The organism is Pseudomonas baetica (assembly GCF_002813455.1).
Lineage (GTDB): Bacteria > Pseudomonadota > Gammaproteobacteria > Pseudomonadales > Pseudomonadaceae > Aquipseudomonas > Aquipseudomonas baetica.
Map to the genome: position 1 here is coordinate 6,531,340 of NZ_PHHE01000001.1, position 57,671 is coordinate 6,589,010.

The following is a 57,671-nucleotide window of genomic DNA, read 5'->3' on the forward strand; positions in this document are numbered from 1 at the left end:
TACCTTTGACAAGTATCGCATCAGTGTGCGCGGAACTTTTGATTTTAGTTTGGAAGATAAAAGGCGAGTTGTCGGGGAGTTTGATATTGCTAACAAGCAAGCAGCTTAATGGGGGCGGATTTATTTGATGCGGAGGAAAACATTATGGCTTTAAATGAAAGAAGACTTGGGTCGGGCACGCTTACTGCCTCTGTTGATGACAGGGGTTTTCTGAACAGTACCAGTGTTACTTTTCACGATGCGAACAAACATTATTTGATTGGGGGGTACGACGGTAATGATCATTGGGTAGTTTTTTCTGTGCCCAGCTCTCTGGTGGGCGAGGGGCCGCATGTAGTGAACCACTATGCTGACGGGCTTACGTGGGCCGTTAATATCGACGGTGTCAATCATGTTGTCGCTTCAGGCACCGTCACAGTTACTTTTGACAAGCATCGCATCAGTGTGCGTGGAAATTTTGATTTTAGTTTGGAAGATAAAAGGCAAGTTGTCGGGGAGTTTGATATTACTAAGCAAGTGGCTTGATGGGGATGGATTTAGTTGATATGCAGGCACTTCGTCCAGCAGATCGTCTTGCCCCTGCGCCTCTGCAATCACACTGTCCGTGACCTCAATCGGCCCCAGTCCATATCCCGACAAATGTAATGTTCATTTATCACTTAGCTTGCAGCGGTGAAATTCAGAGCTCAAATAATGGAAGGAACAAAAACGATGAACCAGCAAATCAGCAAGTTTTTGGCTGAAAAAAAAGTCCTCAGCCGGGACATTGAGTGCCACTCTCGATATGCTGCCATTTTGTCAGAGCGACTTCGTTTTATTTCATAAGGCAAAGGAGGAATATATTGTTTTTGGGAACGAAGACAATAAGAATTGGGTCTTCTTCACAGTTCCCACAGCTCTGGAAGGTGACGGCCCGCACGAAGTGGCCTGTTATCAAGGGCATCAGTTGTGGGAAGTGCTGATCGATAGCAAACGTTGTACCGTCGCGTCAGGTTTTGCAATCGTTACCTTTAAAAGAGATGGCGAACATCGATTCGGCGTGACAGGAACTGCTGATCTTATATTGCCGGATGGCCGGAAGGTGTACGCTTCATTTGATATCAGCAATCCGCGAGTTTGATGGGGACGGATTTATTTGATACGTCCCCACGGTCAGGGCTTGCTCTGTAGGAGTTGCGCAGTCAACTCGACTGCGCGGCCTCGTCCTCAAGCACATCGTCGACAATGTCTTCTTGCCCCGGCACTTCGGTAATTACACTGAAGTCCGTTACTTCAACCGCGCCCAAGCCATAACCCAACAAATGGAACGAGAACGCCTTGCGCTGCTGCGGATTATCAAAGCTGAAATCCATCTCCAGCGGTTGATCCGCTGTGGCAACCATTTCCGCTGGCAATCCCAGCTGCACGTCCTGTTCAAACTCCTTGGCCTTGAGCTGGATGTACGCCGCCTGCTGCGGATCGACCGAGCGCACTGTCAGGCGTACGCGGGTGTGTGAGCCCTTGGGCATTTCCAGGTATTGCGCGCCGATCAGGTTGTCGGCCCAGTCGTCATTGATCTGCGCTTGCAGCGCGATGACATTGTTACTGCCGAACTGATAGCGCTGATTGAGCGGGGTGCGCAGCAGCGACAGATCCAGAGCATTGGCGCGGGCGGCAATCTGCCGGGCTCGTTGACCGCTGTAGGAGCCCTTGAACGTGGCGCTTTCGGCGATGAAGCCGGCGCTTTCGTAGTAGCGGCAGCGGCGCGGCATGTCGCATTCGGAAAAGATGCCCTTGCCGTCGTGATAGCGCAGTTTGCCGTTGGTGAACGACATGATTTCGCGACCGGAATCGTAATCGCGAAACAGCGAGCGACCGCTCAGCGCGGTCGGCACCGGCAGGTCGAAGTAATCGAGGATTGAAGTACTCAGATCGACGTGGCCATAGACCCCGGCGTTGAGGCGCGGCAGTTGTTCATGCTCGGGTGCCAGCGTCAGGTTGAAGCCCCAGGAGGAGGCCAGACGCACGCCGTCGATACCGTGGGATTCATCCGAGGTGATTACCACGAGGGTGTCTTTCAACACTCCCTGGCGTTCAAGCCCGCTGAGGAACTGATCCAGCGCATCGTCCAGATAACCGACCGCGGCCTGTTTCGGTGTTTCGTAGCGCTGCAGATAATCTTCCGGTGCGGAGTAGGGCTGATGCGTGCCCACGGTCAGCAACGTCAGCATCCACGGTTGCTTGTGCTTCTTCAATTGGCCGACATAATCCAGCGCGCCTTCGAAGAATGCCTTGTCATCCTTGCCCCACGGGAACTCCAGATAGTTGGCGTTGCTGAACCATTCCAGACCATGGGTCGCATCGAAGCCGATGTGCGGCATGATCTTGTCTTTGGCCATGAAGCGCAGGCCGGCGCCTTGCAGGTAGTGGGTGCTGAAGCTATGTTCGCGCAGTTGCGCCGGCAGGCAAGCCTGATTGCGCTCCTGCTGAGTGAGCATTTCCACGCCTTTGGGCGTACCGTTGTTGAGCTTGTCGTAATCGCCGCAGAGCATGGCGTACAGACCGCGAATGGTCTGGTGGGTGTGCAGTACGTAATCCGGCGTGTTCATGCCGCGCTCGGCCCAACGGCTGAGGTTGGGCATCAGGTCTTCCTGATAATGGCTGCCGATGGCTTCGCGGTTGGCGCGGATGTAGGCGCCGGGAATGCCTTCCAGGGCGATGACCAGCACGTTGCGCGCCTGACCCGGGGCGCTCAGCAGTTTGTGGCCATTGAGATCGACGTCGGTCAACCCGGCCATCGCTGGCGTGGCTTCTTCGACATCGCCGTCCAGCCATTCCTCGGCCTGGATCTGCAAATCAGCAACCTGCGTGGCCAGCAACTGATGCGGCAAGTTGTACGCCCGCCACGGATCGTCCTCGCTCGGCCACAGGTTCTGCGCGCCCCAGTGCGCGGCAAATAGCACCAATGGCGCGCTCCAGAACGCGCGGGGCAGGGGTGGGCGGACAATGCCGCGACCGGTGAACTGCGTCAGCAGCCAGAACGCCAAGGCCAGCAGCAACGTGGTGCCCAGTGCCGGGTGCGCCAAACCGCCACCGGTGGAGTTTTCGACAAATTGCGGATCAATCAGGTAATGCAGATCGGAAGGACTCGGCAAACGGCCAACGGCGCTGACCAACTCAGCCGTTGCCACCGCCAACAGCGCCCAGAACACCAGCACCGGCATCGCCAGCCACCATGCCCGGCGATGCAGCAAAACCACCAGCGCACTGCCAATGGCCAGATCCGACAAATAGCCCAGCGGTGTCGACCAGCCCAGCGTCGCGCGCAGGCACACCGGCACTATCAGTACCAGCAGAATCAGAGAGAACAGGCGGGCATGCGGCTGCCGCAACCAGCGAAAAAGAGCGCTCACAAAAAAAGACCTTCCAGTCATTAAATCGTCAAAAAAGTGTGGGCGATGATACCAAGGGTCAGCGGTCTGATCGCCTTTTAAACTTGAAGGTGATCCGATGTCGGGCGGACTTGTAAGCGTGGGCACTGGGCTAGGGCCCAGTCAGGGGGGGGTTGACAATTAACCGGGATACGGCGGCGAATCGGTGCAGGCGTTTTTTTGTTTCAGGCTGTTTAACCGAAACTGGAATCCGCCTGCACCGACTTTTGCTCAGTTCAAGCCATCATCAAAAATGCTTTCAATCGGCAACTCAAACGCCCGGGCAATCTGAAACGCCAGCGGCAGGCTCGGATCGTAGCGTTCGTTTTCGATGGCGTTGATCGTCTGGCGTGACACGTTGAGCCTTTCAGCCAGATCGACCTGTGACCATTTGCGCTCGGCGCGCAGTGCCTTGAGGCGGTTTTTCATTGGTAGCGACGTCGGGCGATTTGCAGGCCGAGGATCCACATCAAGCCCATTACTGGCCACACGCAAGTCCATGGAATGTGCGGCGCGCCGACGTTTTCCAGAAAACCGTAGCTGAAGGTCAGCAGCGCTGAAGCGGCAAACGCGAAGCCCAGCGCTTCGAACTGGATGCGCAGATGCATTTCATCCATGCGGCGCATGTTGCGCACGATGGCCCAGCACATCAAACCTGCCGGGAGGATCGGCATCAGCGCGACAGCTGAGCGCAGAATAATGTTGGCATCCATCAGGTATTGCGAGGCAACCAGTGAGGCGACCAACGTCACCGTGTAAAGGATCAGTGCTGCGCCCATTTCCAGGTAATACCGGTTCATGCTTACTTCCTATGTAAAATACCCTTTACATAATTGCGAAAGATTTTCTTAATGTAAAGCCTGCTTTCCACAAAAACCGATTTCCCAAACCCAAAAAGGGGCGGCCTGATCATCGATCAGGCCGCCCCTTTTTTATGGTTCTTCACGGATTACCGGGAAAGACGCTCTTGATTTTCATGAAAAAGAATTCGCTATCCCGGTAACCGTACGCCATCCGTTTGATAACCTTTATTCGATTGTTTATGCCTTCCAACTGCCCCGTGTGCATCGGCCAGCGAACCCGGCTGACGATTCCCCGCCAGTAACCCTTTAGCCGTTTGGCGAACAGGATCAGAGCCGGTATCGCGCTTTCATCAGCGTGGCGCAGCCATTGCTTCCAGGCTGATCTCCAGCCCCAGGCGGTACTTGGCGTCCAGAGCGTTTTGAGTTCAGCTTTCATCAAGTAGACCGTCATCAACGCTTGGTTGGCCGCCAGCAAATCCTCCAAGCGGACCTGTTGCTCCGGTGTTTTCAGGTTCTGCGGGTTGCGCAGGAGCAGCCAACGCGCTTGCTTGATGACCTTTCGGGCCGGCTTGTCGTGACGCAGTCGATTGGCTTCGTCGACGCGAACCCGATCAATCACCTCTCGGCCATATTTGGCCACCACATGGAAAAGATCGTAGACCACTCGCGCTTTTGGGCAGTGCTGACGAACCTCCAGATCAAAAGCGGTGTTCATGTCCATTGCCACCGCTTCGATTCGGGCGCACCCCTCTGGCCCCAGCTCTTCGAAAAATGGCCTGACCGCCGCCCGGCTGCGGCCTTCGCCGATCCACAGCACCCGTCGCGTATCCGCGTCCAGAACAACGCTGGCATAACGATGACCTTTGAATAATGCGAACTCGTCCATCACCAAGCGTCGCGGTTGCGCCTTTGGCAAAACGCTCAATGCTGCTTGCAAGGCTCGACGCTCCAGCACCCGAACGGTCTCCCAATGCAGCCCAAACATCTGCGCTACGTGCAACGTGGGAAGGCGTTCACAGGCTTGAATGACCGCCTCTGCCAGACGCCGTGTCATACGGGCATAGCGATCCAGCCAACTGACGGCCTCCATGCGTTTGCCACAGTCGCGGCAACCAACGCGTCGGAGCAAAACGCTCAGGCGTACTGCGCGACCGAGAATGGGTAAATCACGAATGACTCGCTGGCAATACTCATGCGTGGTTGAACAGGGTTTTTGGCACCCACCACAGGAAGGGAATCGGGTGGCGTGGGGTGTCAGATCGATCTGGAGGGCATCACCATCAGGCTTGATCGTGACGACAGAAAAGCCCTCCCAAAAAGGAAGGAAAGTATTAATATCGTGCATAAGAACGCCGGTTTGTTAGATGTGTTTGCTCGCACGAACATCATCAATCAAATCGGCGTTCTTGTTTCTGTGTTTCCCGGGATTCCGTGAAGAACCTTTTTTATTGCCGCTCAGTCAGATCAATGCATCTTGCTGTGATCGTGACCTTCCATGTTGGTCAGCGAACGCACGGCGGCCTTCACTTCAACGGTTTCTTTCTCGCCCTTGGCGTTTTCCACAGTCAGGGTCAATGGCACGCTTTCGCCTTCTTTCAACTGACCGTTCAGGCCCATCAGCATGACGTGGTAGCCGTTTGGATCAAGCTTGACGGCTTTGCCGGCCGGCAGCTCGACGAACTTCACCGGGCCCATGGTCATGACGTCGTTCTTCATGCTCATTTCGTGGATCTGCACGTCCTTGGCTACCGGGGTCGCGACGCTGAGCAGCTTGCTGTCGGTGTCGGCGGTGAGGGTCATGAACGCGCCGCTGGCGGACTGGGTCGGCACGGTCGCACGTACCCAGGCGTCGTCGACTTTGGTCTGTGCCGAGACCTGGGAGGCGAGGCCGAGCAGGGACAGAGCGAATACGGCGCGTTTGATGTTGTTCAGAACGGGGTGCATCAGCAAACCTCCATAACAGTAAGCAAATCTTCCGTGCATTCTTCTGCCGAAAGTGAGGTGGACAGACCCAGGCGCAGTTCGCCGCGCGAGTCGAAGACGTAACTGGTGGCGGTGTGCGAGATGGTGTAGGTGTCGCCGGCCGGCACCTTCTCGAAAAACACGTCGAATTCCTTGGCGGTGGCCTTGGTTTCCTCAAGCGTGCCGTACAGCGCGACGAACGTCGGGTCGAAGGCTTTCATGTAGGCGTCGAGGATTTCTGGCGTGTCGCGCTCGGGGTCTAGGCTGATGAAGATCACCTGCAAGCGATCGCCGTCCTTGCCCATTAGTTTCTTGATTTTGGCCGCGCGGGCCAGGGTGGTCGGGCAGACTGCCGGGCACTGGGTGAAACCGAAGAACACCATCGGCATCAAACCGCGAAAGCTCGACAGGGTCATGGTTTCGCCGTCGGTGTTCTTCAGTTTGAAGGTGCGCCCCATGATCTTGTTACTCAGATCCTTGCCGTACTTGTACGACAATTGGCCGCGGGTGTCGCAGCCGGCGAGCAGGCCGAGCCCGAGTACGCCCATTCCCGCAAGTACCTTGCGGCGAGTCAACAAAGCCGTCATCTAATACCGCCTTTTGCAGCCCGTCAGTCGACAGGACTGGCGAGGGGTTAACCGTAAAAGCGGCGCATGATACCAAACTGAACCGGCGAGTCGGTTTTCGATCGGCTGACAGGGTGTCGCAGGGCGACAAAAGGTGTAAGAAAAAGTGACGAGTGCTTACTGAACAGCCTCCTGCGCAGCACGCCAGCCACCGCCCAGCGCGGTGTACAGGTTCACCTCGGCGACCAGTTGCGCCAAACGATCCGTGATCAGACCTTGCTGCGAACTGAACAGCGAACGCTGGGCATCGAGGAACACCAGACTGCTGTCGACGCCGTTCTGGTAACGGTTTTGCGCCAGGTCGTAGTAATCCTGCGTGGCTTGCACCAGATCGCGCTGCGCTTGCAGTTGTTGCTGATAAGTGCTGCGCGCCGCCAAGCCGTCGGCGACTTCCTGAAACGCCGTCTGAATCGATTTTTCGTACTCAGCGATCGCTACGTCTTTTTGCAACTTCGAATAATCCAGACTCGCGCGCAGGCTGCCGGCATTGAAAATCGGCAGGCTGATCTGCGGCTGGAACGTCCAGGCACCGGAGCCTGCGCCAAACAAGCCAGACAGATCACGACTGGAGGTACCGGCATTGGCAGTCAGGCTGACACTGGGAAAAAACGCCGCCCGCGCCGCGCCGATATTGGCGTTGGCGGCTTTGAGTTTGTACTCGGCCTGAAGAATGTCCGGACGCCGTTGCAGCAGGTCTGACGGCAGGCCTGCTGGCAGTTGTTGCACCAGATCACTGGCCAGCGGCCGCGCGGGCAGGGACTCGGGCACCGGCGTGCCGACCAGCAGGGTCAGGCTGTTCAAGTCCTGCGCGACCTGACGTTGATAGCGCGCCAGATTGGCTCGAGAGGTGTCGACGCTGGTTTTCGCTTGGGCCTGCTCAAGTGCCGACGACTTACCGGCCTCACGGTTGCGCGTGGTCAGGCGCAGGCTCTGTTGATCGGCGGCGAGGGTCTCGCGGGTCAGTGCCAGCAGCTCCTGATCGGCACGCCAGGTCAGGTAGGCGTTGGCGACGTTGGCCACCAGGCTCAACTGCGCGCTGCGCCGTGCTTCTTCGGTTGACAGCCAAGTCTGCAACGCTTGCTCGCTGAGGCTGCGTACGCGGCCGAAGAAATCCAGCTCATAGGCGCTGACGCCGAGATTGACCGCGTAAGTCGAGTTGATCAGCGCTTTGCTTTTGGTCACGCTCGGCGGCAGGCGTTGCCGCGATTCGCTGGCATTGGCCGACACCGCCGGCAGCAAATCGACGCGCTGAATGCGGTATTGCGCCTGGAACGCTTCGACATTTAGCGCGGCGACACGCAGGTCGCGGTTGTTGACCAGCGCACTCTCGATCAACTGTTGCAGGGCCGGGTCGTTGAACAGCGTGCGCCAGTCTTCGTTGGTCGTTGCAGCCTGTGGGCCTTGCGGGTATTGCGCGGCACTGGGCGAAGCGGGGCGCTGGTAGTCGGGAATCAAAGAACAGCCGCCCATCAGCATGGCCATGGTCAGCAGTGAAATTCGCAGGGTGGACATCGAACAGCCTCATACGTGAAAGAGGAGCCTCAAAAAGGGCGTTCACACGCTCAGTCCAGATCAGGCTCCGGCCATCCACTTCGCCAAACCATGCCGGCCACTGACCCCAAGCTTGGCCGTGGCGCGTTTGAGGTAGGTCTCGATCGAGCTGTTCTTGACCTGCAGCTTCTGCGCCATGTGCGGCACCGTGCCGCCGGTCAAAAGGCCCAGGCAGACTTCTTTCTCTCGCGCCGATAGAACCACGCCGCTCAACATCAGGCGTTCATCGAAAACCAGTGCAAGGGGGGCTTTATCGAGATTGACCGAGGGTAAGCGCGGTTGTTTGGAAAGGGTTTGCCGACTGATCTGCGCATGGCGTTCGATCAGCGGCAGCAGGGTGTCGGACAGGCTCTTGAGAAACGACAGCTCCGGCAGCGAAAACACCCGCTGGGTGTGCGGGCGGTAGAACGAAATGACACAGCGGCGGTTGGACGTGCGCGACACCAGATTGCATTGGTGAACGCTGTGCTGCGGATGTCGGGGCAGTAGCGAGGCTTTCAGTTGAATCAACAGCGAGTCATTCATCTCGATCATTTTCTGCAACAACGGATGATCGTCAGGACGCTCCAGCGGATCGGGCGGGGGGAACGTCTGCGGTAGACCGGCACTGCCCAGCGGCTTGATCTCGACCACACTGGCCTGACGCTCATCCAGCGTCCACTCGCTGAGATCGACCCGGTTGACCGGCACCAGCGTGTCGACCAACTGGAACATGTTCGTGGCGAAGTGATCATCGCCCGTGCTTGCAATCAGTTCCCCCAATTGCCAGTAGAAGTGCGGGTTTTCCATATTGCGAATGCTGCCGGTCAGATTCATATCCTTGTCATCCCTGGTACAGAGCCATCACTGAATCGTCTGCCTTCTATGTAAAAGCCACCCACCCAGCCATTTCTCCTTGAACATGATCTGGAGCGGGATTTAAGCCTATGGATTTGTCCTACGTCTGTAGGGGAATCCGGGGACACAAAGTGCCACTATTTCTGAACGTTGGCGCCGGGGTTCTGACGGGGGGGATGGCTGGAAAGTCGTTCACCGTGACCATCCAGTCATTGCAAGGGCCCGGAAAGTCGGCAGATCGCGTTCCTCGATTGCTGAAGCTGGGGCAAATGGCAGCATTGGCATGTGGTTCTTTTCCTACAAGCTTTTCAGTATTTTCTCTCCGAAAACTTAGACAGGACCTATGCGAAAAAGCCGATAAGCACTGTCGTGCGCGCAGGGGGGCAATGGTTGTCCGGGTTTCGGGTGTCATGTCGGCGCCGGGGCCGATGCTTGAATACGGGCAAAATCTCATGAGAAGGATCTTATGCCGCCTATTTCTGCCTATGCGGCGGACACCTCGTCCGTTTCACCCGCGACCTTTCCCCTGACCGCCGCACAGCTGGACATCTGGCTCGATCAATTGAGCCGGGGTGACTCGCCGCTGTACAACATCGGTGGATACATGGAGTTGACCGGCCCACTGGATCCCGCGCGGATGCAGGCGGCGCTCAGCCATCTGGTGAGCCTGCATGACGCGATGCGAATCGAGTTGTTGCCGGGTGCCGGCGCGGACGGACTGCCACGGCAACGTTTTGCACCATCGATGCCGGGGCCACTGATGACGTGGGATGTCTCTGGCCAGTCAGATCCAAAAGCGGCGGCGCGAGCGCTGATTCAGGAGCGGATCGACCAGACGTTCGCGCTGGACGGCGGTCCGTTGTACCGTTTTTTGCTGATCCGGTTCGATGACGATCTGCACTGGTTCTCCATCCTGGCTCACCACCTGATCGTCGACGGCTGGGGCTTCGCCGAGATGATCAAGTCGTTGGCCGCCATCTATAACGCGCTAGACGCCGATCAGAAGGCACCTGACACCGCGCTGTCCTACGTCGATTTTATCGAGGACGATGCGCGTTATTACCAGTCACCCCGATACGCGCAGGATCGCGCGTACTGGCTGGACAAATACCGCCTCCTGCCCGAACCCCTGCTGGTGCCGCGTTATCAGGAGCGCTTTGCCGGGCATGCGCCGTCCAGTCAGATCGTGGCGCGGACGTTCCCCGCCGTGCTGCATGAGCGCATGAAACAGCTCGGCCAGGGACTTGGCGCATCGGCGTTTCATGTGCTGCTGGCGGCGCTTCATGTGTATTTCAGCCGAACCGCACAGCGTGACGAATGGGTGTTGGGGATGCCGATTCTCAACCGGTCTGGCGCCCGATTCAAATCGACCGTTGGCTTGTTCACCCAGGTCAGTGCGGTGCGCATGGGGTTTGGTCGCGACCTCACATTCGCCGAATTGGTCAGGGCAATTCGCGATGAACTGAAAGAGAACTTTCGTCATCAGCGGTTTCCCCTGAGCGAGATGAACCGCGCCTTGGGCTTGCTGCGCGAGGATCGCGCGCAACTGTTTGAGCTGACGGTTTCTTACGAACTGGATGATCAAGAGCATATCTACGGCCAGGCACGGGGTCACGTGGTCAAGGTTTCCAATCATCAGGAGGCTGCGCCGCTGGCTATTTATTTGCGCAGTAACCGTTTCGACGAACAGGCCTGGTTGCACATTGCCTACTCCCCGATGTATTTCGAGGAAGGTGAAGTCGAGGCGTTTGCCGAGCGGCTGTTGTCGGTGGTGGAGCAAGGTCTGGAAAACCCGCAACTGCACGTGACCGAATTCGGCCTGCTCTCGCCGACAGAAACCGCGCTGCTGCAGCAATGGAACGACACTCGCGTCATTTATCCGCAAGGGTTGACCATCGTCCAGCGTTTCGAGGCGAGAGCGGCGCAACAACCGCAGGCATTGGCGGCGGTTGAAGAAGGACAGCCGCTGACGTATGCCGAGTTGAATCGTCAGGCCAATGCATTGGCACATCGCCTGCTCGAGCACGGCGTGCAGCCGGATGATCGCGTGGCGCTGGTGGCCCGCCGTGGACTCGACACCCTGGTCGGCTTGCTGGCGACTCTCAAGGCCGGAGCCGGTTATGTGCCGATCGATCCGGCGCACCCCGCCGAGCGTTTGAACTATCTGCTCAACGACAGCGCACCGGTTATCGTCCTGACGCAAAGCGCTTTGCGCGCACGTCTGCCGAAACTGGATGTGCCAGTGATCGATCTGAATCTGCGCGACTGGCCGGCCGACAACCTTGCCAACCCGCGAGTGGCCGGGCTGACCCCGGCGAACCTCGCCTATGTGATCTATACCTCCGGTTCTACCGGCCTGCCCAAAGGGGTGATGGTCGAGCATGGGACACTGGGCAATCTGGTCGATTGGCACTGTGACGCCTTCGATCTGCGCGCCGGTCAGCACACCTCAAGCCTCGCCGGTTTCGGTTTCGATGCCATGGCGTGGGAAGTCTGGCCGGCGTTGTGCGTGGGCGCGACCCTGCATCTGGCGCCCGCCACTGGCGGCAACGAAGACATCGACGCGCTGCTCGACTGGTGGCGTGCGCAACCGCTGGACGTCAGTTTTTTACCAACGCCGATCGCCGAGTATGCCTTTGGCAAACAACTCGACCACCCGACCCTGCGTACGCTGCTGATCGGCGGTGATCGCCTGCGTCAGTTCAACCGACAGCAGTCCTTCGAAGTGATCAACAACTATGGGCCGACCGAAGCCACAGTGGTTGCGACCTCGGGGCGGATCGACGCCGGTCAGGCGCTGCACATTGGCAAGCCCGTGAGTAACACCACGGTGTACTTGCTCGATGATCGACAACGGCCAGTGCCGATGGGGATTACCGGCGAGTTGTATGTCGGCGGCGCCGGAGTTGCCCGGGGCTACCTGAATCAACCGGAACTGACCGCCGCGCGCTTTCTGCGCGACCCGTTCAGTCGCGAACCGCAGGCGCGTATGTATCGCACCGGTGATCTGGCGCGCTGGCGTGCCGACGGTAACCTCGACTATCTGGGACGCAATGACGATCAGGTGAAAATTCGCGGTGTGCGCATCGAACTCGGCGAGATCGAAACCGCGCTCGGCAGCCATGACGCCGTGCGGGAAGCGGTGGTGCAGGTGCGCGACGGGCAACTGTTGGCGTGGTTCATCGAGCATGAGCCGCTCGACATCAACTCATTGCACGCCCACCTGAAAACCCGTCTGACCAGCGCCATGCTGCCGAGCGCTTATGTGCGCCTGACGGCGTGGCCGATGACCGCCAACGGCAAGCTTGATCGCAAGGCTCTACCGGCGCCGGGGCCGGAGGCGTTGATCCGCCGCGAATACGAGGCGCCGCAGGGCGCAGTAGAAATAGCGCTGGCGCAGATCTGGTCCGAATTGCTGCAAGTCGAGCGGGTCGGTCGCCATGACCATTTCTTCGAGCTGGGCGGGCACTCACTGATGGCCGTGATGCTCATCGAACGTATGCGACAGCTCGATCTGAGCAGCGACGTGCGGGTGCTGTTCAGCAAGCCGACGCTCGCGGCGCTGGCCGCTTCGGTGGGCACGGGGCGTGAGGTCGTGGTGCCGCAAAATCGTATCGCAAGCGATTGCACACGCATTACTCCGGACCTGTTGACGCTGGTGCAGCTGGATCAGCCGACCATCGACTGTGTCGTCGCCACGGTGCCAGGCGGCGCTGCCAACGTGCAGGACATCTACCCCCTGGCACCCTTGCAGGAAGGCATTCTCTACCACCACATCACCGCAGCGCAGGGTGACCCATACCTGCTGCAGTCGCGGCTGGCGTTCGACAGTATCGAGCGGGTCGAGGCCTTCGCCGAGGCGTTGCGTCGGGTCATGGTGCGGCATGACATTCTGCGCACCGCCGTGGTCTGGGAGGGCCTGACTACCCCGGTGCAGGTAGTGTGGCGCGAGGCAATTCTGCCCGTTCAGGAAGTGCTTCTCGACCCTGCCGACGGCGCAATCATCGATCAGTTGCACGCGCGCTTCGATGCCCGGCGCTATCGCCTCGACGTCAGCCAGGCACCGATGATTCGTCTGGTGTATGCCCGTGATCCGGCGCTCGACCGGGTGGTTGGCATTCTGCTGTTTCATCATCTGGCGATGGATCACGTTGCGCTGGAAGTGATGCGCGGCGAGATGCAGGCCAGTCTGTCCGGGCAGGTTCAGCCGCTGGCAGCGCCGGTGCCCTATCGCAACTATGTGGCGCAGGCGCGGTTGGGTGTCAGCGAGCAGGAGCACGAGGCGTTTTTCCGCGAGATGCTCGCGGATATCGATGAGCCAACGCTGCCGTTCGGTTTGCAGGAAGTGCAGGGCGATGGTCGCCGTATCGATGAGGCTCGGCAAATGCTCGATGAGGGTTTGTATCAACGCTTGCGCACTCAGGCGCGGCAGGCCGGCGTCAGTGTCGCCAGTCTGGTTCACTTGGCTTGGGCGCGGGTGCTGGCGGCGACTTCCGGTCAAGAGCAAGTGGTATTCGGTACCGTGCTGATGGGGCGCATGCAGGGCGGCGCTGGGGCCGACCGCGCACTGGGGGTGTTCATCAATACCTTGCCGCTGCGCATCGATGTTGCTGCGGCCGTTTTGCACGGAGTGCAGGCGACCCATGCGCGGTTGACCGCGCTGCTCGGGCACGAACACGCCTCGCTGGCACTGGCGCAGCGCTGTAGTGGTGTGGCATCGCCGTCGCCATTGTTCAGTGCATTGCTCAATTACCGTCACACCGACCCGAGTGAGCTGTCAGATACGTCACCTCACACCTGGCAAGGCATTGAAACCCTGGCCAATGAGGAACGCACCAATTATCCGCTGACGCTCAGCGTGGATGACCTGGGCAGCGATCTGCGGCTGACTGCCCGAACTGTCGCGCAGATTGGTGCGCAGCGGATCTGCGCATATGTGCACGCAGCTTTGACCGGGCTGGTGGAAGCGCTGGAGCAGGCACCGCAACGGCCTTTGAATCGCCTGCCGATTCTGCCGGTCGACGAGTTGCAGCGGTTGCTGGTCGAGTTCAACGCCAGCGAGGTCGCTTGCCCGTTGGAGCAGCCGCTTCAGATGTTGTTTGAACAACAGGTTCGTCTCAAGCCGAATGCTATCGCGCTGCAATCCGAGCAAGGAGATCTGACTTACGGCGAGCTCAATGCACGCGCCAACCGACTGGCGCATCATCTGCGCGAACAAGGCGTGCAGCCGGATACGCGCGTGGCGATCTGCGTCGAGCGTGGACTGGATCTGGTGGTCGGTCTGCTCGGCATCCTCAAGGCGGGCGGGGCCTATGTGCCGCTTGACCCGGACTATCCGCTGGAACGCCTGCGTTACATGTTGCAGGACAGCGCGCCGGTCGCCGTGCTGGTGCATGCCGCTACCCGCGAGCTGCTCGGTGAGCACGATGTGCCGCTGATTGATCTCGATCGTGGCAGTTGGCAGTACAACGGCGAGAGTAACTTGCAGGTGCCAGGCCTGAGTGCCTCAAACCTGGCGTACATGATCTATACGTCGGGCTCCACCGGCACGCCAAAAGGGGTGATGCTGGAACACCGTGGTTTGTGCAATCTGGTGCATTGGGGCTCGCAAATCTGCCCTCCGACGTCGGATAGCGCGCTACTGCAAAAAGCACCATTCAGTTTCGATGGGTCGGTGTGGGAGTTTTTCTGGCCGTTGGCTTCCGGCGTACGGCTGGTATTGGCACGGCCTGACGGTCATCGTGATCCGGCCTATCTGACGCAAGAAATCCGCGATCGGCAGATCAGCGTGATCAAATTCGTGCCGGCGCTTCTGCAACAGTTTCTGGAGCAGGACGACGCAGGACAGTGCACCAGTCTCACGGACATATTCTGCGGAGGTGGCGAGTTCACCGCCGCTCTGGCCCAACGTGCGCGCCAGCTTCTGCCTTGGGTGCGCTTGCACAACGTCTACGGTCCGACTGAAGCCACGGTCGACAGCACGGCGTATACGCTGGAGCCGCATATGCCGGTTCCGGCAATCGAACTGCCAATCGGCAAAGCCATCGGCAACACTCGGCTGTACGTTCTCGATGAGCACGACCAACCGGTGCCGCTCGGCGTCAACGGCCAGTTGCACATTGGCGGCGTCGGGGTCGCGCGGGGTTATCTGGGGTTGCCACAGTTGCAGGCCGAGCGTTTCATCGACAGCCCGTTTGTAGCCGGTGATCGGCTGTACCGCACTGGCGATCTGGTGCGCTACGCCGCTGACGGCAATTTGCAGTTCCTGGGGCGCAACGACTTCCAGATCAAGTTGCGTGGTCTGCGCCTGGAACCGGGAGAGATTGAGGCGCGGCTGATCGAGCACCCGGCGGTGCGTGAGGCGGTGGTGATGGTGCGCGATGAGCGACTGGTCGCCTGGTATACCGTGCGCGCGGGCATTGAAGCGCCGAGTCTTGAAGCCTTGCGTGCCCAGATACTGGCGCATTTGCCGGAGTACATGGTGCCCGCAGCTTTCGTCCTGCTCGGCGCTCTGCCGCTTACGCCTAACGGCAAAATCGACCGCAAGGCCTTGCCGGAGCCAGGAGCCGAGGCGGTACTCAATCGGCCCTATCAGCCGCCCGAAGGCGACGTTGAAACCGAACTGGCGCGGATCTGGGCCGAGGTGCTCAACGTCAATCAGGTCGGGCGCCACGACAACTTCTTCGAGTTGGGCGGGCATTCGTTGCTGGCGGTGAGCCTCGTTGCGCGCATGCGTCAGACCGGGCTACACACCGACGCACGTTCGCTGTTCAGTCAGCCGACACTGGCGGCACTGGCGGCCAACACCCGCAGCCAGGCTCAGCACCTGGAAATCCCGCAGACCACCATCCCGAGCCTCAACCGCAAGCGCCGGCTCTGACAATCCAGCCTATAAGCGCTGCCGCAGCCTGCGGCAGCGTCTGCCGGGGGATTCAAAGGGTCGCAGCTCATGGGGAGGTGGATTGTCCCTGCTTCCCATGTCAGCTCGCCAAGCCTTGATGTTTTAGTTTTTCCAGGCTGCGCGCATCTCGCACGGACTCGCGGCTGCACGCTCCTTTTTCTCGTATTTACAGCAGGTTATCCCATGCATTTCAGCGAACTGATGGCTGTTATTTCGACCCATGCGATCCGCCTTCAACAGGAAGATGAAGACCTGGTCATTCTGGGCAGCGACGACGCGCTGGATGACGCGTTGTGGGACAGCCTCGCCGAACACAAGTCGCAGTTGCTGGCGCTGGTCGCCAGCCATGGCGGCGACTGGTTGAGCCCGGCCTTTCGCATCACCCCGGACATGTTGCCGCTGGTGCAGCTGGATCAATCCACAATCGACCGCATCGTCGCGAGCGTGCCGGGCGGGGCGGCCAATTTGCAGGATATTTATCCATTGGCGCCCTTGCAGGAAGGCATGTTGTACCTGCATCTGTCCACCACCGCCGGTGACCCTCATGTGCCGCAGGCCAGGTTCGCGTTCGATAGCCGCGAACGACTGGAGGCGTTTGCCGAGGCGTTGCAATGGATGATCGAACGGCACGACATTTTGCGCACCTCGTTTATCTGGGAGCGGCTGGACGAGCCGTTGCAAGTGGTGCAGCGCCATGCGTCGCTGCAGTGCGAGGAAATCGAGCTGAGCGCCGACGGTGACCTGATGAACCAGTTGCTGGAACGTCATGACCCACGTTTTTTCCGTCTCGATGTGCAGCAGGCACCGTTGCTGCGTCTGGTGTTTGCAGCAGATCCCGATAACGACCGTGTGGTCGCGCTGCTGCTGTTCCACCACCTGATCATGGACCACGTCGCCCTTGACGTGGTGCGCCGGGAAACGCGCGCCTTTCTGCTCGGTCAAGAGGCACAGGTCGGGCCGGCGGTGCCGTACCGAGACCACCTGGTCAAGGCTCGCATGAGTCTGGACGCGACGTCCCATGAGGCATTCTTCCGCGAGATGCTGGCTGACATCGACGAACCGACTTTACCTTGCGGCGTACAGGTCATGCAGGACGACGGAGACGCCGAGGAAGCGTCTCTGACGATCGACAGCGACTTGGCCGATCAGCTTCGTACGCAGGCGCGGCGGCTCGGAGTGAGTGCCGCGAGCCTGATGCACGTAGCGCTGGCGCGGGTACTCGGCCAGCTGTCGGGACGTACCGCAGTCGTGTTTGGCACTGTGCTGTTGGGGCGCATGGAAGCCGGCGAAGGCGGCGAGCAGGCGCTGGGAATGTTCATCAATACGTTACCACTGCGAGTCGATGTTGGAGGCGAGGGAGCGCAAGCCGCAGTGCTGGCGACCCATCGGCAACTGACAGCAATGCTGGCGCATGAGCAAACCTCACTGGCGGTCGCACAGCGCTGTAGCGCGGTGGCAGTACCGACGCCGCTGTTCAGTGCGATCCTCAATTACCGGCACAGCACTGCGGAGGACGTCGCCGAGATCAGTGACTTTGCACCAGGCATCCAGGTGATGGGCGCCAGCGGGGGGACCAGTTACCCATTGACCGTGAACATCGATGATATCGGCAAGGATTTGCGCCTCACCGTGCTGGCGGACGCGGCGCTGGGCGCCGAGCGCATCGTTCACTACCTGCACACCGCTCTGCATAGCCTGACGCAAGCCCTGCAATCGACGCCGAACGCGCCGTTGCACAGCTTGAACATCCTGCCTGCCGACGAGCGCGAGTACCTGCTGCACGGTGTCAATTCGCCGTTGCCACGCTTCCCCGACACGCCGCTGATTCACCAGCAGTTCGAAGCCCATGCGCAGGCGCGTCCCGACGCTGTGGCACTGTTGTTCGAGGGCCGCACCGTCAGCTATGGCGAGCTCAATCGCCGCGCCAATCAGGTCGCGCATCAGCTGTTGGCGCGCGGCATTCGCCCCGATGACCGGGTGGCAATCTGCGTCGAACGCGGGCCACAGATGATCATCGGCCTGCTCGGGGTGCTCAAGGCTGGCGCTGGCTATGTGCCGATCGATCCGGCGTATCCGCTGGAGCGCATCGCTTACACCCTCGAAGACAGTGCCCCGGTGGCGCTGTTGATACAGGCGCAAACCGTTGATCGAGTCGGCGCACCTGACGTGCCGATCATCGACCTCGACGGCGAGCAACTGCAGGCTGAACTCACCAGTAATCCACAGATTCCCGAGCTGACCCCGAGCCATCTCGCCTATGTGATTTACACCTCCGGCTCCACCGGTCTGCCGAAAGGCGTGATGGTCGAGCACCGCAACGTGGTGCGGCTGTTCTCGGCGACCCATGACTGGTTCAACTTCAACCCGCAGGACGTCTGGGCGCTGTTCCATTCCTTCGCGTTCGATTTCTCGGTGTGGGAAATCTGGGGCGCGCTGGCATTTGGCGGGCAATTGTTGTTGGTGCCGCAGGCAGTCAGTCGCTCCCCGGACGACTGCTACGCGTTGCTGTGCCGCAGCGGCGTGACCGTGCTCAACCAGACCCCGAGTGCATTCCGCCAGTTGATCGCCGCGCAGGGCCGAAGCCCGTTGCAGCACTCGCTGCGCGAAGTGATTTTCGGCGGCGAAGCCCTGGAGCCAGGCCTGCTCAAACCGTGGTATGCGCGGGTCGGCAATGCCGGCACGCGCTTGGTGAACATGTATGGCATCACCGAAACCACCGTGCACGTAACCTATCGCCCACTGGCAGCGGCGGATGCGCAACGGGTCGGCCGCAGCCCGATTGGCGTCGGTATACCCGACTTGCAGCTGTACGTGCTGGACACGCAGCGCGAGCCGGTGCCGGCGGGTGTTGTCGGCGAGTTGTACGTGGGCGGTGCCGGTGTGGCCCGGGGTTACCTCAATCGCGAGGCACTGACCGCCGAACGCTTTATCGCCGACCCGTTCAGTGGCCGTGCCGAAGCGCGTTTGTACAAGACTGGCGACCTCGCACGGTGGACGGCCGACGGCAGCCTCGAATACCTCGGGCGCAATGACGATCAAGTGAAAATTCGCGGTTTCCGGATCGAACTTGGCGAAATCGAAGCGCGTCTGGCCGCGTGCGACGGCGTGCGCGAAGCCGTGGTCATCGCTTGTGAGGACAGCCCCGGCGACCAGCGTCTGGTGGCGTACTGGCTGGCGGTCGAAGGTGCTGAGCCGAGTGCTGCGCAACTGCGTGAACAACTGCTGGTCTCGCTGGCCGAGTACATGGTGCCGAGCGCTTTCGTGCGCCTCGACGCGTATCCGTTGACCACCAACGGCAAGCTCGACCGCAAGGCGCTGCCGCAGCCCGACAGCGACGCATTTGCTCGCCGCGGTTTCGAAGCACCTATCGGTGCCGTGGAAACGCTTATCGCCGATATCTGGCAGACCTTGCTCGGAGTCGAGCAGATCGGCCGCCATGACAACTTTTTCGAACTGGGCGGCCATTCACTGCTGGCGGTAAAACTGATCGAGCGCATGCGCCAACACGAATTGCATTGCGACGTGCGCGTGCTGTTCGGCCAGCCAAGTGTGGCAGCACTGGCGGCAACGCTGGGCGCAGCGCAAGCCATCGTGGTGCCGGACAATCTGATCGAGCCCGGCTGCGCGCGCATCACCCCGGACATGCTGCCGTTGGCCGCGCTGGATCAGGCGGGCATCGACCGGGTCATCGCAACGGTGCCCGGCGGTATCGCCAACGTGCAGGATATTTATGGCCTGGCGCCGTTGCAGGCGGGGATTCTTTATCACCATCTGGCCACCCATGCCGGTGACCCGTATGTGCTGCAGGCGCAATTCGCCTTCGACGGTCTGCCGCAGATCAAAGCCTTCGTCCGCGCCATGAACGCGGTGATCGCCCGTCACGACATTTTGCGCTCCAGCGTGGTCTGGGAAGGTCTTGAAGAGCCGGTACAAGTAGTCTGGCGCCAGGCACCGCTGGCGCTGGAGCGAGTCGATGCCGAACTGCTGGAAGGCGATGTGCTGAAGCAGATGCAGGCACGTTTCGATCCGCTTCACTATCGACTGGATCTCAATCGCGCACCGTTGATGCGTTTCGCCTACACCGAAGATGTGCCTCACCAGCGCTGGGTCGCAATCCTGCTGTTTCATCACATCGTGCTGGACCACACGGCACTGGAAATGCTGGTGGCCGAAATCGATGAGGCCATGCGCGGGCAATCGAGCGATCTGTCGGCCCCGGTGCAATACCGACAATATGTAGCGCAGGCGCGGCTTGGTGCGGATGCCGAGGCTCACGAAGCATTCTTCCGCGACATGCTTGGTGACATCGACGAACCGACCGTGGCCTTCGGCTTGCAGGACGTGCACGGCGATGGCAGCACGATTGTCGACACCGAACTGATGCTCGATGCCGGCGTTGCCGAGCGTCTGCGCGAACAGGCGCGCCGGCTCGGCATCAGTGTGGCGAGCCTGGTGCATCAGGCGTGGGGCCAGGTGTTGGGCCAGTTGTCGGGTCGCGATGATGTAGTGTTCGGCACAGTGCTGCTGGGGCGGATGCAGGGCGGCGCGGGTGCTGACCGTGCGCTGGGCATGTTCATCAACACGTTGCCGTTACGCGTTGGCGTTGCTACGGGCACGGTGCAAGAGGGCGTGCGTGCCACTCACGAGCGTCTGGCGCAACTGCTCGGGCATGAGCAGGCTTCGTTGGCGTTGGCCCAGCGATGCAGCGGTGTGGCCGCTTCGCTACCGCTGTTCAGTACGTTGCTCAACTACCGCCACAGTACCGCGGATTCGGCCAGCGTGGCATGGGATGGCGTGCAGCTTCTCAGCTCCCGCGAGCGCAGCAATTATCCGTTGGTGGTCAGCGTCGACGACCTCGGCCAAGAATTCCGCCTGAGCGTGCAAGCCGTGCCGCAAGTCGATGGCGCGCGGGTCTGCGACTACCTGCAAACCGCGTTGCACAATCTGGTCACGGCGCTGGAGCACACGCCGACGGTGCCATTGCAGCACTTGTCGATCGTGTCACCGGGCGAGCGCCAGCGGGTGCTGGTCGGTTTCAATATCAGCGGTCGTGAATACCCGGTGGCGCAGACCGTGCAGCGCTTGTTCGAAGCGCAAGTGGTGATGCGTCCCGAAGCGTTGGCGCTGGTGCAGGGCGATCTGGAGCTGAGCTACGGCGAACTGAATCAACGCGCCAATCGCCTGGCCCATCACTTGATCGGCCTTGGTGTGCAGGCTGATGATCGCGTCGCCGTATGCCTGCGTCGCGGGCCGGAGATGCTCGTGGCATTGTTGGCCGTGCTCAAGTCTGGCGCAGGTTACGTGCCGATTGACCCGGATTATCCGGCGGAGCGTATCACCTACTTGATTCAGGACAGCGACCCGATAGCGGTGCTCGCACAAGCGTCGACGCAGGATCTGCTCGGCGCCGTGCCGGTGATCAATCTGGACGCCAGTGATTGGCAGCACCTGCCGGACACCAATCCACAACTGGCGAGGCTGACCCCGGCGAATCTGGCCTACGTGATCTACACCTCGGGTTCTACCGGCCAGCCGAAAGGCGTGATGGTCGAGCACCGAACTCTGGAAAACCTTGTGCACTGGCACGCCGAAGCCTTTGATCTGCACGCAGGCAGTCACACCGCCAGCGTTGCCGGTTGCGGTTTTGATGCCATGGCGTGGGAAGTCTGGCCGGCGCTGAGCGTCGGCGCCACCGTGTACCTGCCGCCGCCGTCGATCCGTAATGAACACCTCGATGAGCTGCTGGAATGGTGGCGCGCGCAGCCGTTGCAAGTGAGCTTCTTGCCGACCCCGGTGGCCGAATATGCCTTCAGCCGTGGGTTGGGGCATCCGACCCTGCGCACGCTGCTGATCGGTGGCGACAAGTTGCGGCAATTCCCGCGTGAGCAGACGTTTGCCGTGATCAATAACTATGGGCCAACCGAGGCTACAGTAGTGGCGACCTCCGGCCTGATCGAACCCGGACGGATTCTGCACATCGGTCGGCCCATCGCCAACGCCAGAATCTACCTGCTCGATCGCCAGCAACAACCGGTGCCGGCAGGTGTACAAGGTGAGTTGTATGTCGGTGGCGCCGGAGTGGCGCGTGGCTATCTGAATCGCCCGGAACTGACCGCCGCACACTTTCTCGACGACCCGTTCAGTGATGATCCGCACGCGCGGATGTACCGAACTGGCGACCTTGCGCGATGGCTCGCCGACGGCAATATCGAATACCTGGGGCGCAACGATGACCAGGTCAAATTGCGCGGTGTGCGTATTGAACTCGGTGAAATCGAAGCGGCGCTGAGCACTCACCCCGGCGTACAGGATTGCGTGGTGCTGGTGCGTGACGGGCGTCTGGTTGCCTGGTTCACCGAAGTCGCAAGCGTTGAGACCGGCGACTTGCACCATCACTTGCAAAGCCGCCTGCCGGACACCTTGGTCCCGGCGGCGTATGTAAGACTGCACAGTTTGCCGCTGACTGCCCACGGCAAACTTGATCGCAAGGCCTTGCCCGAGCCTGACCAGCAGGCCTGGCTCAGCCGCGAATACGAGGCACCGCAGGGTGCGGTCGAAATCGCCTTGGCGCAGATTTGGGCCGACGTGCTGAAGATCGAACACATCGGCCGCCACGACAATTTCTTCGAACTGGGTGGGCACTCGCTATTGGCGGTGAGCCTGATTGAGCGCATGCGCCAGATCGGTTTGAGCGCCGATGTGCGCGTACTGTTCAACCAGCCGAGCCTGGCGGCGCTGGCGCGTGCCTTGGGCAGCGGGCGTGAAATTGAAGTGCCGGCCAACCTGATTGCGCCCGGTTGCACGCACATCACCCCGGACATGCTGACCCTGACCACACTGGATCAGGCCAGCATCGAGCGTATCGTCGCCACGGTGCCGGGCGGCGCGGCGAATGTGCAGGATATTTACCCGCTGGCACCGTTGCAGGAAGGCATTCTTTATCACCACCTGAGCGCCGAACAGGGCGACCCTTATCTACTGCAATCGCGTCTGGCCTTCGACAACCTCGAACGTTTGCAGACCTTCGCCGAGCACTTGCAGCAAGTCATCGCACGCCACGACATTCTGCGCACCAGCGTGGTCTGGGAAGGCCTGCCCAGCCCGCAGCAAGTGGTCTGGCGCCAGGCGCAACTGGTCGTGCAACACGTGCCTCTGGCGGCACAGGACGGCGACATACTCGCGCAGTTGCATGAACGCTTCGATGCGCGGCATTACCGCCTCGACCTGAATCAGGCACCGTTGATCCGCATGGTCTACGCCGAGGACCCGTTGCAGCAGCAAGTGGTGGCGATCGTGCTGTTCCATCACTCGATTCTCGACCATACCGCCATGGACGTGATCGGCCGCGAAATGCACGCGCTGATGTTCGATCAATTCGACACGCTGACGCCGCCGATGCCATACCGCAACTATGTGGCGCAGGCGCGTTTGGGCGCGGATGAGCAAGCGCATGAGGCGTTCTTTCGCGAGATGCTCGGCGATATCGACGAGCCGACCTTGCCCTTCGGTTTGCAGGATGTTCAGGGCGACGGTCGCGGCATCGAAGAAGCGCTGCAGCCAGTGGATGCCGGTCTGAATCTGCGCCTGCGCGAACAGGTGCGACAACAGGGCGTCAGCCCGGCGAGCCTGATGCACCTGGCCTGGGCGCAGGTGCTGGGTGTGTTGTCCGGACGTCGCGACGTGGTCTTCGGCACCGTGCTGATGGGACGGATGCAGGGCGGCGAGGGCGCCGACCGTACGCTGGGGGTGTTCATCAACACCTTGCCGTTGCGCGTTGATCTGGGTGAAAGCGTACGCGCCGGGGTGCAAACCACCCATGCAAGGCTGACGGCGCTGCTCGGCCATGAGCACGCGTCGCTGGCTCTGGCCCAGCGTTGCAGCGCCATGGCCGGTTCCGCACCGTTGTTCAGTGCGTTGCTGAATTACCGGCACAGCGCCGTCGAGCAGCAGCCGCGCGACGGCCAGGGTATCTGGCACGGCGTGCGCATGCTCGGTGGCGAGGAACGCAGCAATTATCCATTGACGCTATCCGTGGATGATCTGGGCGAAGGTTTTGCCCTCGACGTGCTGGCGGTCGCAGAGATCGGCGCGCAACGGATTTGCAGCTACATGCACACCGCGCTCGAACATCTGGTGACAGCGCTCGAGCAGGCGCCGCAACGTCCGCTGAACCGTTTACCGATTCTTTCGGTCACGCAATACGAGCATTTGCTGGTCGGCTTCAATCAGCATTCAGCGGCGTATCCGCGTGGCGCGACGATCCATCTATTGGTGGAGGCGCAGGCCGAGCAGCAGCCAGATGCAATGGCAGTGGTTCAGGGCGCGCAGCAGTTGACCTACGCTCAGCTCAATCAGCGCGCCAATCGCCTGGCCCATCACTTGCTCGGTCTCGGCGTGCAGCCCGATGACCGCATCGCCGTGTGCCTGCGCCGCAGCCCGGACATGCTCGTAGCGTTGCTGGCGATCCTCAAGGCCGGGGCAGGTTATGTGCCGGTCGATCCGGCGTATCCCGCGCAGCGCATTGCCTATCTGTTGCAGGACAGCGATCCCGTGGCGGTGCTCGCCCAGGCTTCGACCCGCGATCTGCTGGGGCGGATGCCGGTGATCGATCTGGACAACGCCACCTGGCAACACCTGTCCGAGGCGAATCCGCAGCTGCCGACGCTGACGCCGGCGCATCTGGCCTATGTGATCTACACCTCCGGCTCAACCGGTGAGCCGAAAGGCGTCATGGTCGAGCACGCGACCTTGGAAAACCTTGTGCACTGGCACTGCGAGGCGTTCGATCTACAGGCCGGCAGCCACACCGCGAGTGTCGCCGGATTCGGTTTCGACGCGATGGCCTGGGAAATCTGGCCGGCGCTGTGTGTGGGTGCGACCCTGCACCTGCCGCCGCAGTCGATCAGCAACGAACACCTCGATGACTTGCTCGACTGGTGGCGCGCGCAGCCGTTGCAGGTGAGTTTCCTGCCGACGCCGGTGGCCGAATATGCCTTCAGTCGCGACCTCGGTCACCCGACCTTGCGCACGCTGTTGATCGGTGGTGACAAGTTGCGGCAATTGCCTCGCAATCAGACCTTCGCGGTGATCAACAACTATGGCCCGACCGAGGCGACGGTGGTCGCCACGTCTGGCGCGGTCGAGGCCGGGCAGACGTTGCATATCGGTCGACCGATGGCCAACGCCAAGGTGTATCTGCTCGACGAGCAACAGCGGCCGGTGCCGGTCGGCGTTGCGGGTGAGTTGTTCGTGGGCGGCGCCGGCGTGGCGCGCGGTTATCTGAACCGGCCCGAGCTGAGCGCCGAACGCTTCCTCGAAGACCCGTTCAGCGACGAACCGCAGGCGCGCATGTACCGCACCGGCGACCTTGCACGCTGGCTGGCCGACGGCACTATCGAATACCTGGGGCGCAACGACGATCAGGTGAAATTGCGCGGTGTGCGTATCGAGTTGGGTGAAATCGAAGCGGCGCTGAGCCGTCACGATGCCGTGCACGATTGCGTGGTGTTGGTGCGTGACGGGCAACTTCTGGCGTGGTTCACCGGACAACTGAGCGTCGAGATCGAAGATCTGCGCAGTCATTTGCAAGCGCAGTTGCCGCCAGCGTTGGTGCCGGCTGCCTATGTGCGACTGGACAGCCTGCCGCTGACCGCCAACGGCAAACTCGATCGCAAAGCCTTGCCCGAGCCGGATCAAAACGCCTGGCTCAGCCACGAATATGAAGCGCCGCAGGGCGCAGTCGAAACGACGTTGGCGCAGATCTGGTCTGAGGTGCTGCAAGTCGAACAGGTCGGCCGTTACGATAATTTCTTCGAACTGGGCGGGCATTCGTTGATGGCGGTGACGCTGATCGAACGCATGCGTCAGGCCGATCTGCGCACCGACGTGCGCGTGCTGTTCAGCCAGCCAACCCTGGCAGCATTGGCCGCTGCGGTGGGCAGTGGCCGCGAGGTCGAAGTGCCGGCCAATCTGATTCCGGCCGATTGCACCCACATCACCCCGGACATGTTGCCGCTGGTGCAACTGGACCAGGCCAGCATCGAGCGCATCGTCGCCACGGTGCCGGGCGGCGCGGCGAATGTGCAGGACATTTATCCGCTGGCGCCATTGCAGGAAGGCATTCTTTATCACTACATCACCGCCGAGCGCGGCGATCCGTACCTGCTGCAATCACGCTTGGCGTTCGACAGCCTTGAACGGCTGCAAGCCTATGCCGACGCATTGCGTCAGGTCATGGCGCGCCACGACATCCTGCGCACCGGGGTGGTCTGGGAAGGGTTGACCGCGCCTGTGCAAGTAGTCTGGCGCGCAACTGAACTGCCGGTGCAGGAAATCGCGCTCGACCCGACGGCGGGCGATGTGTTGTTGCAGTTGTATGAGCGTTTCGATGCGCGGCACTTGCGTCTGGACATCAGCCAGGCGCCATTGACGCGTCTGGTGTACGCGCAGGATCCGGTCAACGATCGGGTGGTGGCGATGCTGCTGTTCCATCACATCGTCATGGACCACACCGCGCTGGAAGTCGTGCAACAGGAAATGCTCGCGATTCTCTTGGGGCACGGCGAAGCGCCAATGCCTGCGGTGCCTTACCGCAACTATGTGGCCCAGGCGCGAATGGGCATCAGCCAGCAAGAGCACGAAGCATTTTTCCGCGAGATGCTGGGCGCCATCGACGAGCCGACGCTGCCATTCGGCATGCTCGATGTGCGGGGCGACGGCAATGACATTGAAGAAGTTCGCCAAAGCGTGCCCGAGGCGTTGGCCATGCGCCTGCGCAGTCAGGCGCGGCAGTTGGGTGTGAGCGTTGCCAGCCTGTTCCATCTGGCGTGGGCACAGGTGCTGGCGGCGACCTCTGGTCAGGAACGCGTGGTGTTCGGCACCGTGCTGCTGGGGCGGATGCAGGGTGGTACCGGCGCTGATCGCGGCTTGGGGATGTTCATCAATACCTTGCCGATACGCGTGGATCTGGGTGAAACACCCGTGCGTGCCGGTGTCAGGGCGACGCATGCGCAATTGACTGCATTGCTCGGCCACGAACATGCACCACTGGCGCTGGCCCAGCGTTGCAGTGGTGTGACCGGGTCATCGCCATTGTTCAGCGCCATGCTCAACTATCGCCACAGCGTCAGCGAGCAACAGCAGCAAGCCGCTCGCCTGAGCTGGCAAGGCATCGACAGCCTCTCCAGCGAAGAGCGCACCAACTATCCACTGAGTCTCAACGTCGATGACCTCGGTCAGGGCTTTTACCTGACGGTCATGACCCCTTCGAACATTGGCGCAACGCGGGTATGCGGCTACATGCAGCGGGCCTTGTCGAGCCTGGCCGAAGCGTTGGAGCAAACACCGCAGGCGCCGTTGAACCGTCTGCCGGTGTTGCCAGAGGCAGAGCGGCAGAAATTGCTGTGCGAATTCAACGCTACCGAAGTCGATTACGATCTTGAGCAAACGCTCCATGGTCTGTTCGAGGCGCAAGTACAACGTACGCCACAGGCGCCGGCCGTAGCGACGGCAGCGCAACAGCTGAGCTATACCGAGCTCAATGCCCGGGCCAATCAACTGGCGCGACACCTGCGAGGCCTGGGCGTGCAGGCGGATTCGCGGGTGGCGATTTGCGTCGAACGCAGCCTCGATATGGTGGTCGGCCTGCTGGCCATTCTCAAGGCAGGCGGCGGCTATGTGCCGCTGGATCCGGCGTATCCGCTGGAACGTCTGGCCTGCATGCTGCAGGACAGCGCGCCAGTGGCGGTGCTGGTGCAGGGTTCGACGCGTGCGTTGCTGGGCGAGGTTGATGTGCCGGTGATCGATCTCGATCAACCGCACTGGCAAGCGCAACCGACGGACAATCTGCCCGGCGCTGGATCGACTCCACAGCACACTGCGTATGTGATCTACACCTCCGGCTCGACCGGCCAGCCCAAAGGCGTGGTCAACGAGCACGCCGCGGTGGTCAACCGCTTGTTGTGGATGCAGGACGCTTACCCACTGACGGCGGCGGACACGGTGTTGCAGAAAACCCCGTTCAGCTTCGACGTGTCGGTGTGGGAGTTCTTCTGGCCGTTGATGACCGGTGCGCGCCTGGTCATGGCTCAGCCTGGCGGGCACAAGGACCCGCAATACCTCGCAAAAGTGATTGAGGCCGAGAACATCACCACGCTGCACTTTGTGCCGTCGATGCTCGACGTGTTCCTTGCCAACAGTGACACCGCACGCAGCAGGGGTCTGCGACGGGTGATGTGTAGCGGTGAGGCGTTGCCGGGCAGTCTGGTGCGACGTTTCAAACTGCAATTGCCGGGCAGCGAGTTGCACAACCTGTACGGCCCGACCGAAGCGGCTGTCGACGTGACCGCGTGGAATTGCGCCGGGCCAATCGAGCACACACCGGACAACACCCCCATCGGTAAACCGATTGCCAACACCCGTATGTACATCCTCGACGCCCAGCAACAACCGGTGCCGCAAGGCGTGATCGGCGAGTTGTACATCGGTGGCGTGCAGGTCGCACGCGGCTACCTCAATCGTCCGCAACTGAATGCCGAACGTTTCCTCGACGATCCGTTCCGGCCCGACGGCCGGATGTATCGCACGGGTGATGTCGCCCGCTATCTGCCCGACGGCAACATCGAGTACCTGGGCCGTAACGACGATCAGGTGAAAATCCGTGGCCTGCGTATCGAGCTGGGTGAAATTCAGGCCCGCATGACCGCGATCGCCGGCGTGCAGGAAGCCGCGGTGCTGGCCCGTGAAGAGGTCCCGGGGGACAAGCGTCTGGTCGCGTATTACACCGGCGAACGTCTGGAAATCGACGTGTTGCGCGAGCATCTGCTGGAGCATTTGCCCGATTACATGGTGCCTGCGGTGTTCGTGCATCTGCACGCGTTGCCCCTGAGCCCCAACGGCAAACTCGACCGCAAGGCCTTGCCGGCACCGGATCAGAGCGCGCTGAAAACCCGTGAATACGAAGCGCCGGTCGGCGAAGTCGAAATCATCCTCGCACGCCTCTGGGCCGAGCTGCTCAATGTCGAACGGGTAGGGCGCCACGACCACTTCTTTGAGTTGGGTGGTCACTCACTACTGGCGGTCAGCCTCATCGGCCGGTTACGTCAGGAAGGCATGGAAGCCGATGTCAGAGCGCTGTTTGAACAGCCGACCCTGGCCGGCTACGCCGCAATTACGGAAAGAATGGAGATCGTCCTGTGAATGTGATCGAACTGCTGGCAACCCTGAAAACAAAAGATATTCAGTTGGCGGTTACCGATGACCAGTTGCGCGTCAACGGCAACAAACAGGCACTGAGCGATCCGGCATTGCTGGCGTCGCTGCGCGAACACAAACCGGCACTGATCGAACTGATCAAGGCCGGGCAATACTCGGCTTCCAAGGCTGGCCAGATCGACGTGCCGGCCAATGGCATTGTCCCCGGCACCACGCGGATCACCCCTGACAGGGTGACTCTCGTCGACCTCGACCAGGCGACCCTTGACCGTCTTGTCGCCGACGTTCCGGGCGGCGCTGCCAATGTGCAGGACATCTACCCGCTGGCCCCACTGCAGGAAGGCATTCTCTATCACCACGCGAGCAATGAGCAGGGCGACCCGTACGTCATGCAGTCGTACTTCGCGTTCAGCAGCCGTGAGCGTTTGCAGGCTTTTGCCCAGGCCTTGCAAACGGTGATCGATCGCCACGACATTCTGCGCACGGCAGTGCACTGGGAAGGGCTGGATGTACCGCTGCAAGTGGTCTGGCGCCAGGTGCAACTGCCCTTGGAAGAAGTGCTGCTGGATAACGCAAGCGATGCACTGCAGCAACTGCACGCGCGTTTCGACGCGCGGCATTTCCGTCTCGACGTCAGCCGCGCGCCGCTGATACGACTGGCATACGCCTGGGACGAGGCCGGTCAGCGCGTGGTCGCGACGCTGCTGTTCCATCACATGGCGCTGGATCACTCGGCGCTCGATGTGGTGCGGCACGAACTGTATGCCTGCCTCAGCGGCCAGCACGCATCGCTGGGGCGGCCGGTGCCGTTTCGCAACTACGTGGCGCAAGCGCGGCTGGGGATCAGCGAAGCCGAACACGAAGAGTTCTTCCGCGACATGCTCGGTGATATTGCCGAGCCGACGCTGCCGTACGGCTTGCACGATGTACAGGGCGACGGACTCGGCATCGCCGAACTGAGCATGCCGGTCAACCCGCTGCTTGGGCAACGTCTGCGGGCGCAGGCACGACAGCTCGGGGTGAGTGCCGCGAGCCTGTTCCATTTGGGCTGGGCGCAAGTGTTGGCGGCGCTGACCGGCAAGCCAAACGTGGTGTTCGGCACGGTGTTGATGGGGCGTATGCAAGGCGCCGAAGCCACCGAGCGCGCACTGGGGATTTTCATCAACACCTTGCCGCTGCGGGTCGATGTCGATGCGCAGGGCGTGCGTGCGGCGGTAGAGGCGACGCACAAACGCCTGACCACATTGATGCGCCACGAACACGCACCGCTGGCACTGGCCCAGCGTTGCAGCGGCGTGGTCGCGCCGACGCCGTTGTTCAGCGCCTTGCTCAATTACCGTCACAGCCACACGGCGGCAACGGCCAGCGCCGAAACGTTGGCGGCCTGGGAAGGCATCAGCACCATCAGCTCCGAAGAGCGCACCAACTATCCGCTGACACTGAGCGTCGATGATTTCGGTGATGCGTTCAGCCTGACCTTGCTGGCCACCACTGAGGTTGAGCCGCAGCGTATCTGCGAATATTTGCATTGCGCACTTGAAAGTCTGGTGATGGCACTGGAGCAGGCGCCCGACACCGCGCTCAATCAACTGCCGATCCTGCCAGCGGCGGAACGCGAGCAAGTGCTGGTGGCGTTCAACGCTACCCACGCCGCTTACCCGGCAACGCAGACCATTCACCAGCGTTTCGAGGCGCAGGTAGCCCAGCGGCCCGAAGCCATCGCAGCGGCATTTCTCGGTGAGCAACTGAGCTATGCCGAGCTCAACCGACATGCCAATGCGCTGGCGCACCATTTGATCGAACTTGGGGTGAAAGCCGACGATCGTGTCGCCATCGTCGCTCGGCGTGGCCTCGATACGCTGGTCGGACTGGTGGCGATTCTCAAGGCCGGCGCCGGTTATGTACCGGTCGACCCGGCGCACCCGGCGGATCGTCTGAACTATTTGCTCAGCGACAGTGCGCCCGTCGCCGTCCTGACCCAGAACAACCTGCGTGAGCGCTTGCCCGCGCTGAACGTGCCGGTGATCGATCTCGACCAGCGCACCTGGCCACTGAGCGTGACCCTTGATCCACAAGTGCCGGGCCTGACCTCCGCGCACCTGGCCTATGTCATTTACACCTCGGGTTCTACCGGTTTGCCCAAAGGCGTGATGGTCGAACACCGCACGCTGGCGAATCTGGTCGATTGGCACTGCGCAGCGTTCGATCTGTGCGCCGGTCGTCACACGTCCAGCCTTGCCGGGTTCGGTTTTGATGCGATGGCGTGGGAAGTCTGGCCGGCGTTGTGTGCCGGCGCGACCCTGCATCTGGCACCCACCCACGAAGGCAGCGAAGACATTGATGCGCTGCTCGATTGGTGGCGTGCGCAGCCGCTGGACGTGAGCTTCCTGCCGACACCGGTGGCCGAATATGCCTTCAGCCAGAACCTTGAACACCCGACCTTGCGCACGCTGCTGATTGGTGGCGACCGCTTGCGGCAGTTCAGCCGCAACCAGCCATTCGATGTGATCAACAACTACGGCCCGACCGAGGCCACGGTGGTCGCGACCTCTGGCCGGATCGAGGCCGGTGATGCGCTGCACATCGGCAAACCGGTGGCCAACGCCACGGTGTATCTGCTCGATGAACAACAGCGTCCGGTGCCGATTGGCGTCATGGGCGAGTTGTACGTCGGCGGTGCCGGTGTTGCGCGGGGCTATCTGAATCGTGCCGATCTGACTGCCGAGCGTTTCCTGCGTGACCCGTTCAGCAGCGCGGCGAATGCGCGCATGTACCGCACCGGGGACCTCGCCCGTTGGCGCGCCGACGGCACGATTGATTACCTGGGACGCAATGACGATCAGGTGAAAATCCGTGGCGTGCGCATCGAACTTGGCGAAATCGAAACCCGCCTCAATCAGTTGCCCGGCATTCAGGAAGCGGTGCTGCTGGCCCGCGAAGACGAGCCCGGCCAGCCGCGCCTGGTGGCCTATTTCACCGAGCAAAGCCAGGTCGAACCGCTGGCCGTGGCCGAGTTGCGCGCACACCTGCTGACCCAGTTGCCGGATTACATGGTGCCGGTGGCGTTCGTCAAACTCGACACTCTGCCACTGACCGCCAATGGCAAGGTCGACCGCAAGGCGTTGCCCAAACCTGATCGCGCGGCGCTGTTCACCCGCGAATACGAGGCGCCATACAATGAGCTGGAAACCGCGCTGGCACAGATCTGGGCAAACGTGCTGCAAGTCGAGCGAGTCGGGCGTCAGGATCACTTTTTCGAACTCGGCGGCCATTCACTGCTGGCGATGCGCATGGTTTCCCAGGTTCGCCAAAGCCTCGGGGTAGAACTGGCGCTGGGCGATCTGTTTGCCAACGCTGAACTGGCAGCGGTCGCCGAGGCGGTGGCGCAAGCCGGACGCAGCACGCAACCGGAGATTGTGCCGGTGGCCCGTGACGGCGCGTTGCCGCTGTCGTTCGCCCAGCAACGGTTGTGGTTTCTGGCGCAAATGGAGGGCGCCAACACCGCGTATAACATTCCGATCGGCCTGCGCCTGCGTGGCCAGCTGAACGAAGAGGCGCTGCAACAAGCGCTGGGCCGCATCGTCGCCCGCCACGAAACCCTGCGCAGCCGTTTCGCTCAGTTCAACGATGAAGCGCAGGTGCTGATCGCTCCGGTCGACAGCGGTTTGCTATTGCGCGTCGAAGATCTGCGCGAGCACCCGCAACCCGACGAAGCCTTGCTGGCGCTGATCCAGGGCGAAGCCTCGGGGCCGTTCGATTTGCAGGATGACGCACTGATTCGTGGCCGGCTGGTGCGGCTGGCCGATGATCATCACGTACTGCTGCTGACCCTGCACCACATCATCTCCGATGGCTGGTCGATGGGTGTTTTGACCCGCGAATTGATGGCGTTGTATCAGGCGTTCAGCCATGGGCAACCCGATCCGCTGCCACCCTTGGCGTTGCAATACACCGATTACGCGGTGTGGCAGCGCCGCTGGCTCAGCGGTGAGGTGTTGCAGCGCCAGAGCGAATACTGGCAACGGACGTTGGCCGGTGCGCCGGCGCTGTTGATGCTGCCGACCGATCGACCGCGGCCGGCAGAACAGGGTTTCGCCGGCAGCACCGTCGATGTGCTGCTCGACGAGCGTTTGAGTGCCGGGCTCAAAGCCCTGTCCCAACGCCACGGCGTGACGATGTACATGCTGATGATCAGCGCATGGGCGAGCCTGCTCAGTCGTTTGTCCGGGCAGTCGGAAGTGGTCATCGGCTCGCCTGTCGCCAACCGTAACCGCGCCGAGATCGAAGGCTTGATCGGCATGTTCGTCAACACCCTTGCGCTGCGCATCGATACCTCCGGTGAGTTGAGCAGCGAGGCGTTGCTGGCGCGGGTCAAGGCGCAGACACTGGCGGCGCAGGCGCATCAGGATCTGCCGTTCGAGCAAGTGGTGGAAATCACCAAACCGCTGCGCAGCATGGCGCACAGCCCGTTGTTCCAGGTGATGTTCAGTTGGGAAAGCGGCCACGGCAATGGCCTGAGCCTGGGTGATCTGACGCTGGAAAGCGTCGCCGAGCCGAGCCATTTTGCCAAATTCGATCTGTCGTTGACCCTGGCGGAGGCTGCGGACGGCATTCGCGGTTCGCTGGAATACGCCATTGCCTTGTTCGATGAGGTGACGATCCAGCGATATGTCGGTTATTTCCAGCGCTTGCTGCAAGCGATGGTCGGCAACGATCAAGCGGTGCTGGCGCAGGTCGAGTTGTTGGCGGACGAAGAACGTCAGCATTTGCTGATTGATTTGAACGCAACCGAGATCGCTGTCGAACTCGACCAGACCGTGCATGGCCGCTTCGAGGCGCAGGTTTTGCGCACGCCCGAGGCCGATGCTGTGATAGCGGCAGGGCAGTCTTTGAGTTTTGCCGAGTTGAACCGGCAGGCCAATCGACTGGCCCATCATCTGCAACAGGCGGGCGTGGGGCCGGATTCACGAGTGGCGATCTGCGTCGAGCGCGGGCCACAGCTGTTGGTCGGTCTGCTGGCCATTCTCAAGGCCGGCGGCGCTTATGTGCCGCTGGACCCGGGTTATCCCGCCGAGCGTCTGGCCTACATGCTTGAGGACAGCGCGCCGGTCGCCGTGCTGGTGCATGCAGCGACGCGTGCGCTGATCGGCGAGTCCGCGGCGGTGCTGATCGATTTCGACCATTGCACCTGGCAGAACCTGCCGCAGAGCAATCCGCAGGTGCCAGACCTGAGCGCTGCGAATCTGGCGTATGTGATTTACACCTCAGGCTCCACCGGCACCCCGAAAGGCGTAATGGTCGAGCACCGCAATCTGGTCAATCTTTTGCATTGGAGTGCCAGCCTGTGTCCGCTGTCGAGCGGCGCGGCGCTGTTGCAGAAAACCCCGTTCAGTTTCGATGCCTCGGTGTGGGAGCTGTTCTGGCCATTGACCACGGGCATGCGTCTGGTTCTCGCCAGCCCGGACGGGCATCGCGATCCGGCGGCGCTGGTGCAGCTCATTCGCGAGCAACAGGTCAATGTCATTCAGTTTGTACCGGCGCTGTTGCAGCAGTTCCTTGAACAGGAAGACGTCAGTCAGTGCCGCAGCCTCACCGATGTGTTTTGTGGTGGCGGTGAGTTGACCGCCGCATTGGTGCGCAGCGTGCGTGAACGTCTGCCAAGCGTGCGTCTGCACAACGTGTACGGCCCGACCGAAGCCACGGTGGACAGCACCGTGTGGACGCTGGAGCCGCATTCACCGATCCCGAAAGGCGCACCACCGATCGGCAAACCACTGTGCAATACTCGCGTGTACATCCTTGATGCTTATCAGCAACCGGTGCCATTCGGTGTCGTCGGCGAGATGTATCTCGGCGGCATGCAAGTGACGCGGGGTTATCTGAATCGGCCGCAGCTGACCGCCGAACGCTTCCTCAGCGATCCGTTCAGTGATCAACCGCACGCACGCTTGTACCGCACCGGCGACGTCGCGCGGTATCGGGTCGACGGCAATATCGAGTACCTGGGGCGCAACGACGATCAGGTCAAAATCCGTGGTTTGCGTATCGAACTGGGTGAGATTCAGGCGCATCTGGTGCACATCAACGGCGTGCGCGAAGCGGCAGTGCTGGCCCGCGAAGACGTGCCGGGCGATCAGCGCCTGGTGGCGTACTACAGCGGCGAACCTCTGCAGGTCGATCAGTTACGCGCCGAATTACTCAAGCATCTGCCGGACTACATGGTGCCCGCCGTGTTTGTACACCTGGACAGTTTGCCGTTGAGCCCCAACGGCAAACTGGATCGCAAGGCCTTGCCGGCGCCTGGCCAGACAGCGCTGTTGAGCCGCGAATACGAAGCCCCGATCGGTGAAGTCGAAACGGTCATTGCCGGTCTCTGGGCCGAGTTGTTGAAGGTCGAGCGGGTAGGGCGCCACGACCACTTCTTTGAACTGGGCGGGCATTCGTTGATGGCGGTCAATCTGGTTGCACGCATGCGCCGGGCCGGTCTGTCGGCAGATATTCGTGTGTTGTTTGGCCAACCGACGCTGGCCGCGTTGGCTGCCGCAGTGGGCGGTGCGCCTGAAGCCGTGGTTGCTTCGAACCTCATCCCGCGCAACTGCACGCGCATCACGCCCGATCTGCTGCCGTTGGTGGCACTGGATCAAGCGACGATCGACAGAGTCGTTGCCAGTGTTCCCGGCGGAGCCCTCAACGTTCAGGATATTTATCCGCTGGCGCCGTTGCAGACCGGCATTCTGTTCCATCACGTGTCGGCCGCTCAGGGCGATCCGTATGTCTTGCAGGCGCAGTTTGCCTTTGCCGATGAGCAACGGTTAAAGGCCTTTGTCGATGCCCTGCAAAGCGTGATCGAACGGCATGACGTTCTGCGGACAGCGCTGTTCTGGGAGGGGCTGGAAGACCCGGTGCAAGTGGTCTGGCGTCAGGCTTCGCTTGCTTGCGAGGCGCTGGCGCTAGACGCTGATTCGGGCGATGTCCTGAGCCAGTTGCGCGCACGATTCACCGTCGACAACTACCGCATGCCGGTCACCGAAGCACCGCTGATGCGTGTGGTGCACGCTCGGGATGCGGTCAATCAACGCGTGGTGGCCTTGCTGCTGTTCCATCATCTGGTAATGGATCACGTCGCACTGGAAGTATTGCAACACGAGATGCAGGCGTTTCTGCTTGATCAGCCGCAGTGTTTGAGCAATCCGGTGCCGTACCGCAATTACGTGGCGCACACCCGTTCCGGGCTGAGTGAGCAAGAGCACGAAAAGTTCTTTCGCGAGATGCTCGGCGATATCAGTGAACCGACGTTACCGTATGGCCAGAATCTGGCGGACAAAGGCTCTTCGCCAGAAGCACCTGCGCAACAGGCGCAACTGACCCTGGAAAGCACTCTGAGCCATAGCATCCGTCAGCAGGCACGGCGTCTGGGCGTCAGCGCTGCAAGTCTGATGCACCTCGCGTGGGCGCAAGTGTTGGCGCAGTTGTCAGGGCGCGAAGCCGTGGTGTTCGGCACGGTTTTGCTCGGCAGACTGCACGGTGGTGAAGGGGCTGAGCGGGCGCTCGGGGTATTCATCAATACCCTGCCGCTGTGCATCGAACTGAATGCACACAGCGTAAAAGGCGCGGCGCTGGCGACTCATGAACGCCTCAGTCAGCTGCTGGCCCACGAACATGCGCAATTGGCGCAAGTGCAACAGTGCAGTGCGATGCCATCGGGCACGCCGCTGTTCAGCACATTGCTCAACTATCGTCACAGTGCACCGGCCGGCCCGGTATCGGCCGAGGTGCAAGCGGCGTGGCAGGGTATGCAATTACTTAAGGCCGAGGAGCACACCAACTATCGCCTGACCCTTAGCGTTGACGATCTCGGTGAAGATTTCAGCCTGAAGGTATTGGCCGATACCGGCATCGATGCGCAACGCATTTGCGCCTACATGCGCAGTGCGTTGAGCGTACTGCTCGATGCGCTGGAGCATACGCCGCACATGGGTTTTGACCGGTTGTCGGTCGTGCCGGCGCAAGAGCGTGAACAGTTGCTGGTGCGCTTCAATGCGACCGAGGCTGACTACCCAAGTGGGCTGACGATTGCCCAGCGTTTCGAAACGCAGGTCGCCGAACGTCCGCAGTCAGTGGCCGCGATATTTGCCGATCAGCCACTGACGTACTTGCAACTCAATCGCCAGGCGAATGCCTTGGCGCATCACCTGATCGAACTGGGTGTTAAACCTGATGACCGCGTGGCCATCGTTGCCCGCCGTGGTCTGGACACCTTGGTCGGGTTGGTCGCCATCCTCAAGGCTGGCGCCGGCTATGTACCGGTCGATCCCGCGCACCCTGCCGAGCGGATCAGCTATTTGCTGAATGACTGCGAGCCGGTCGCGATCCTGACCCACAGCGATCTGCGCGAGCGCCTGCCGGCCTTGGCCGTGCCGACAATCGATCTCGACCTGTGCGCATGGCCGGCGCAGGCGCAGCAAAACCCCGTGGTGCCGGAGCTGAGCGCGGCGCATCTGGCCTACGTGATTTACACCTCGGGTTCGACCGGCTTGCCAAAAGGCGTGATGGTCGAGCATCAGACGTTGTCGAATCTGGTCGACTGGCACTGCGAAACGTTCGATCTGCGCGCCGAAGGGCACACCTCAAGCCTTGCCGGATTCGGCTTCGATGCCATGGCCTGGGAAGTCTGGCCGGCGTTGTGTGTGGGTGCGACTCTGCATCTGGCGCCGGTACACGACGGCAGCGAAGACATCGACGCGCTGCTCGACTGGTGGCGCGGGCAACCGCTGGACGTGAGTTTCCTGCCGACACCGATTGCCGAATACGCCTTCAGCCAGAATCTTGATCACCCGACGCTGCGCACGCTGCTGATCGGCGGCGACCGTTTGCGCCAGTTCAATCGCCAGCCGTCGTTCGCAGTGATCAACAACTACGGTCCGACCGAGGCCACTGTGGTCGCCACTTCGGGGCGTGTCGATGTCGGCGCGGCGTTGCACATCGGCAAACCGGTGGCGAACGCCTCTGTCTACGTGCTCGACGAGCAGCAGCGCCCGGTGCCGATGGGCGTCATGGGTGAGTTGTACGTTGGCGGCGCGGGGGTGGCTCGCGGTTATCTGAACCGTGCCGAGTTGACCGCCGAACGCTTCCTGCATGACCCGTTCAGCAGCGCGCCGAATGCGCGCATGTACCGCACCGGCGATCTTGCACGCTGGCGTGACGACGGCGCCATCGACTATCTGGGGCGTAACGACGATCAGGTGAAAATCCGTGGCATGCGCATTGAATTGGGTGAAATCGAGACCCGGCTCAGTCGGCTCCCCGGTATCAACGAAGCAGTGTTGCTGGCTCGCGAGGACGAGCCCGGTGAACCGCGACTGGTGGCGTATTTCACCGAACAAGATGCCGTCGAACCCTTGGCAGTGGGCGAGTTGCGTGCCCAGTTGCTGACGCAACTGCCGGACTACATGGTCCCGGCAGCGTTCGTCCGGCTTGATGCCTTGCCACTGACGGCCAATGGCAAGGTCGACCGCAAAGCCTTGCCGAAGCCGGACCTTACCGCGCTGCCGGCCCGCGAATATGCCGCGCCGCAAGGCGAGCTGGAAATCGCTCTGGCGCAGATCTGGGCCGAAGTGCTGCAGGTCGGGCAGGTCGGCCGTCACGATCACTTCTTCGAACTCGGCGGCCATTCCCTGTTGGCGATGCGCATGGTCTCGCTGATCCGTCAGCGCCTCGGCGTCGAACTGGCATTGAGTGATCTGTTTGCCGACGCACAATTGAGCGCCGTCGCTGAAGTATTGAACCACGCTGCACGCAGTGCGCTTGTGGACATTGTGCCGGCACCGCGTGATCAAGCGTTGCCGATGTCCTTCGCCCAACAGCGCCTGTGGTTCCTGGCGCAGATGACGGGTGGCAACTCGGCGTACAACATTCCCCTCGGCTTGCGCCTGCGCGGCCACCTCGACGTTGATGCCCTGCAAGCGGCGCTGGCACGGATCGTTGCCCGTCACGAAACCCTGCGCAGCCGTTTCATCAGCCTCGCCGACAGCGCACACGTATCGATTGCCCCGGTCGATAGCGGTTTGCTGTTGCGCGTTGACGACCTGCGTCAACAGTTGCATGCCGAACAGACTTTGCAGACATTGATAGCGCAGGAAACCTCGACTGCTTTTGATCTGCAGAACGATCCATTGATTCGCGGACAACTGGTACGTCTGGCCGACGATCATCATGTGCTGCTGTTGACCGTGCATCACATCGTTGCCGATGGCTGGTCGATGGGCGTGCTGACCGCTGAGTTGATGGCGTTGTATCAAGCGTTCAGCCACGGTCAGCCTGATCCGCTGCCGCCACTGACCCTGCAATACGGCGACTACGCCGTGTGGCAACGTCAGTGGCTCAGCGGTGACGTGCTGCAGCGGCAAAGCGACTACTGGCAGCAGACCCTCGACGGCGCGCCGGCCTTGTTGACCCTGCCCACCGATCGCCCGCGACCGGTACAACAGGACTATGCCGGCAGCCACGTCGAAGTGCGGTTGGACGAGCGTCTGAGTACCGGCCTCAAAGCGCTGAGCCAGCGTCACGGCGCGACCCTGTTCATGACCCTGATGAGTGCCTGGGCGATGCTGATGAGTCGCCTGTCCGGGCAATCCGATGTGGTGATCGGCGCGCCGGTGGCCAACCGCAGCCGCGCTGAAGTCGAAGGCCTGATCGGCATGTTCGTCAATACGCTGGCCGTGCGCATCGACACCTCGGGCGCACCGAGCGTCGAAGCGCTGTTGGCACAGGTCAAGGCGCGGACACTTGAGGCGCAGGCGCACCAGGATCTGCCTTTCGAGCAGGTGGTGGAAATCACCCGGCCGGTGCGCAGCCTGGCCCATAGCCCGCTGTTCCAGACCACGCTGAACTGGGACAGCAGCGTTGGCCCGCAACTGGCGTTGGGCGATTTGACCCTGGAGGGCGTTGCCGGGCCGGGCGAGGTCGCCAAGTTTGATCTGACGCTGACACTGGGTGAGGTCAACGGGGTGATTCGTGGCGCGCTGAACTACGCCACGGCATTGTTCGATGCGCCGACGATTGTGCGTTACATCGGTTACTTCGAACGCCTGCTCGAAGCAATGATTGCCAGTGATCAAGTGGTGCTGGATAGCGTGCCGTTGCTGGCGGCGGATGAGCGTCAGCGCTTGCTCGGCGACTTCAACGCCACCGCGCGTGACTACCCGCAAACGCTGACCGTGCACGGGATTTTCCAACATCAGGCCGCCGCGCATCCCAAGGCTGTGGCGGCGGTGCATGGCGCACATTCGCTGAGCTACTTTGAGCTGAACGCTCAGGCCAACCGTCTGGCCCATCACCTGATCGCCGAAGAGGGCGTACAGCCGGGCGATCACGTGGCGATCCTGCTGCCGCGTTCGCTGGAGTTGCTGGTGGCGCAACTGGCCATTGCCAAATGCGCGGCGGCCTATGTGCCGCTGGACATTAATGCACCGAGCGAGCGCCAGGCGTTCATGGTCGAGGACTGTCAGGCGGTGGCGCTGTTGACCCTCAGCGGCGAAGTCATCGACTACGCCGCACCGCGTATCGACCTCGACACGCTGACCCTTAGCGGCCAGCCGACGCACAATCCAAACCTGCTGCAGTCGTCCGAGTCGCTGGCGTACATCATGTACACCTCGGGTTCCACCGGCACGCCGAAAGGGGTGATGGTGCCGCACCGGGGCATCGGCCGCTTGGTGATCAACAACGGTTACGCTGATTTCAATGCGCAGGATCGGGTGGTCTTCGCCTCGAACCCGGCATTCGATGCCAGCACCATGGACATCTGGGGGCCGTTGCTCAATGGCGGTCGTGTGGTGATCATCGACCATCAAACCTTGCTCGATTCGAATGCCTTCGGCCGCGAACTGCGTGCCAGTGGCGCGACAATCCTGTTCGTCACCACCGCGCTGTTCAACCAGTACGTGCAACTGATTCCGCAGGCGCTCAAGGGCTTGCGCATCCTCTTGTGTGGCGGTGAACGTAGTGATCCGGCGGCGTTCCGCCGGCTACTGGCCGAGGCTCCGGCTTTGCGCATCGTGCATTGCTACGGCCCGACCGAAACCACCACCTATGCCACCACGTTCGAAGTGCAGGAAGTGGCAGACGACGCCGAAAGCGTGCCTATTGGCGGCCCCATCGGCAACACGCAGGTGTACGTGCTCGACGCGTATCAGCAACCGGTGCCGATGGGCGTCACCGGCGAGTTGTACATCGGCGGGCAGGGCGTGGCGCTGGGTTACTTGAACCGGCCGGATCTGACCGCCGAGAAATTCCTCCGCGATCCATTCAGCGAGACGCCGGGCGCGTTGCTCTATCGCACCGGTGACCTCGCGCGCTGGCTGGCGCCGGGGCAACTCGATTGCATCGGTCGCAACGACGATCAGGTGAAAATCCGTGGTTTCCGCATCGAGCTGGGAGAAATCGAAAACCGTTTGCTGAACTGCCCGGGCATCAAGGAAGCAGTGGTGCTGGCGCGCCGTGACGGTCAGGACAGCCCGCGTCTGGTGGCGTACTACACGGCGCACGCGGGACTGTTGGACAGCGCCGGACTGCACGCGCAATTGCATGCCCGTCTGCCGGAATACATGCTGCCGACGGCGTGGGTGCAGCTCGAGGTATTGCCGCTGAACAACAACGGCAAGGTTGACCGCAAGGCGCTGCCGGCACCGACTCAGGAGGCGCTGCTCAGTCGGGTCTACGAGGCACCGGCCAATCCACTGGAAGCAAGTCTGGCGCAGGTCTGGGCCGAGGTGTTGCAGGTCGAACAGGTTGGGCGCCATGACAACTTCTTCGAACTCGGCGGCCATTCATTGCTGGCCATGCGCATGCTCTCCCAGGTGCGCCAGCAATTGGATGTGGAGCTGGCACTGGCCGATCTGTTTGCCAACCCGGAACTGGCGGCAGTCGCCGAGGTGTTGAGTCAGGCCGAACGCAGCCGCTTGCCGGAGATTCTGCCGGCGCCGCGCGATCAGGCGCTGCCATTGTCGTTCGCCCAGCAACGCTTGTGGTTCCTCGCGCAGATGGACGGCGGCAACACCGCCTACAACATTCCTTTGGGCCTGCATTTGCGCGGCCGACTCGACGCTGTGGCCCTGCAACGGGCATTGGCGCGGATCGTCGCTCGTCACGAAAGCCTGCGCAGTCGTTTCGCGCAATTGAACGATGAAGCGCAGGTGCTGATTGCCCCGGTCGACACTGGCCTGCCGCTGATTGTGGAAGATTGGCGGCAACAACCGCAGACCCACGAGGCCTTGCGCACGCTGGTCGAAACTGAAGCGCGCGGACCGTTCAATTTGCAGGACGATCCTTTGATTCGCGGTCGGGTGGTGCGTCTGGCCGATGAGCACCATGTGCTCTTGTTGACGATGCACCACATCATCTCCGACGGCTGGTCGATGGGTGTGCTGACCCGTGAATTGATGGCGCTGTATCAAGCGTTCAGTCACGGTGAGGACGACCCGCTGCCGCCGCTGGCCCTGCAATACACCGACTACGCGGTATGGCAACGGCGCTGGCTCAGCGGCGAGGTGTTGCAGCGCCAGAGCGATTACTGGCAGCAGACCCTGGCCGGTGCCCCGGCATTGTTGAGCCTGCCAACCGACCGCCCGCGTCCGGCACAACAGGATCACCACGGCGGCAGTGTCGAGATCGTGCTTGACGCGCAGACCAGCACCGGTCTCAAGGCGTTGTGTCAGCGCCACGCAGTGACGCCATACATGGTGCTCATGAGCGCGTGGGCGATGTTGCTCGCGCGCCTGTCCGGGCAGTCCGATGTGGTCATTGGCTCGCCGGTGGCCAACCGTACCCGCGCCGAAATCGAAGGGTTGATCGGCATGTTCGTCAACACCCTTGCGCTGCGCATCGATACCTCCGGCGATCTGACCGTTGCGGCGCTGCTGGCGCGGGTCAAGGCGCAGACGTTGGCGGCACAGGCGCATCAGGATCTGCCGTTCGAACACGTGGTGGAAATCACCCGACCGCTGCGCAGCCTTTCCCACACCCCGTTGTTCCAGACCCTGGTGAGTTGGGACAGCAGCGTCGCGCCCGCCCTGGCGTTGGGCGGTCTGACGCTGGAAGGTCTGGCCGGGGAAAATCACTTTGTGAAGTTCGACCTGTCGCTGAGCCTCGGCGAAAACCCGCAAGGCATCCGTGGCGCACTGCGCTATGCCACGGCGTTGTTCGATGAGTCGACCGTGCGGCGTTTTAGCGGTTACTTGCAGCGCTTGCTGACGGCGCTGGTCACCGATGACCAAGCGGTGTTGGCGCAGGTCAATCTGCTTGCGGCGGATGAACAGCAGCGCTTGCTCGGCGATTTCAACGCGACGGCAGTTGATTGCCCGGTCGAGCAACCGATCCAGAGCCTGTTCGAAGCGCAGGTGCAGCGTCAGCCGGACGCCATCGCCGTGCAGTCGGGCGAACACAGCCTGACCTATCGCGAGCTGAATGCCCGTGCCAACCGCCTCGCGCATCACCTGCGCGAGCAGGGCGTGGGGCCGGATGCGCGGGTGGCGCTGTGCGTCGAACGCGGACTCGATCTGGTGGTGGGGCTGCTTGGCATTCTCAAGGCCGGTGGTGCCTACGTACCGCTGGATCCGGCTTATCCGGCAGAGCGCCTCGACTTTATGCTCAAGGACTGCGCGCCGGTGGCAGTGCTGGTTCACACGGCCACCCGATCGCTGTTTGCCGGGACCGACGTAGCTGTGATCGACTTTGACCAATGCAGCTGGCACGCGCAATCGGAGGGCAATCCGCAGGTGCCTGGCCTGAACCCTGCGAATCTGGCGTACATGATCTACACCTCAGGTTCGACCGGTACGCCAAAAGGCGTGATGCTGGAACATCGTGGCTTGTGCAATCTGATGCATTGGGGATCGCAGATCTGCCCGCCGACTCCGGAGAGCGCGTTGTTGCAGAAAGCGCCGTTCAGTTTCGATGGCTCGGTGTGGGAGTTCTTCTGGCCGCTGACGGCCGGTGTGCGCCTGGTGCTGGCACGGCCGGGCGGCCATCGGGAACCGGCGTATCTGGCACAACTGATTCGTCAGCAACGGATTACCGTGGTCAAGTTTGTGCCGGCGCTGTTACAGCAGTTTGTTGAACTGCAGAAGGTCAGTGAATGCACCAGCCTCACCGACATTTTCTGCGGTGGCGGCGAACTCACGGCGGCGCTGGCCGCTGCCGTGCGCCAGCACCTGCCGTGGGTGCGCCTGCATAACGTATATGGCCCGACCGAAGCCACGGTCGACAGCACGGCATGGACACTGGAACCGCACATGCCGGTGCCAACGTCGCAATTGCCGATCGGCAAAGCCATCTGCAACACGCGTCTGTATGTGCTCGATGTGCATGACCACCCGGTGCCGTTGGGCGTCATTGGCCAGTTGCACATTGGCGGCATCGGCGTGGCGCGCGGTTACATGGGACTGCCGCAGATGCAGGCCGAGCGCTTTATCGACAGCCCGTTCGTGGCCGGTGATCGCTTGTACCGCACCGGCGATCTGGTGCGTTACCGCGCCGACGGCAACCTCGAATTCCTCGGGCGCGACGACTTCCAGGTCAAGCTGCATGGCTTGCGTCTGGAACTCGGTGAAATCGAAGCGCGGTTGATCCAGCACCCGGATGTGCGCGAGGTGGTCGTGCTGATGCGCGACGAGCGTCTGGTCGCGTATTTCACGGTGCGCGAGGGCAGTGCAGCGCCCGCGATCGACACGCTGCGCGCGTTCATCCTCGAACAATTACCCGAGTACATGGTGCCGGGCGCGTTTGTTGTGCTTGACGCATTGCCCTTGAGTCCCAATGGCAAGATCGACCGTCAGGCGCTGCCGGCGCCGGGCATCGACGCCGTGCTCAGCCGACACTACGAAGCTCCGCAAGGCGAGGTCGAAAGCTTGCTCGCGCAGGTGTGGGGCGAGGTGCTCAAGGTCGAGCAGGTCGGCCGCCACGACAACTTTTTCGAATTGGGCGGCCATTCGTTGCTGGCGATTCGTCTGGTCAACCTGCTGCAACGTGCGGGGCAGCAGGTGACGCTGGCGGAGCTGTTCCAGCGTCCGAGTGTCGAGTCGCTGGCGGCACTGCTCAGTCAGCGCAGCGCATTGCCCGAACATCCGGAAGGACTGGTCGTGGTGCGACCGGGCGAGGGCGGCAATGCGCTGTTCCTGATCCATGAATTCAGCGGTCGGGACGTGTATTTCCCGGCATTGGGGATGCACATCGAGGGGCAGTTTCCGATTTACGGTTTGCCCGGTGTGCCGTTGGGGCAGCCGCAACTGCATACCCTTGAATGTATGGCCACGCGGATGGTCGGGATCATCCGCTCGGTGCAGCCGCATGGGCCGTATCGTCTGGCCGGGTGGTCGTTCGGCGGCTTGCTCGCGTATGAAATCGCGCAGCAATTGCTCGGTCTCGATGAGGCCGTGGCGTTTGTCGGCCTGCTCGATACCTACGCGCCACATCCGGCCAGCCAGGATAAAACCCGCTGGAGCGGTGAGCATCGCGACAAGCGTCAATTGCTTGAACACTGCCGCGCGCGTTCGCAGATGCGGGGGGCAGAAGGGCTGCCAGAGTTGGCCGACGTAGAGAAGCTTGAGGCTGAAGTCGAACTGATCGCCTTCGACGAGCTGTTCCAGCGCTGCTGCGAACAGCAATTGCCCGACCCGGAACTGGCCGCACTGACGCCGGCGCAGGCCTGGAGTTACTTTGATCGTGAGGCCGCTCATGGTCTGGCGCTGGCGCATTATCGGGTCAGTCCGGCCAGCCAGCCGGTGCACTTGTTCCGCGCTCAGGCACTGATGCCGGGGCAGGCACAACCGAATCCGACTCGTGGCTGGGAGAACAAGGTCGGTACAGGTTTGCTGCGCTGCATCGATGTGCCGGGGGATCACCGCAGCATGATGAAAAACCCGGATATCCAGGCACTCGGCCAGGCTTTGAGTCAGGCCATGGCGGCGGCGCAGGTCCCGCAACCGCAGGCGTATCAGCCAGTATTGACGATCCAGAGCGGACACACCGGGCATGCGCCGATCTTCTGTGTGCCGGGGGCGGGCGACAGTGTCACCGGGTTCATTCACCTGACCGAAGCGCTCGGCCCGGAATGGCCGATCTACGGTCTGCAACCGCGCGGACTCGATGGCCACGGCGTGCCGCACAGTCAGGTGGAAGCGGCGGCGGCGTGTTACCTGCAAGCCGTTGAACAGTTGTATCCGCAAGGCCCGATGCACCTGATCGGCCATTCGTTCGGCGGTTGGGTCGCACATGCGATGGCCGCGCAGTTGCAGGCGGCCGGGCGTGAGGTGGCGTCGTTGACCCTGATCGACAGCGAATCCCCAGGCGGCAACGGCACAGCGGGTAAACCGTACACAACGACTGCCGCGCTGGAACGCTTGATCGAGACGCTGCAACTGTCCAGTGGCAAGTCGTTGGGCATCGATCCGCTGGCGTTCGCCGAGGCTGACGACACCACGCAAATGCGCCTGTTGCACGAGGGCATGGTGCGCGCCGGTGTGTTGTCTGCGCGTTCGTCAGCGCAGGCCATGCACGGCCCGGTCCGCACCTTCGCCACCGCGCTGCGCACGGTCTATCAACCGCAACGGGCCTACACCGGGCCGGTGCGGCTGGCGCTGGTCGATGACCCGACGCTGGATGCCTGGGGCAATCAGCGCGAGCAAGCGGCAATGGTCGAGGGCTGGCAACGCCAGGTTGCGGATCTGGCGGTGTGGTACGGGCCGGGCAACCACTTCACGATTCTCAAGGCACCCAATGTCTTCAGTCTCGCGGCGTGGTGGCATGACGGCCTGAAAGTGCCGGCCGGCCAAGTGTTGTCGTGAATGTTGTTTTCAATTGGAGCCCGGCGTTAAGCCGGGCTCACCCCTGAACGGACTTGTGGTCATTTATGGAAAAGTCGAAGTTGCGCAAAGTCGGTATGGGTTTGGCGTTGGTGGTGGTAGCGGGATTGGCGTTCTACACGGTGCAGGCGCCGGCCGAGGCGCCGCAATACCTGACCGCTCCGGTTGAACGCAGTGATATTGAAAACGCGGTGCTGGCCACCGGATTGCTCGAAGGCATCAAACAAGTGGACGTCGGTGCGCAGGTGTCTGGGCAATTGAAGTCGCTCAAGGTCAAGGTTGGCGACAAGGTGAAGAAAGGGCAGTGGCTGGCGGAAATTGATCCGCTGGTGTTGCAGAACACGCTGCGTCAGGCCCAGGTCGATGAGGAAAACCTGCAAGCGCAGAAACGCGCCACCCAGGCCCAGCTGAGGCAGACTAAAGCGATTTACGAGCGCTACAAGAACTTGCAGGACGACGCGTCGATCTCACGCCAGGATTTTGAAACCGCCGAGTCTGACTATCAGGTGCAGCAGGCCAATCTGATGTCGCTGGATGCGCAGATCAAAAGTGCGCATATCCAGATCGACACGGCCAAGGTCAATCTGGCGTACACACGGATTGTTGCGCCGATCGATGGCGATGTGGTCGGCGTGGTGACGCAGGAAGGGCAAACGGTCATCGCCAGCCAACTGGCGCCGGTCCTGCTGAAACTGGCGGATCTGGACACCATGACGGTCAAGGCGCAGGTCTCCGAGGCCGATGTGATTCACATCGCCCCGGGGCAGGAGGTGTATTTCACCATTCTCGGCGAGGACAAACGTTACTACGCGAAACTGCGCGGCACGGACCCGGCGCCACAGAACTTTCTTGAAACGCCGCCCGCCGGTACGCCGAAGCAAAGCAGCGCGGTGTTCTACAACGCCTTGTTCGAGGTGCCGAACCCCGACCATCGTTTGCGTATATCGATGACCGCGCAGGTGCGCATTATCCTCGACACCGCCAAGTCGGTGCTGACCGTGCCGGTGGCGGCGCTCGGGCCGCGCAATGCCGATGGCAGTTTTCCGGTACGGGTGCTGGACGCCAAGGGCCACGCGCAGTCGCGCAATGTGCAGACCGGGATCAACAACAACGTCAAGGTGCAGATCAATGAGGGGCTGGCCGAGGGGGATCGCGTCGTGATTGGTGATCCAGTGGCCAACGTGGCGGGGGCATGAGCATGACTCAACCACTGCTCCAGCTCACCGGCATCACCCGTAGTTTCACCGCCGGTGACCGTGAATTTCTGGCGCTGAAAAACATCAACCTGACAATCAATGCCGGCGAAATGGTTGCGATCATCGGCGCGTCGGGCTCCGGTAAATCGACCTTGATGAACATCCTCGGCTGCCTCGATTACGCCACCGCCGGCAGCTACAGGATCAACGGCCAGGAAACCCGCGACCTGGACAATCAGGCGCTGGCTGAATTGCGTCGCGACTACTTCGGTTTCATCTTCCAGCGTTATCACTTGCTGCCGCACCTGAGCGCGATGCACAACGTCGAGATTCCGGCGATTTATTCGGGGACTCCGCAGGCGCAACGGCATGCCCGGGCGCGTGAGCTATTGGTTCGACTGGGGCTGGAAGGGCACCTGGCTCATCGGCCGAGCCAGTTGTCAGGCGGTCAGCAGCAGCGGGTCAGTATCGCCCGGGCCTTGATGAACGGCGGTGAAGTGATTCTCGCCGACGAGCCGACCGGCGCGCTCGACACTGCCAGCGGCAAGGAAGTGATGAACATCCTGCTGGAGCTGCACGCCGCTGGGCACACGGTGATTCTGGTGACCCACGACCAGAAAGTCGCGGCCAATGCCGAGCGCATCATCGAGGTCAGCGACGGTGAAATCCTCAGCGACCGCAGCAACGTGCGTGACACGGCCCAACTGCCCGATGAGGCCTCGGTGACGCCCAAAGCCACCGCCTCACGCCGGTTGGTGGCCAGCCTCGGCTTGTTCAAAGAGGCGTTCAGCATGGCCTGGGTCGCGCTGGTATCGCATCGCATGCGCACCTTGCTGACCATGCTCGGCATCGTCATCGGCATTACTTCGGTGGTGTCGATCTCGGCGGTGGGCGAGGGCGCCAAGAACTACGTGCTCAAGGACATCGCGGCGATTGGCAGCAACACCATCGATATCTACCCCGGCAGCAGTTTTGGCGACAAGCGTGCCGCGACGATCGAAACCCTGTCACCCGCCGATGTCACGGCGCTGAATCAACTGTATTACGTCGACAGTGCTACGCCGATGATCGGCCGCAGTCTGTTGCTGCGCTATCGCAATATCGACCTGGACGCTCAGGTCAACGGCGTCAGTCACCAGTATTTCCAGGTGCGCGGGATCAAAATGGCCGAGGGTATCGCGTTCAGCGAAAGCGATGCACGGCGCCAGGCCCAGGTGGTAGTGATCGATCACAACACCCGCCAGCGATTATTCGGCGCAGGCGTTGATCCGCTGGGACAGGTCATCCTGATCGGCAATCTGCCTTGTACGGTGATCGGCGTGGCGGCGGAGAACAAAAACCTCTTCGCGTCGGGCAAGACCCTCAACGTCTGGGTGCCGTATGAGACCGCTGCCGGGCGGGTGTTGGGCCAGCGCTATCTGGACAGTATCAGTGTGCGGATGAAGGACGGTCAGCCGAGCAAGGTTGTGGAAGATCACGTCACCCAGTTGCTGTTACAACGCCATGGCACCAAGGACTTCTTCACCAACAACCTCGACAGCGTCTTGCAGACGGTGCAGAAAACCAGTCGCTCGCTGGCGTTGTTGTTGTCGTTGATTGCGGTGATTTCGCTGGTGGTCGGCGGTATCGGGGTGATGAACATCATGCTGGTCTCGGTCACCGAGCGTACTCGCGAGATCGGCATTCGCATGGCGGTTGGCGCGCGCCAGTCAGATATTCGTCAGCAGTTTCTGGTGGAGGCGGTGATGGTCTGTCTGTTGGGCGGGGCGATCGGGATTTCGCTGTCCTACGCCATCGGCCATCTGTTTTCAGTGTTTATCAAAGAGTGGGAGATGGTGTTCTCGCTGGCCTCTGTACTGACTGCGGTGGTCTGCTCGACATTGATCGGCATCGTGTTTGGATTCGTGCCGGCACGGAATGCTTCGCGGCTGGATCCGATCCAGGCCCTGGCTCGCGACTGATGGTGCTCACCGATCCCCTGTAGGAGCTGCCGAAGGCTGCGATCTTTTGACTTTGGCTTTTAAAAACAAGATCAAAAGATCGCAGCCTGCGGCAGCTCCTACAGGGGTGATATATCAGGCCGCCGTCGAGGTCGCAGCCTCCTGCGGCGAATACATCCAGCGCATCAACGAATGCCGCCCGCTGATCCCCAACTTGATCGCCGCCCGCTTGAGATAGCTCTCCACCGTATTGACCTTCAACTGCAAATGCCCGGCCAGTTCCGGTGCCGTGCGCCCGGCGAGCAGGCCGATGCACACTTCGGTTTCGCGATTCGACAGGCTCAGCCCCAATTGCTGCAAGCGTTCGGTAAAGCGCATTCGCAGGGTTTCCAGCCCTGTGCCTTCGCGAGGCTCGGCCGGGCTTTCTGCACCAGGGCTGGCCGGTTGGAGGGCATCGATGTGCTTTTCCACCATCGGCAACAACACCGGGGAGATGTCCTGCAACAGGCTGCGTTCCTGTGCGGAAAAACGTTGCGAATGGCCGTTGCGGTACACCGAGATCACATAGCGATAACCGTCCTTGCGCCGGGTCAGGTGCAGTTGCGAGGCATCGGCAGTAGTCGATGATTCTGCGTTCGGCAGATTGTCGGCCGTCGCGACACTGCGGTCGGAATACACCGTTTCGGCCAGCAGTGCCGGGTCTTGCATCGGCTCGTGCTCACTGCGATTGACCGAGCGGCCGACCGGTTCGAGGCGCACCTGCCGGATGTGCGTGGCGTCGACCGCCAGTTGGGTGAGGATCAGGTCATGCAGCATGCGCGGGAAATGCCGGCTGCCGGTGCTCGCGATAACCTTGCCGATGTGGGGGAACAGATATGAATTCATCTACGTCATCCATGAATTTACTTGGGTATAAAGCTATTGCGGCGTCGTCGACGGTGTCCTTGAACGACGAAAAATCGCAGCATTGGATCCTATGCTAGTACAACGTTTGAGCGACCGTTTAATGAAGGCGTTATTAACTCATAACCGAATGGCTTCGCCTGCCGTTTCAGCCGTCACGCCAGGCAACGATATGACGAGGATCGCAGGGACGCTCGGGGTGGGGTCGGAATCAACATTCATGAGCGCTGGATTGTCCTGTATCAGTTGACGGTGAAACGCTTTTCAGCCGATTTATCCCTCACCGGAGTACCCGTAATCTGTGCCCATCTTGAACGCAAACGAACTTCCACAACTATAAAGGGATGCACAGATGAACACTCCAACCTACAACCGCCTCAACAAAGACGACGCCGTGGTTCTGCTGGTCGACCACCAGACCGGTCTGATTTCTCTGGTGCAGGACTTCTCGCCGAACGAGTTCAAGAACAATGTGCTGGCGCTGGCCGATCTGGCCAAGTTCTTCGAACTGCCGACCATCCTCACCACCAGTTTCGAACAAGGCCCGAACGGCCCGCTGGTGCCGGAGTTGAAAGAGATGTTCCCGGATGCGCCGTACATCGCTCGCCCAGGCCAGATCAACGCCTGGGACAACGAAGACTTCGTCAATGCAATCAAGGCGACCGGTCGCAAGCAGATCATCATTGCCGGTGTGGTGACGGATGTCTGCGTAGCGTTCCCGACCCTGTCGGCGCTGGCGGAAGGCTTTGATGTGTTCGTGGTGACCGATGCTTCCGGCACCTTCAACACCACCGTGCAACAAGCCGCATGGAATCGCATGACCCAGGCCGGCGCACAGATGATGAACTGGTTCTCGGTTGCCTGTGAGCTGCACCGCGACTGGCGCAACGACATTGAAGGCTTGGGCAACTTGCTGTCGCAGCGCATCCCGAACTACCGCAACTTGATGAATGGCTATGCGGCGCTCACGGCTCAGCAAAAATAAGCCGAAGCCGCCAATCGAAAAGCCTGCCCTGAAAAGCAGGCTTTTGTTCGTTGACGTCGGAATTTACATTCTGCGCAGATTTATCGGGAGTATGGGCTATTCGAGAGGCATCGCACGATACGTTTTATAAAGCTGCTGAACCTCTGGATCGTCCAGACTCTCGTAAGTGATGCCTTCTTTATCCAGTCCATCCAACCCCTTTATGCCGCCAATCATTTCCGGCCATTCGTCGCGGCTAAAGATATCGGTGATGAAAGGTTTCAGGTAACTATCCAGATGGCCTTGAAAAGGATCTCTGATTTCGTCGCTGAGTGCCCGCAAATAGTCATCCTTGCTCGTCTTTGACCAGTTGATAGCGAATTTGGTCCGAAAGCACAGTTCCATGTAAACGAGCAGGATGGTGCGGCCATTACCATCGAGAAAAGGGTGCGCAGATGCCAGTTGTCCCATCACCTCGCCAGGACGGGTCCGGAAGCGTTTTTGATTTGCCGCCAGTTCAAGGGCATATTCGATGGACCTTTTGATAAGTTCGGGACGCTCAAATATCGTGTGATGCGGGTCATCCTTCGTGCCCTTGAAAACTGCCAAATGGGGGACCAGTTCATTTCTGTCTTTCCCTGCCCAAGGGTAAAAACCGGAGAAAAGGATTTCGTGTGTTTTGAGGACGGCGTTGTAGTCGATTGGCTTTTTCTTGGCGAGATAGGCAAGAGCGTCGTCGATGCTGGCTTCGAAGGCGAGGTGCTCCGATTCCTTTACTTCAATGGGGTCTTTGAGTTTGAGCGAGTTTTGAAGATAGCCTTCAGTGTCAAAATCGCCGAAAGGGTCGAAAGTCATGCGCTGATCTGCTTTTCGCAACGCCTTTTTTCCTGCAGATAGCGGCCTTGCAGAGCCATGATTTCTGTCTTGCTCAGAACACCTTTTCTTTTGAGGTTGACGAGCAGTTGCTCAATGCTATCCAGTTCCACGGCATCACCGGCCAAGCGCGTAATCGTAGCGGCCATGCGGCTTAGGCTGTCGCGCTCGGCGGTAATCTCATGTTCTTTGGCGAGTTGGCGAACTTCAGCCGCAACGCTGCCAGTGGCTGATCTGGTCATTGGGAACCCCTTATATTCTCTTTCAGAGCATAGCATGGCGTCATTTTCGTAAGCATTGTGGCGGCCGGTCGCAAGCAGATCATTATCGCCGATCTAGTAACGGTTTGTGCGTAGCGTTTCGCGCTGCAATACGCTGCGATCTGTTGATCTTGGTTTTATCAAGATCAACAGATCGCAGCCTCGTTTTACTCGACAGCGCCTACAGGGTTTTGTGAGTGACGCTCCCTTTCACGCAACGTTTCCGGTACCCCCACCCAAAGCAGGATTACCGCCAGAGCCGCAATCGCGGCCAATGTCAGAAACGCGGCGCTGTAGCCAGCCCCTTGCACGACAAACCCGGCGAGGCCATTGCTTAGCGCCGCGCCCAGGCCGAACACGGTGGTCAGTGCGCCGAGGCTGATGTTGAAATGCCCGGTGCCGTGGGTGAGGTCTTTGACCATTACAGGGAACAACGCGCCGAACAGACCCGCGCCAACGCCATCGAGCATTTGCACCGCGACCAGCCAATACGGATCGTCGGACAACGTGTAGAGCACGCCGCGTATCGGCAGGATCACAAAGCCTGCCAGCAGCAGTGGCTTGCGTCCCCACACGTCGGCTTTGGCGCCGACCAGTAACGCCGCCGGAACCATGACCAGTTGCGCCGCAACGATGCAGGCGGAGGTCAGCGGTGTGGCCATCTGCAAATTGGTTTGCGCGAGTTTCTGACCCACCAATGGCAGCATCGCCGCGTTCGCCAGGTGAAACAGCGCGCAGCACACGGCAAACAGCAGCAGCGATTTGTTGGTCAGCAGCACGGAAAACCCGGAAGGCTGGCCGTGGCCTGCGTTCGCCGGTTCGAGGCCGCGGGCCAGTTCATGGTCGATGGCTTGTGCCGACACGAAGTTGATGGCGATGACGCTGGCCAGCGCCATGGCCGCCATCAAATAGAACACCGCGACGGGGCCGAACAGATAAGCGAACAGGCCGGCAAGCAGTGCGGCGCAGGCATTGCCGGCATGGTTGAAGGTTTCATTGCGCCCGGTTCGTCGCGTGAACGCCCGTGGTCCCGTCATGCCCAGGGTGATCGCGGAAATGGCCGGGGCGAAGATCGAAGCCGCTGCAGCGCTCAGGGCCTGGGTCAGCGCTACGAGGCTGAAGGAGGTCACGAAGGGCAACGCGAGGCAACTTCCCGTCACCAGCAGCGCTGCGATCGCAATCAATGCGCGTTTGGCTCGGGTACTGTCGACCAGCGCGCCGGCGGGCGTCTGGGTGATGAGCGCCGCGACCCCGGCAATCGTCATCACTACGCCGATGCTGGCCGGGTCCCAGTGATGCACCGCCAACAGGTAAATCGCCAGATAGGGCCCGAGGCCGTCGCGCACATCCGCGAGGAAAAAATTGAGGCTGTCCAGCGACAGGTTATTGCGGCGATCCAGATGATTGCTCACGGCAGCCTCATTCCAGTTTGGCGGACATCAAGTTGCTCACGCGGGTAATCAGGGTGTCGACGGCAAACGGCTTGGTCAGCACTTGCATTCCGGGCCCCAGTTGGCCGCTGCCGATCACGGCGTTTTCGGCATAGCCGGTGATGAACAGGGTTTTTAATCTCGGCCTGATCTGTTTGCCCGCATCGGCCATCTGTCGCCCGTTCATGCCGCCGGGCAAACCGACATCGGTGATGAGCAAGTCGATGTGGGCGCTGGAGCGTAACGCTTCGAGCCCTTCGATGCTGTCGGCCGCTTCCAGCAGGTTGTAGCCGAGTTCGCTGAGCACGTCTTTGAGTAGCATCCGCACCGTCGGTTCGTCGTCGACAATCAGGATGGTTTCACCTGTTTTGGCCAGCGGCGTTGTAGTGCTGCCCATAGGATCCTGCTGTTGTAGAGCATGGCCGCGATACCTAGGGAGGTAGATGCACATCTCTGTGCCTTGGCCCACTTGCGAATGCACCCGCACCTGACCGCCAGATTGCTTGGTGAACCCGTAGATCATCGACAGCCCCAGCCCCGTGCCTTGGCCGAGCGGCTTGGTGGTGAAAAACGGGTCGAATGCTTTCGCGATGACTTCATCACTCATGCCGGTGCCGGTGTCCGTGACACACAGGCAAAGGTATTCGCCAGCGGGCATATCCAGGGCGCGGGCTGATTCGCTCTCAATCGATCGATTGGCGGTTTCCACCGTGATGCGTCCGCCATCGGGCATCGCATCGCGGGCGTTGATGCACAGATTCAGCAGGGCGTTTTCCAGTTGGCTGGCGTCCACGAGCGCGTTCCAGAGACCGGGTGCAGCCACCGTATTCAAACGAATGCTCGGGCCGACGGTGCGCTGGATCAACTCGGTCATTCCGACGATCAGGCTGTTTACGTCAGTCGGCCGTGGGTCGAGGGTCTGGCGACGGGAGAAGGCCAGCAGGCGATGCGTCAGGGCCGCCGCACGTTTGGTTGCGCCTTGCGCGGTCACCATGTACTTGTCGACATCCTTGAAACGGCCTTGAGCAATGCGCTTGTGCATCAGTTCCAGGGCGGCCGAGATGCCGGCCAGAAGATTGTTGAAATCATGGGCCAGGCCTCCGGTCAGTTGGCCGACCGCTTCCATTTTCTGTGACTGGCGCAGTTTCTCTTCGGCCTGCATGAGATCGGCCGTGCGTGCCAATACCCGCTGCTCCAGAGTGTCGTTGAGTGCACGTAACGCGGCGTTGGCGCGGTCGCGTTCCTCCTCGACATTGCGCCGGTGCTCAACATCGATGAGCACGCCGGGAAAGCGCAGCGGGGTACCGTCAGTTGCGCATTCGACGCGTCCGTTGGCCTCGATCCAGTTGTATTTTCCATCCGCGCGGCGAACCCGGTATTGATGCGAATAGGCGCCACCGCGGGCAATTGCTTCATTGATTGCACAGGTGAGTCCATCCCGGTCTTCGGGGTGTACGGACATCACCACTTGTTCCAGGCTCAGGCCATGGCGGCCCAGCTTGGGGTCAAGGTCAAAAATCTTCGCAAAGGATTCGTCCACGGTGAAGCGATTGGTCGGCAGATCCCAGTGCCAGGTGCCAATAATAGCGCCGGCCGCGAGGGCGAGTTGCACGCGCTCGACGTTTTCCCGCGCGACCGCCTCGCTGATACGCAGCCGCTCCTCGGCGTCCCGGCGGGCGGTGACGTCGCTGAAGAAGATCGCGATCTGTCGGTCGGCAGGATCGCCGACCCGCACGGCACGCACATCGAACCAGCGCTCAAAGGTATTGGCGTAGTTTTCGAAGTTTGCCGGCTCGCCGGTCTTGGCCACGTGGCCATAGGTCTCGAACCAGAAACGCTCAAGGTTAGGCGCAAACTCGGTGACCCATTTGCCCCGCAAGTTGACGCCGCACTGACGTTCGAACGCCGGATTGGCCTCGACGAAGTAGTAATCCACGGGGCGATCGTCGGCGTCGAATTTGACTTTGACGATGGCGAATGCGGCCTCGATGGTTTCCAGAATGGTACTGAAGCGCGCCTCGCTATTGGCGAGCGCCACTCGACTGGCGGCAAGCTGTGCGGCCATATCCGGGGTTGCAGCCGCGCCACTCTCCAGAGCCAGGCGCAGGCGCATCACCTCTGCCTCAAGCGCCTCGCGGGTAAGATGCTTCAGAATTTCCACCAATCGAGCCTTCTTGATTGTTGTTTGAGTTCATTCAACTCGGTTCAATCGAACACCGGGAATCCTCACATTGACACGCCGCCTGACGGTTAAGTTGCACCCGTAGTGGCGCAGACGCGCCGTTTTATAACGACTCGCCGTTATCCAGTGTGGCAAGCAACTTTTGGCCTCGTTGCCAAAGTGCCTGTTGTTTGGCTTCAGGCATGCGATCGAGATTTTTGTACATCATCCCCATGCGCTGGTTGCTGCGCAGAAGATCGCCATGGCGCATCAGGAAATGCCAGTACAGCGCATTGAAAGGGCAGGCGTTGTCAGCGGTGCTTTCGCTGACCTTGTAAGCACAATCGCGACAGTAGTCAGACATCCGGTTGATGTACTGGCCGCTGGCGCAGTAAGGCTTGGAACCGAGATAGCCACCATCGGCGTGCATGACCATCCCCAGGGTGTTGGGCAACTCCACCCAATCGAAGGCATCCATGTAAATGGCCAGGTACCACTCGCAGATCTGGCTCGGTGCAATGCCGGCGAGCAAGGCAAAGTTCCCCGTCACCATCAACCGCTGGATATGGTGAGCATAGGCGTGTTTCAGGCTTTGCCCGATCGTCTGACGCATGCAGTTCATCTGCGTTTCGCCCGTCCAGTAGAACTCCGGTAAGGGCCGTTGGTTACCGAATGAATTGCCTTGGGCATAGTCAGGCATCTTCAGCCAGTAAACTCCGCGCACGTATTCGCGCCAGCCGATCAATTGCCGAATGAATCCCTCGGCGGCATTGAGCGCAATACC

24 protein-coding genes (2 of these 24 only partly in view) are annotated in these 57,671 nt (G+C 61.0%); 10 read left to right on the plus strand and 14 right to left on the minus strand.

What is annotated here, in order from left to right:
- The 3 genes from ATI02_RS30480 to ATI02_RS30490 form a co-directional block, all read left to right on the plus strand.
- On the plus strand, positions 1-109 hold the 3' portion of the coding sequence (locus ATI02_RS30480) for a hypothetical protein (RefSeq protein ID WP_095190142.1). 275 nt of this gene lie to the left of the window's left edge; 109 of the gene's 384 nt are visible here — the last part of the coding sequence; the start codon falls outside the window, past its left edge; the stop codon is at positions 107-109.
- A complete protein-coding gene (locus ATI02_RS30485; RefSeq protein WP_095190141.1) occupies positions 109-525 on the plus strand; it encodes a hypothetical protein in 417 nt (138 codons plus the stop codon). Before ATI02_RS30480 ends, ATI02_RS30485 begins: the two co-directional genes overlap by 1 nt.
- Positions 526-766: 241 nt before the next feature.
- Positions 767-1,120 carry a hypothetical protein gene (locus ATI02_RS30490; protein ID WP_146166096.1) on the plus strand — a complete coding sequence of 118 codons (354 nt, stop codon included), beginning with the start codon at positions 767-769 and terminating at the stop codon, positions 1,118-1,120.
- A 61-nt stretch (positions 1,121-1,181) separates the two neighbouring features.
- Here the strand turns inward: ATI02_RS30490 and ATI02_RS30495 are convergent, their stop codons facing one another.
- The 4 genes from ATI02_RS30495 to ATI02_RS30510 all read right to left on the minus strand — a co-directional run bounded on the left by ATI02_RS30495 (position 1,182) and on the right by ATI02_RS30510 (position 5,504).
- Positions 1,182-3,392, minus strand: coding sequence for an LTA synthase family protein (locus ATI02_RS30495; protein WP_100848236.1), 2,211 nt, complete (start codon positions 3,390-3,392; stop codon positions 1,182-1,184).
- A gap of 249 nt (positions 3,393-3,641) precedes the next feature.
- Positions 3,642-3,839, minus strand: coding sequence for a type II toxin-antitoxin system RelB family anti-toxin (locus ATI02_RS30500; protein ID WP_095190138.1), 198 nt, complete (start codon positions 3,837-3,839; stop codon positions 3,642-3,644).
- Positions 3,836-4,210, minus strand: coding sequence for a hypothetical protein (locus ATI02_RS30505; protein WP_100848237.1), 375 nt, complete (start codon positions 4,208-4,210; stop codon positions 3,836-3,838). The genes ATI02_RS30500 and ATI02_RS30505 overlap by 4 nt, the downstream gene beginning before the upstream one ends.
- A gap of 142 nt (positions 4,211-4,352) precedes the next feature.
- Entirely contained in the window at positions 4,353-5,504 is a 1,152-nt protein-coding gene (locus ATI02_RS30510) for an ISL3 family transposase (protein WP_238156162.1), read from the minus strand.
- Here ATI02_RS30510 and ATI02_RS32990 point away from each other — a divergent pair.
- Complete coding sequence (locus tag ATI02_RS32990; protein ID WP_238156214.1) at positions 5,427-5,648, plus strand: hypothetical protein; 222 nt, start codon at positions 5,427-5,429, stop codon at positions 5,646-5,648. The genes ATI02_RS30510 and ATI02_RS32990 overlap by 78 nt on opposite strands.
- A gap of 29 nt (positions 5,649-5,677) precedes the next feature.
- On the opposite strand, the gene ATI02_RS30515 is transcribed toward ATI02_RS32990, so the two are convergent.
- The 4 genes from ATI02_RS30515 to ATI02_RS30530 form a co-directional block, all read right to left on the minus strand.
- The gene (locus ATI02_RS30515) at positions 5,678-6,157 is read right to left on the minus strand and encodes a copper chaperone PCu(A)C (RefSeq protein WP_095190136.1); all 480 of its coding nucleotides are present in this window, start codon (positions 6,155-6,157) and stop codon (positions 5,678-5,680) included.
- Positions 6,157-6,762: an SCO family protein gene (locus ATI02_RS30520; protein ID WP_095190135.1), complete on the minus strand. Its 606-nt coding sequence runs from the start codon at positions 6,760-6,762 to the stop codon at positions 6,157-6,159. The genes ATI02_RS30515 and ATI02_RS30520 overlap by 1 nt, the downstream gene beginning before the upstream one ends.
- A 156-nt stretch (positions 6,763-6,918) precedes the next feature.
- The gene (locus ATI02_RS30525) at positions 6,919-8,313 is read right to left on the minus strand and encodes an efflux transporter outer membrane subunit (protein ID WP_100848238.1); all 1,395 of its coding nucleotides are present in this window, start codon (positions 8,311-8,313) and stop codon (positions 6,919-6,921) included.
- 60 nt (positions 8,314-8,373) lie between these two features.
- Complete coding sequence (locus ATI02_RS30530; RefSeq protein ID WP_100848239.1) at positions 8,374-9,168, minus strand: helix-turn-helix transcriptional regulator; 795 nt, start codon at positions 9,166-9,168, stop codon at positions 8,374-8,376.
- A 487-nt stretch (positions 9,169-9,655) separates the two neighbouring features.
- Between ATI02_RS30530 and ATI02_RS30535 the strand changes: the two genes are divergently transcribed.
- The 5 genes from ATI02_RS30535 to ATI02_RS30555 all read left to right on the plus strand — a co-directional run bounded on the left by ATI02_RS30535 (position 9,656) and on the right by ATI02_RS30555 (position 50,317).
- Positions 9,656-16,069, plus strand: a complete 6,414-nt coding sequence (locus ATI02_RS30535) for a non-ribosomal peptide synthetase (RefSeq protein WP_100848240.1) — start codon at positions 9,656-9,658, stop codon at positions 16,067-16,069.
- 204 nt (positions 16,070-16,273) lie between these two features.
- On the plus strand, positions 16,274-29,287 hold the full coding sequence (locus tag ATI02_RS30540; protein ID WP_100848241.1) for a non-ribosomal peptide synthetase: 13,014 nt from the start codon (positions 16,274-16,276) through the stop codon (positions 29,285-29,287).
- Positions 29,284-47,142 carry a non-ribosomal peptide synthase/polyketide synthase gene (locus ATI02_RS30545; RefSeq protein WP_100848242.1) on the plus strand — a complete coding sequence of 5,953 codons (17,859 nt, stop codon included), beginning with the start codon at positions 29,284-29,286 and terminating at the stop codon, positions 47,140-47,142. Before ATI02_RS30540 ends, ATI02_RS30545 begins: the two co-directional genes overlap by 4 nt.
- Before the next feature lie 65 nt (positions 47,143-47,207).
- Positions 47,208-48,356: a macrolide transporter subunit MacA gene (gene macA / locus ATI02_RS30550; RefSeq protein ID WP_100848243.1), complete on the plus strand. Its 1,149-nt coding sequence runs from the start codon at positions 47,208-47,210 to the stop codon at positions 48,354-48,356.
- Between the two features lie 2 nt (positions 48,357-48,358).
- Positions 48,359-50,317: a MacB family efflux pump subunit gene (locus ATI02_RS30555; RefSeq protein WP_100848244.1), complete on the plus strand. Its 1,959-nt coding sequence runs from the start codon at positions 48,359-48,361 to the stop codon at positions 50,315-50,317.
- A 114-nt stretch (positions 50,318-50,431) separates the two neighbouring features.
- On the opposite strand, the gene ATI02_RS30565 is transcribed toward ATI02_RS30555, so the two are convergent.
- Complete coding sequence (locus ATI02_RS30565) at positions 50,432-51,181, minus strand: helix-turn-helix transcriptional regulator (protein WP_095190128.1); 750 nt, start codon at positions 51,179-51,181, stop codon at positions 50,432-50,434.
- 370 nt (positions 51,182-51,551) lie between these two features.
- Here ATI02_RS30565 and ycaC point away from each other — a divergent pair, with 370 nt between their 5' ends.
- Entirely contained in the window at positions 51,552-52,184 is a 633-nt protein-coding gene (ycaC, locus tag ATI02_RS30570) for an isochorismate family cysteine hydrolase YcaC (RefSeq protein ID WP_095190127.1), read from the plus strand.
- Between the two features lie 96 nt (positions 52,185-52,280).
- On the opposite strand, the gene ATI02_RS30575 is transcribed toward ycaC, so the two are convergent.
- The 5 genes from ATI02_RS30575 to ATI02_RS30595 form a co-directional block, all read right to left on the minus strand.
- Complete coding sequence (locus tag ATI02_RS30575) at positions 52,281-53,018, minus strand: Fic family protein (RefSeq protein ID WP_100848245.1); 738 nt, start codon at positions 53,016-53,018, stop codon at positions 52,281-52,283.
- A complete protein-coding gene (locus ATI02_RS30580; RefSeq protein ID WP_100848246.1) occupies positions 53,015-53,278 on the minus strand; it encodes a hypothetical protein in 264 nt (87 codons plus the stop codon). The genes ATI02_RS30575 and ATI02_RS30580 overlap by 4 nt, the downstream gene beginning before the upstream one ends.
- 185 nt (positions 53,279-53,463) lie before the next feature.
- Entirely contained in the window at positions 53,464-54,708 is a 1,245-nt protein-coding gene (locus tag ATI02_RS30585; RefSeq protein WP_100848247.1) for an MFS transporter, read from the minus strand.
- 7 nt (positions 54,709-54,715) lie between these two features.
- A complete protein-coding gene (locus ATI02_RS30590; protein ID WP_100848537.1) occupies positions 54,716-56,887 on the minus strand; it encodes an ATP-binding protein in 2,172 nt (723 codons plus the stop codon).
- A gap of 124 nt (positions 56,888-57,011) precedes the next feature.
- On the minus strand, positions 57,012-57,671 hold the 3' portion of the coding sequence (locus ATI02_RS30595; RefSeq protein WP_100848248.1) for a cryptochrome/photolyase family protein. It continues 879 nt past the right edge of the window; only the last 660 of its 1,539 coding nucleotides appear in the window; its start codon lies beyond the right edge, outside the window; the stop codon is at positions 57,012-57,014.

What these genes read in the sequence shown, in the direction of transcription:
- ATI02_RS30565 (WP_095190128.1), bottom strand. Translation starts at nt 51,181, where the DNA reads ATGAATTCATATCTGTTCCCCCACATCGGCAAGGTTATCGCGAGCACC.
- ATI02_RS30530 (WP_100848239.1), bottom strand. Translation starts at nt 9,168, where the DNA reads ATGAATCTGACCGGCAGCATTCGCAATATGGAAAACCCGCACTTCTAC.
- ATI02_RS30525 (WP_100848238.1), bottom strand. Translation starts at nt 8,313, where the DNA reads ATGTCCACCCTGCGAATTTCACTGCTGACCATGGCCATGCTGATGGGC.
- ycaC (WP_095190127.1), top strand. Translation starts at nt 51,552, where the DNA reads ATGAACACTCCAACCTACAACCGCCTCAACAAAGACGACGCCGTGGTT.
- ATI02_RS30580 (WP_100848246.1), bottom strand. Translation starts at nt 53,278, where the DNA reads ATGACCAGATCAGCCACTGGCAGCGTTGCGGCTGAAGTTCGCCAACTC.
- macA (WP_100848243.1), top strand. Translation starts at nt 47,208, where the DNA reads ATGGAAAAGTCGAAGTTGCGCAAAGTCGGTATGGGTTTGGCGTTGGTG.
- ATI02_RS30485 (WP_095190141.1), top strand. Translation starts at nt 109, where the DNA reads ATGGGGGCGGATTTATTTGATGCGGAGGAAAACATTATGGCTTTAAAT.
- ATI02_RS30520 (WP_095190135.1), bottom strand. Translation starts at nt 6,762, where the DNA reads ATGACGGCTTTGTTGACTCGCCGCAAGGTACTTGCGGGAATGGGCGTA.
- ATI02_RS30535 (WP_100848240.1), top strand. Translation starts at nt 9,656, where the DNA reads ATGCCGCCTATTTCTGCCTATGCGGCGGACACCTCGTCCGTTTCACCC.
- ATI02_RS30575 (WP_100848245.1), bottom strand. Translation starts at nt 53,018, where the DNA reads ATGACTTTCGACCCTTTCGGCGATTTTGACACTGAAGGCTATCTTCAA.
- ATI02_RS30555 (WP_100848244.1), top strand. Translation starts at nt 48,359, where the DNA reads ATGACTCAACCACTGCTCCAGCTCACCGGCATCACCCGTAGTTTCACC.
- ATI02_RS30540 (WP_100848241.1), top strand. Translation starts at nt 16,274, where the DNA reads ATGCATTTCAGCGAACTGATGGCTGTTATTTCGACCCATGCGATCCGC.
- ATI02_RS30505 (WP_100848237.1), bottom strand. Translation starts at nt 4,210, where the DNA reads ATGAACCGGTATTACCTGGAAATGGGCGCAGCACTGATCCTTTACACG.
- ATI02_RS30515 (WP_095190136.1), bottom strand. Translation starts at nt 6,157, where the DNA reads ATGCACCCCGTTCTGAACAACATCAAACGCGCCGTATTCGCTCTGTCC.
- ATI02_RS30500 (WP_095190138.1), bottom strand. Translation starts at nt 3,839, where the DNA reads ATGAAAAACCGCCTCAAGGCACTGCGCGCCGAGCGCAAATGGTCACAG.